The sequence below is a fragment of the Mycobacterium liflandii genome (assembly GCF_022354805.1).
In the GTDB taxonomy this organism is placed as follows: Bacteria; Actinomycetota; Actinomycetes; order Mycobacteriales; family Mycobacteriaceae; genus Mycobacterium; species Mycobacterium marinum.
In genome coordinates this window covers 4,438,157-4,495,827 of the sequence record NZ_CP023138.1, presented here as the reverse complement: position 1 = coordinate 4,495,827, position 57,671 = coordinate 4,438,157, and the positions used below count along the sequence as shown (strand labels likewise).

The window sequence follows — 57,671 nt, the reverse complement described above, 5'->3', positions numbered from 1 at the left end:
AGCGGCGCGACGGTGTCGTGCAGTCCCCACACCAGCGTGGTGTTGACGGTTATCGTGGAAAGTGATTCAAGCCAATGGGTTTCACCTGCAGCACGTTCATGCAGATACTGAACTGTGTCTGGTAGTGCCTGGATTCCATCGTTATGCGCAAAACACCTTGCCAAAGCGGTGATCTCGGGATCTTCCAGTGCCCTGCGTGGCATGAAGGTACTCGCACCGAGACCGGCCGCGAGTAGCTCGGGCGTCGTCGCGGCGGCGGTGGCTCGTGCCGTCGCGGGGTCGAGCAGCGCGGTTTGGAATGCGGTGAGGTTCGACAGCGGAAGGTAGATGTTGGCGTTGGTGATGATGAGGTCGATGGGCAGCGCCGGTGGATCCTCAGCGGCCAGCATTCCCAGTGCGATCATGCCGACGCTGCTGCCGCGGTCGTGGGTGAGCATCCGGAACTCGGTGAGCTTCCAGACCCGTCTGATCGCGTGAATGAGCAGACGGGCATCGTCATACAACGAGTAGACGTAAGGTTGCCGCGGCTTGTCGGACAGCCCGTAGCCCGGGAAGTCCAGCACATAGATGTCGAACTCCGAGCCCAGTTCGCGCGCCAATGCGAAGTAGTCGATGCTGGAGGTTGGGAAGCCGTGAACCAGGACCAGGGCTGGCGCGTCGGGTGTGCCACAACGGCGGGTGAACACCGTGACCTCGGCATCGGCATTGGCGGCAGTGGTTGAACGCCAGCGTAATGTCGAAGCACCGCTTTGCCATTCGGCGAAGATGTCCAAGACCATTCTCCTGTGCACTATTCCAACCACCGCGGGTGTGCCCGGCGGCGGCTTACCCGAAGTTCACGATTGCCAGCAAGACCGGAAGCTGCTTGGTGCGAGGCTCCGGGGCCGCGAGCCGGTCAGGTCCGAAGAAGGAGCCGCTGAGGTAGTTGTCGGCATCCCAGACGGTCGCCGGGCTGACCTGTCCCTGGTAGCTGAAGGTGTCCAGCACGTAGGGCAGTGCATCGGCTTCCAGCAGCGAAGGGCCGTCCATCAGCTGGAAGTGCAGATGTGGGGCGTTCGAATTGCCGGTATTGCCCAGCTTTGCGATCTCTTGGCCCTTTTTCACCTTGTCGCCCGGTTTGACCAGCAGCGAGCCTTTGATGAGGTGGGCATACATCGCATACGCGCCACCGCCGATGTCGAGGACAATGTGGTTACCATCGACGTTGTCCACCGTTATCTTCGCCGCCAATGCCGGATCCGATGCCGGCAGGATGCCCGGCACGTTGGCTTCCATGTCATCGAGCGTCGAGGTCACGGTGCCGTCGGCCACCGCATACACGCTGCTGCCGTAGGAGATATAGCTGTCGTTGTTGGTCTTGTCGCCGGCGAAAAAGTTGCCCTGGTCGTTTGTTCTCATCCAGTCGATGGCGAAGCGCTGGCTGTTGTTCAGCTTCATGTTCAGCGGGAGGATGGAGTCGCGATGGGCCCAACCCGGTTCACAGCAGCCGTTGAACGCCACCCAGTTGTTGCCGCGCAGCGGCGGACTGATCACCCGCGGCGTGCCGGCCGAGATGTCGAACGGCGCACCCAGGGTGTCCAAGGGGCCGGATTCGGCGCTTGAGCCCGGGGCAGTCACCCCGGCGCCATGCAGCCGCAGCATCACCGCCTTGGGGAACTGCGCCAACTTGTCGAACGTGAAGTCAAGCAGCAGCGCACGTGATCCTTGTGGCGGGATGGTGAAATCGGTTGACGGTCTTCCGGTCAGCTGTCGCAGCCGGTTGCAGTTTCCATAGCTGCACTTGGGGTCGACCAACTGGGTACCCGAGAACGAGGTGAGTACCTTGCTGGGGTCCTGGGCGTCGACTACATCGACGCTGGTGAGGGCCGCCGGAGCCCCGGTGGCGTTGGTGATCTGCACGTCGTACGCCAGGTGGTACTTGCCGTCGGTGCCGGGGAACGGAAACGTCGGCCGGCTGATTGGCGCGATGGTCAGCGGTGTGAACGCGTCGGGAACCGTTACTCCCTCGAGCGCGTTGTCTGTGCCGTTGGCGTTGGTCGAAGCGCCTTCGGCGCCAGTGGTACTCGATGAGCATGCGGCAACAGAGAGTGCTAACCAGAAGACAGCCAACGACTTCCAGAACGGACTGCGCGCCCGGTGTCGTGGTTGCTCGTATGCCATCAGGTATGCCTCCTTGGTTGACGTCGGACTCCGTGAGCTTAGTCATTGAGAACCGCTACTTCGGCGAAGCCATCCGCCACCGGCTTACCATGCTGCACATGATCAGTACCCGGGTAATCGGCGTTGGCGAATATCACATTAGCAATGAGCAAGACGGCGTGATCAATGCACGGTATCTGTCGACGGCGGCGATGAAGTCCGGCGGTGCGATCGGTGTCGGCCGCGCGCGAGGCGACACTTCCAATGGTTTTCCCGGCGATTACCGGGCCCAATATTTCGATGCCGCCGGTGATTTAACCGGTGATCTCGATCTGCGAATACAACGGAGTGGAGCCTCCTACCGGTTGACCTGGCGGCACCGGCGGCAAAATGTCAGCCTGCCGGCGGCGGTTGGCGAAGTCATTTTTGAAGGCATCGGCTTTCCGAGTGGGGACCGGTCGATGGCGGTTAGCTATTGGATGACCGAGCAGGTGTCAGCCGCGATCGAACGTCGGCCGTTGCTGTGAAGCGCCGGGACCAGCAGAAACCCCCGATAGGGTACCGGTTGTTGCTACTGGTTGGTGTGCTGGCGCTGGCCCTCACGGGCTGTGTGGGTGCGCCGCCGGAGCCACGCCTTTGGGGTGCGTTCACCGAACGAGGCCTGAGCAACATGCCGATGAAACCGGGTATGAATGTCCGCGTATTCAATGACGTGAACATGGATGCGCACGGTTACATCAAGTATGACAAATCGAATGGCCGGGTGACGTTACAGCCGGGTACCTACCGCATTGATGGTTGGTCGCTGACCCTGTTCGGGTTTCAGCTGACACCACAGCAGCAGGCTGCCACCTACTCAGCGCCCGGATACGCGTTCTTCTGGAATGCCGACGAGAAGAAGGCCGAGATTCTCGGGTCCCTGCAAGACCCCCTGTATGCCCAGGGCTCCGGCGTTGTTGATTAGCAGGCTTGTGAGCTGGGGAATTGTGGATTGAGGAGGTCTAGGCGGCGGTTGGCGGTCAAAGCGGTGATCCGGCAGGCTTCGGCGATGTTGTCGGCGCCGTTGAGGCGGTGCAGATTGATCGCGGTGTTGCGTAGCGTTGCTAGGACCTGTGCGCCGTTTCCGGTATGTGCCCTTTGACGGTCTTCGTCGAAGGTGACGTCGCGTATCCAGTGCAGGCTGTTCTCGATTCCCCAGTGTTGACGCATCCAGGTCATGATCGCGGTAGGGCGGGCGTGCTCGAACGGCAGGCTGCAGATGGCATAGACCACCTCCACGCTGCGCTGGTCGGTGGCGGTGATCAAGCGTTCACGAGTGATCCGGATGATTTGTTTTGCGTAGGGGAAGCCGATTCCTCGTGCAGCGGTGATGATTTGCAGGGTGCGGGTCTCGACACGGCCGTGGCCGCGGGAGTCGTCGGTAGCGGCTGTGGGCACCTCGGCCCAGGGCAGCGCGGTGATACGCGCAAGTATTTTGGCTTGGTTGGACTTGACGATCATCAGGTAGTGCGACTTCAAGGTGGCGCAGATCAACTTCGCGGTGACGACCTGGGTATGCATCGCATCCACGGTGACCAGCCACCGCAAGCTACCCGGCAGCAGCGTGAGCAGGGCACGTACGCAGGGAATTTCATTGCTTTTCTCGGCGACAGCGAGTTGACCGAGCACCAATCGGGCACGGTGGGCGAACACCGACACGAGATGCGTGGCTGTCGCTTTGGCGCGTAAAGCACCACGCAGCATCTTGCCGTCCAACGCGATCGGCACCAATCCACTGGGGTCGCTGCTGGCCACGTGTGCAGTGAAGTAACTGCCCATCCTGGCGTTGAGGTCGGCGGGGTCTAGCCGAGACAAAACAGCGCGGAAGGTCTTCTCACTGGGCCGCCGGAACCGGACCCCTAATTAGGCCAACACATCATCGGGAGCGGTGGCCGCCCATGTGGCAAAAACAGCGGCAAAAACAGCATAGCCGCGCATCCCCGCGGCAGTGGCCAGAACCGCGATCGCCAACAAAGCCATCAGCGAATACCTCCGACCGCGTGGGTCCCTCGGGTCTGGCACCGAGGCCAACACATCGAGAAACTCCGATCCGATGAGCTCATTGCGCTCACCAGGACTCCAGCGGTCGAACACCTCTGGAACCGACGACACAGGCAATACTGAAACGGTAGGCACGGGCAACTCCAGACCAACGACGAACAGTAACCAACTCGATCGTTCTCCAGATAGCCCGTGCCTACACTCCGGCCCCAATAGCGCGGCACCAAAGATCATCAACCCAGCTCACAAGCCTGCTAATCAACAACGCCGGAGCCCTGCCTGTATGCCCAAAAGAGCATCATCAACGGGATCCTCACGGTCCGCAAGACGACGAACTACTACTTCGGCCATCAAAATGGCATCAAGCTCGATGGGATCAAGCTGGAGATCTACGACCCCGACATCAAGACCCCGGACGGCCAGAGTTCGACCGATCACGCGTTCGCGCAACTGGTTGTCGAACGGTTTTAGTAACCCCGCAGGAGCGGCGGTGACCAGATCGAATCACGGCGAACCCGTCTCTCTTCGGCCCGACGATCTCGTGCTATACAGATGATCTAGATGGGCGAAAAACGTTGAGGGACAGTGAATCGCGCGGACAGTGAGGCGGATTTTGTGCAGAGCGCAGCACGAACGCGGCTGGATGCCCTTCGGCCAACCGTTTCAGCCTGCAGGCTGAAATTGTCCAAAGCGATTGCCGGGCTCGCGCATCGCGGCGTGTTGGTGGTGGCTCTGGTGGCGGCCGTGGTGGGGACCTTGGCTGGTGCGCGAGGAGCGGCTACCCGGCTACCCGGCCACCGGCCGACCGGGATCAACTTTGGAAGATTGTGCACGACCGGTGCGAGCGTGACTATCAACGTACGGGTGCTTATGCCCCCTGCACGCTGGTGGACGAAAGCTCCGGCATCGCCTTGTACAAGGCCGCCGGTGACCCATATCAGTTCCTGTTGCTACCACTGGCCCGGGTCAGTGGAATCGAGGATCAGGCCCTGCAGGAGCCGTCGACTGGTAAGTACCTCTATGAGGCCTGGGCCGATCGATTCGCGGTGACTGCTCGGCTGAACAACGCGCTTCCGGAGTCCCATCTGGTGCTCACGATCAATGCATAGAATGCACGCAGCCAAGATCAGCTGCACATTCACATATCGTGTTCGTCACCAGCGACATTGGCCACTTTGAAGGAGGTCAACGCAGCTGACTACGTTCGCTGGAAGCAGCTCCCGGTCGATTTGGGTGGCCATAGTTATCACGTCTTGGCGGTGAACACCGACACCCTCAAGTCCAAGAACCTATTCCGCGACATTCACGATAAGGTGGCCGCCGATAGCAAGAAGATGGAAAACGCCTCGGTCGCGCTCGCCAACGTGGCGCCGGATCGGTTCCTACTGCTGGTAGTCGAGGGAACGGACGAAGATCCGGTTGCCGCAGAGACCCTGCAGGACCACGACTGCTCGGTCGCCAAAGCCCTGCGCTAGCGCAATGGCGCAGTTGCCGTTTCGGACGCGGCCCTCGGCGCGGTGAACTGCCGGACGGGCCCGGTTACGGCCTGGTTATCCGCCGGAGAATGGGCGGGGCATCACGGTCAGTCGCACTCCGTATCGGGGTGTGACGCCGCCGCGGCCTGTTCCGGTCATTGCCATTCCGGGCATTCCGGGGATGCCGGATGCGGGAACCTCGTCGGTGGGCAGGGTGGTCAGCGGGGTGGCCTGCAGCGCTTTGATGGTGGTGACCTTCGGCTCGGTCCAGCTGGGCGGGACCGACATTTGGCCAATTCTGTTGCCACTGGTCAGCTCTGCTGCGATCGGGCCCAGTTCGGCGCCCAGCGCCGGCTCACCACCGAGTGCGGCGAGCGCGTTGGGGGCGTCGGCGGCGGCGTGGGGGATGAGGCCCAGCGTGTCGTCGGTGCCGATGATTCCGCTGCCCATCGACTGGATGTCCTGCATCGAACCGATCGTCGCGTAGAACGCCAGCAGGCCGTCGAGGATGGTGAAGTCGTCGGCCAAAAACGATGGGCAGGGGATCATGTTGATCAGCTCTCCCAGCGGTATCAGGATTGCTGAGAGTTCGGGAGCGATCGGCAGGAGCGCAACACCTATGGCGTCGATCAGATTTCCTAGCCAGTTGCCGCTATCAGCGGCCACATTGGCGGTGGAGTTGGCCACTGCGGCGCTTTGAGCGCCCAGGCCGGCGGGGTTGGTGGTCTGATGCGGGGAAGTGAAGGGGGTCAACGCTCTTGCGGCGGCCGAGGTGGAGGAGTAGCTGGTCATCGCGGTGGCGTCGGTGGCCCACATCTCGGCGTATTCGGCTTCGTTGGCCGCGATCGCCGCGGTGTTTTGGCCGAAGAAGTTCGTGGCAATCAGTGCCGCGAGTTCGGCGCGGTTGACGGCGATGGCCGGCGGCGGCACCGTCATCGCGAACGCCTGCTCGTAGGCCGCGGCCGCGGCCGAGGCCTGCATGGCCGAGTGTCCTGCCTGGACGGCAGTGGCCTCTAGCCAACCAACATAGGGCAGCACTGAGGCGACCATTGCGGCCGAAGACGGACCCAGCCATTGGAAGCTGGTCAGGTCTGCGATCATGGCCCGGTAAGACTCGGCGGCGGAATGCAATCCGACCGAGACGCTGTTCCAGCTTGCCGAGGCGGCCCTGAGCGAGGCCGAGCCCGGGCCGGTGTACATGCGGGTCGAGTTGATCTCTGGTGGCAACATCATAAAGCTCATGACCAATGCTCCGTGCCTCGTGAATGGACCTGGTGACGGCTGTGTCACCGGTGGTTGCAGATGAGTCGGCGCCGGACGTGATCAGTCCGGGTGCAGTGACCGGCGCCGGGATTGCGGGGTGTTCGACTTCGATTCAGGTGACCGATGGGTCTACTGGCTCGTGTTTGGCGGGTATGGCGTTGTGTGAAGCGTCGGGGGTATTGACCGCGCAGGAATCCCGTTCATCGCATTTTCCCTGAGGGTGAAATGAATGAGACCGATGAATCGGCGGTCCCGCTGGTGGGAACGCCGTCGGCGGCGCACCAGCTCACGGAATACGTGTGCGCGGTCGTCTAACAGTATGTTGCCATTGTCAACTTGTCATTGTCAACTGTGAACGGGGTTCGGAGTTCTCCGTTGACGTCGCTATTGTCAACGGAGCAGCTGGAAAACGGGGCGGGGTAAAACGGGTGGGGTAAAACGGGGGATGTTGTCGTACTCTGCTCAGCTGAGTCTCTGCGCATGGGCTCATCTGAGTCCTATCGTAAAGCTCCATCCCAGAATAGTTCAGAGCTGTGTCAAACCTGTGTACACGGCGGGCCCATTCTGTCGATCACTGGAGTCCATGTCCACATAATTGACAAATGGGCATGATTGACGCCCGCGTCTTTTGGCCTCCCGCGGAAATCTGAACCGCCGCAGCGGTTAACATCGTTGCACGGGGCTCGATGCGAGACGTTGGTCACAGTCCAACTGGGTGAAAGCCCTGGTGGCGCACCAGAAAGTGGGCGAACAAGGTGGCGGCCCGGTGGTTCGACAAACGACGAGTTCTTGCGGCCTGGGCCCTGGGCTGCGTCGTGCTGTCGTTGCTCACTGCCCCGGCGGTCAAGGCGGTACCTAACACGCAGTGCACATTGACAACATCCGTACAGGAAGTGCACAGCATGAGGGAATTGCCACCCGCTCTGCTGCAAATGCTTCCGCCTATCGCCGATGTCGGAGAGCCGTTCAACAGCACAGATTCGGTCGAGGACCCCGCTCTGCCCTTCCGTCGATTGATTCGGGCCGGCCACCGCGACGCCGACTGGTTTGTCTGGTACGAGCACGGAGGTCTCGGCTATTTCTGGCAGGCGGTGGTGGCACACGTTGAATCGGGTGCCCCGATCAGTACCTTGGCAAATGCCGGAACCGTCTCTGACCTGCTCTGCGCCTTGACCGACGCGGTGTTCGCCGGCAAAGTCCCGCCCTACCCGCCTGGCACGTGGGCTGCGTTTGGCTATTGAGGCCACACTTCCCAGTGTAACCATCGTACGCATCGGTCCGGCGAACACCGGTTGCACCGCTCCTGATCGCCAGCGCTCTTCGGCGATCGGCGCCAGCGCGTTGGTTGCGGTCAGCGGATCCCCGTCGAGGTACACGACGGTGATGTATTGCGGGCCGGGATACCAGCCGCGTGGCAACGGATTCCACGCGGTGCTCGAGCCGAAGGTCCAAGCTCCCGCAACGCCAGGGCTGGCCAGCAGCGCCGGGTAGTGTTCGGCGTGCAGCCATTGCAGCCACGTATCGGGGCGGGTGCCAGTAGGTTCCTCGACGATCAGCACTATCCCGCGGTGTGGCCGAAACGGCACGACCTCCGCAGAGATAAGCGCGCTCGGTGCGGAGTGCCGATGCAGCAAGCGCACACCGCTCACCCGCAATAGCGGTCGCTTGACGGGGAAGCGGCCAGTGTCGGCCAGCGTGCGCCCCAGTGCCACAAAGTCGTCGAAGGTCTGCCGCACGGGTTCACCGACGAGGTAGTGCACCGCGTTGCAAATCTTGCCCAGCGGTCCGCGAGCGGCCAGCCGTGAGCTGAGGTAGTCGCCATCGGCGATCCAGCGCAGGCCGTGCACGATGCCGGGGAGCTGGTATTGCTCGGGCATGTGATCGAGCAGGTGCCAGCGCAGATAGTTGCCGTCATCGTCGGGCGGCGCGGCTGCGGTCAGGCTGAATATCCCCGCGGCGGTCCGGATCACGGTGAATCCAGCTCGGCCAGTGCGTGCAGGTTATCCAGGTACTGCTGCCGCGAGGAGTGCGCGAACGTGGCGCAGATGGTGGTGGCGCCGTGCGCGGCGAGGTCGGCGAGGAGGTGCCGGGTTCTTTCCGGGTCGCCGATCGGGTTCAACGGCGCTGGTGAACTGAGCACGACTTCGAATCCTGATCCAATATCGAAGCGGCTCAGCCAGTCCCGAGCTTCGCCCAAGCTTATTCCGAAGGGAACCCACCCTTCGGCGAGGCTGGTGGCTCGCCGCAACGAACGCAGGGTGCGCCCTCCCACCCAGATGGGAAGGCGCTTCTGGACGGCACACGGGTCGACCACCATGTCGCGAAACGAATAGAACTCGCCGTGGTATCTGGGTTCGGGTACTGACAATGCGGCGCGCAGCGCGCGCAACGCGTCGTCGGCTCGCGCGCCCCGGTTTTCAAACGGCGCACCGATGAGGTCAAATTCTTCTTTGAGGCTACCGACGCCGACGCCGAGGATGAGCCTACCGTTGCTGACCGTGTCCAAGGTGCCGTAGCGCTTGGCGATCTCGAGCGGGTGGTGATAGCCGAGCACCAGGACGTTGGTAGCCAACCGGATTCGCTGGGTGCGGGCGGCGAGGTAACCCAACGTCGCCAGCGGATCCCAGTAGCGTGTCCCGCGGCGCCGTTTCTCCGCGGCTGGCAGCGCGATGTGCTCACTGCAGGTCAGATGGTAATAGCCCAACTTGTCTGCGGTTTCGGCGATCTGGGTCAGGTCTTCGATCGAGGCGGTCTTCTCCCAGGGGGCGCTGACCCCGGGTAGCAGTGTGACCACCGGTGTGGCAATGGACAGCTTCGCGGCTGCGGCGCTCATCGCGATTGATGCTAACAACCTCTTGGATGGGCGGGGTCGTCCCTGGCGGCTCGGTCTCGGCGAGCGGCGTCGCCGGGCGGAGGTCAGCCGCCCAGGTGCGAGCCGAACCAGCGTTGCAACGCGTCCCGCAGGCTGCCTCGGGCCCCGGTGTCGAATGCGTTTGCTGCCCAGGCGACATAGCCGTCGGGCCGGATCAGCATCGCGGCGGCCGGACGATCGGCGATCGAGGTGTGCACAATCTCGACGCGATCGGCCCAGCCCTGTGCCGCAGCCGCGGCGTCACCGTCTGCGAGGTCAATCAGTAGTGGACGAGCACCACACATCAGCTCATCGATACGTCGTCCATCATCGGTGGTCAGTACGGGAACCAGCCGCCCGGACAGCGGGTGCTCGTCGCCGACGGGGTAGATGAGGTCCGACCCGGCCAGCAGCGCCCCCATCTGTGTGGTGACTTCGGGAATGGTGAGCAGCTCGCCAAATAGCTCTCGCAGGGCGCCGACTTCGGGCCCGGGGGCCATCAGCGCGGTCTGGGCCAGCGAATGCATCATGACTCGAGCGCCCACCGGGTGACGTTCGGACTCGTAGGTGTCGAGCAAACCATCCGGGGCCCAGCCGTTGAGCTCGGCGGCAAGTTTCCATCCCAGGTTGAATGTGTCCTGTAGACCCAGGTTCAGGCCGGGGCCGCCCATCGGGCTGTGCACGTGAGCGGCGTCGCCTAGCAGCAATACCCGCCCGCGACGATATCGCTCCGCGTGTCGAGTGTTCTGTCCGTTGATGCGGCGCAGGGCGTGGGGGCCGGGGCCTTTGGGTCTTTTCAGGGGGATGTCGACGCCGAGCACCCGCTGCACGCTTTCGCGCAGTTCGGCCAACGACATCGGCCGCTCCTCGACGGGGGGACCGAACTCGATGGTCCCCAGCATGGACCGGCCCGGTTCAAACTCGGCAAAGATCACCCCACCACGGTCGAAACGGCTGTGCCCGAATGGAAGCCGACCGAATTCTGGAATCTCGACAGCACGGTCCGCGGTGCGGAACTCGTCGGGAAGCTGCACATGCGCCAGCCTGCCGACGGTGGCTGAGGTGCATCCGGGGAACTCGATGCCCAGCGTCTTTCGCACCAGGCTGCGGCCTCCGTCGGCGCCAATCAGGTACCGGGAGCTGATTTCGTAGCTGCGCTGTGGTGAGGACACCTCCGCCACAACGGATTGCGAGTCGCAGCGAAACCCGGTGAGTTCATCTCCCCAACGTAGGTCCACACCAAGAGCGCTAGCCCGCTGTTCTAGCAGTCGCACCAGTCTGGGCTGTGGCATCAGCATTGTGTAGAGGGAATTGTCGTTGAGGCCCAGGAAGCTCAGCGGCATGGCGGCGAACATCCAGCCCTGCGCCGGTTGTGGTGGACTGTCATCGCCGCTGAAACTCTGATAGAGGCCCCGCATGTCCAGCATCCGGACAACCTGCCCAACAAGACCATTGGCCTTTGGTTCGGCACTGGGTCCGGATAGCTTGTCGAGTACCACGGGCCGGATGCCGGCCAACGCGAGTTCGCAGGCCAGCATCAGCCCGTTTGGTCCGGCGCCGGAGATCACGACATCGGCCGCCACGTCAACCACGTTGTTCCCCCGGTTTGGCGGGTTCGGGCATTCCGGCGGCTACGGAGGCGAAACCCGCCCGGATCAACTCCGTGATGGCCACTGGTGGATCGGCCGTCGCGTAAGTATCCATTGCCGCGTCGCCGACCGCGCGCACCACTGCTACCACCAACCTTGGATACATGTCGTTCTCGGGGTCGGTGCCGGTGCGTTCGGCGATTGCGTCGCGCCAATCCTCCAACAGCTCGCGTGAGGCCCCTTCGCGAATTTGCGGGTTCATGAGCAATTTTCGGACTTCGGCAAGCTCACCACGGCTCGGGAGTCGGTCCTCGTCCGCCGTGGCTTCGTGGAGGTCGGCCTGCAGCGGTTCCAGTACGGCGTGCGCGATCGCGGTCCAGAGCGGTTCGCCGGCGGGGCGCTCTCGCAGCGCCGCGATGCTGCGTCGCATGCGTTCGGTTTGCCGGTAGGCCAGCGCCTCATATTTGCCTGTGAAGTAGTTATTGAAGGTGCGTAGCGACACCCCGGCCACATTGGCGATGTCTTCGCGGGTGACGTTATCGAGCCCGCGTTCGAATGCCAGTGCCAGTGCTGCGTCGCTGAGCGCCCGTCTGGTGTCGGCCTTCTTGCGCTGGCGCAGACCTGTCGGCGGGTGATCGTCGGGCACGGCAAGAGCATAGTGGATAATTGCCCATCGGGCAAAATTGCCTGCCAGGAAATTATCTACGGTCAATCATGTTCGACGGGGTCGAGTAGCTGGACCTCTTCCAAGTCCATGTCGGCTTGCACTTCGCGCAACACGATGTCATCGATGAGGTTCTGGTTGCGCAGCTCCGTGATGGCGTGGCGTTGATGTTCGAGCACCCCAAGACGCACCCGTCGGACCAGATCGGTGCGCTGGGCGAGGTCGCTGGGCGCGGAATCGTCGCCGTTTTCCCGGATGATCGTGGCGCGCTCCTCGTATTCCTTGGTCAGCCGTTTCAACAGGTCCGGACTCACCCCGAGCTCGCTTGCGACGTCCGGCAGGACCTCGAGGGCGGCTTCGGCGCTGCGGGTTCGGGCCAGTTGAACTTCGTCGGCGTGCGCAACGTCCCCGGGTACTCGGGCCCACCGGACCACCGCGGGCAGCGAGCTGCCCTGGACCAGCACGGTCACCAATATGACGACGGATACGACAAAAATGATGAGGTTTCGATCCGGGAACGGGGCGCCGCTGTGGGTGGTCATGGGAACCGCGAGCGCGGCGGCGAGTGACACCGCACCGCGGAATCCAGCCCAGCTGGTGATGCAGCGCTGCCGAAAGCCGACGTGGCGGGTGTCCTTTTTCAGGAAGCGGTCCAGCGCGACCCCCAACACGGTGGTCACCTCCACCCAGACGATTCGGGTCGCGATGATCACGCCGGTGACAGCGAGTGCGATGAACGTGGCGCGCCGAAGTCCGCCGTCGATATTGGAGATGTGGTCTATCGCACCGGGGATCTGAACGCCGACGAACACCCACAAAGACCCGTTGATGAGGAAGGTGGTGATGTCCCAGAAGGCGTAGGACTGCATCCGCGACCGCGCCCGGATCACTCGCGGACCCGTGTAGGTGAGAACCAAAGCCGAGATCAGCACGGCGACGACACCGCTGCAGTGCATGGATTGGGCGAGCAAGAACGCCGCGAACGGCGTCAGCAGGCTCAGGGCTCCCTCCTCGAGCGGTGCATCGATTTTGCGGCGCAGCATTGTCACCAGTCCACCGACCAGCAGCCCGGCAACAATGCCACCGAGGTAGGACACCACGAACCGGCCGGCCAGGGCGGCCGGTCCAAGCTGGGCGGAGCCCTCGGCGACCGCGACGGTCACGGCGAACAGGACTAGCGCGGTCCCGTCATTGATGAGGCTCTCGCCGCGTAACACGGTCAGGGCCCGGCGCGGCAGTCGTTTGGCCAGACCGGCCACGGCGGCGGCATCGGTGGGGGAGAGCACCGCACCGAGGACCGCGGCGGCGTGGGACTCCATGCCGAGCGCCCGCGCCGTCCACGACACGGCCACCGCGGTCGCGATCACCAGGCCGATGCTGAACATGATGACGATGCGCAGATTCCAGCGAAGTTCGCGGAAACTGGTGTTCAGGCTCTCCCAGTACAGGATCGCGGGCAAGAACAGCAGCAGGACGATCTCGCCGTCGATCTGGACATCTCCGAAACGAGGGACCAGGCCCAGCAGCGCGCCCAGCAGAATGAGCAGCACCGGGGGGCCTACGCGATAGCGGCGTCCCAGGACGGTGCCAATGACCACGGTGGCCACCAGCGCGACGATGACGACAAGCCCAAACACCAGACCATCCTCGCGTACGCACCAGGTGCTCGCTCAGGCGCCGGGCGGGTGATCGCTGTCGGCGCAGCGGTCAGGCGGATTGGCGGGTGGTCGCGCTATGAGCAGTCGCAGCAGTCTCCGCAGTCGCAGCAATCACCGCAATCACCGCAATCGCAGCAACAGTCGTCGTCGCAGCAGCCCTCGCAGCAATCACAGGTGCAGTCACAGCAGCGGTCTTCGGTGCAGGTGTTCCAGCACCCCCGCTTGGGGCTTTGGTCGGGGTTGGGTGCAGGCTCGCCTGGTAGTCCGGGGTGGGGGCCGGCGCTCATCGGCTGGGCGCCGAAGTTGATCGGTTCCTGCCGACCGTGCGGCGTCGCTTTGTACCCCGGGTATCCGAGCTGGCTGAACGTGCGCGATACGCTGTGGCGCACCTCCCGGGTCAACAGCCGCCGGGCCAGCCTTCCGTCGGTGAAGTCCACGTCGGCCAGCGCGAGTTCGATACCCAGCAGCGCGTCGTCACAAAGGGGGCGGACCGCTGCGATGGATGTTGCGGTCGCGGTCAGCGGATTCCACTTTCCCCGCGCCAGGTCGTCGTGGTAGTCGGCGACGGCGTCCAGCAGGTGTGCGATCCGTCCGAAGAGGCGGCCGATCTCGCGCAGCGGAGCTTGGTTGGCGGGGCGCTGCGCCAACACCGCGGTGTGCTCGAATGCCGCGGCGACCGCCGTCTCGGTGGGCTCGGTCACCAGTAACAGTGAGCTGCCCGCAACGGCGTTGGCCTCCAGATCGGCCTGTCGGTCCATCGCGGCGACCAGCACGTTGGTGTCGAAGCCCAGCGCGTTCCCGGCATCCGTGCCCTGGCGGACCCATCGCTGCGCGATGCGCCGCGCCGTGGGTCGTATCGGTGCCGCACCAACAACGCCGTCTCGGTCCTCGATGTGGTCGCGCACTCGCGCTGCGGCCAGCGCCAACGAGACCACGGCGGCCAGTCGCGCACATTCGCCGGTCGCGACGTCGGCCCGGCGCATCCCGCGCAACGGGCAAGGTCCGGCCGTTCGCCGGGTCGCAGGCGTCATGGACTGCGCTTCGACCAGTACGGATACCACCAACCCGTCGTAGTTGGTGGCGATCCGTGCGGCCTGACCGTAGTCGTCACGCAGCGCCAGGCACAGCCCGCACAACTGGGCGCGCCAGGCGGCCGTGAGTTCTCGGCCTAGCCGATGGCGGCAGGGCCGGATGATGCCAAACACGGATCGAAGCTACCGGAGCAGGCGCCGTGCGTCCGGGTAAACGTAGCGCCCGCCGCGCCGGAGTTGGCCGCCCTGGGAAACGGCTGCCGGCCAGCACGAACTCCATCGTGAGAACGCGGGGTGCGATTGGCGGCGCCGGCTGGTGTGCGGTGTTTTCGCCTTGCTGTGAAAGTTGTTTGTGGCCAGTGCAATACACCAAGCAATGTCTGAAACCCCGCTAGCCCAGGTGCCGGTGTCTGTGCCGGAGCCAAAGGGTGGGATCGTGGGCCGATCTTGACTGGCGGCGAAATCAATTCCGGGCGTTGATAATCCCGCGGTTGATCTTGGAGCACGCCGTTGCCCGCCTCGGCCGATACAAACACTGCGGCGGCGCACGCAGCGTGCTTTCGCCGCACCGGGAGCACCGGGGGACTAAGCTGCGAACCCGGATCGAAGGGTGGTGTAGATGAACTTCAAGCTCATGGTGACCGTTGCGATGCTCATTCTCTCGGTGGTGATGGGCAGCACCGGCTGCTCGCATCGCGGTCGGTCGCCGGCTACCAAGACCATCGATGTTTCGATGGATGAGGTGTTGAAGCAGAGCAGCATCGAGCGTGACATCACGCTCTCGGTCGGCGACACACTCCTGGTGACCCTGGGATCCAACTACACCACGCCCTACCGCTGGACCGAAGACGCGACGATCGGAGATCCCACCGTGCTGAATCAGATCAGTCATCGGTATGTCCGGCCGGATACCGACGTGATCGGAGCGCCTGGAACCGAAGTGTGGACATTCACGGCGCTCAAGCCCGGCACAACCACGATCACCACCGGCTATGCCAGTTTCGTAGGCAGCGACAACACTCCGACGTGTACCTTCACCGCGAAGGTGACCGTGAAGTAGTCGCCGCCGCGGCGCTGCGTTGGTGCGTGCGCGCCTACCCGCACCAATGTGTCCTCGCTAAGCTGGGCAGCAGCATCGAGTCGCGAACCGCAACCGGTGGCAGGACCCATGGTCGCGAGTTTCCCGCTGGAAAGGTCAAGCGTGATGAACACCGTTGTGGATTTCCACTTTGACCCGATGTGTCCGTTCGCCTACCAGACTTCGGTCTGGATTCGCGATGTCCGGGCGCAGTTGGGAATCACCATCAATTGGCGGTTCTTCAGCTTGGAAGAGATCAACCGGGCAGAAGGCAAGAAGCACCCCTGGGAGCGGGACTGGTCCTACGGCTGGTCGCTGATGCGGATCGGCGCACTGCTGCGCCGATCGGACATGTCGTTGCTGGACCAGTGGTATGAGGCGATCGGGCACGAATTGCACGTGCTCGGTGGGAAGCCACACGATCCCGCGGTGGCGCGACGCCTGCTTGGTGACATCGGCGTGGAGGCGGCGGTTGTCGATGCAGCGCTTGATGATCCGAGCACCCACGACGAGATCCGTGCCGAGCATCAGCGAGTGGTCGACGCCAATGGATACGGCGTGCCGACGCTCTTCATGGACGGGCAATGCTTGTTTGGGCCGGTGCTGGTAGACCCTCCGACCGGTGCTGACGCCCTGAAACTGTGGAATGTGGTCAGCGGGATGGCCGAGCTGCCGCACGTCTACGAACTGCAGCGGCCGAAGTCGGCGGCCGATGCCGAGCTCATCGGGCAGAGTCTGCGCCCGTACCGTGATGGGCGCGATTGGGTCAGCATCAACCGCGGCAAAGTCATCGATGTCGATCGCCTGGCCGGACGCTAGGCCACTCACACCATAGCGACGGGGGAGATCTTGCGCCCGATCGCCAAGGCGCCGGCCAGTTCTCGGCTGACGTCGTAGTCGAAGACGACGTGTCCGCTGATCACGTCAACGTCGCGTTTGGCTCGCTGCAGAGGGTTGTTCAGGAAATGTGCGCTGGCACCCGACGCTTCAAGTAACTCGCCGATCACCGCACGTGATTCGTGCACGATGTGGGCGGCCGCCAGGCGGGCATCGGCGCGGACCGGACGCGGTACCCGGTCTCCGGTCGCGAGGATGTCTTCGATTCGCCCGACGGTGTCGGCCAGCAGACCGTGCAATGCCCGCAGCCGGACCCGGGCTTCGCCCACTCGGACTTGCGCGGCGGGTTTGTCCTGTTGTTTGGCGCCTTCGTAGGCCAGGATCCGCTCGCCCAGCCGCGCGGTGAAGACGTCCGCGACGTGCTCGGCCGCGCCCAGCGCGGGCATGGCAGCGACCAGAGCGAGGGCGGGCACCAACGGCCAACGGTATGCCGGCGCTTCGTGCACCTTCGAGCCTGGCGTGGTGCCAGCGTAGATATCAGTGACCTTGATCAGCCGGTAGGTGGGTACGAAGACGTCCTCGATGACGACGTCGTTGGACCCGGTGGCCCGCATCCCGTCGGTGTGCCACACGTCGATGATCCGAATGTCGTTGGCGGGCAACAGTGCCAGGGCGGGATAGATCGCATCGTCGGAACCGCACAACGTGCCGACGATGATCCAATTGCCGTCCATCACGCCGGTTGCCCATGACCAGCGTCCGCTCAACCGGACGCCCCCGTCGGCGGGTAGGCCGCGGCCGGTGGGCGCCAACGGCGCCGGGGCAAGAAATGGTGTCGTGGTGAAGCCCTCACTTTGTGCCCGCTCGTCGAAGAGGGCCAGCATCCAGTTGTGCAAGGCGTAAAACGCCGCGGTCCAGGCAGTTGAGGCACACCCGTGCGCCATCCGGCGCACCGGGTCGAAAATTGCGCTGAACTCGGCCTGCTGCCCGCCGTAGCGGGCCGGTTTGAGCAAGTCGGGGAACCCGGACGCGGTCAGTTCGGTGACGGTGGCCGCGGGCAAGCGCCGAAGTTTTTCGGCCTCGTGTGCACGCTGTGCGAGGCTGTGCACAAATGTGTCGGTAATGCCGGCCGTCATGAGTCCACCATACCGTTCTGTATGGCAATCCAAGGTCGGGGACGGCAATGTCGCGCTGGCAGGAGCTTTCGGGTATCCGGCTAGGCGGTGGTTGTTGCGGTCTCGAGTTCGTCGAACGCCTCGCCGGTGTAGCGCGCCAGTCGTTGCAGATGCGGCAGGGTGTCGCGGCAACCGAGGAATCCGAGCACGACCTTGTCGGTATAGCCGACCAGCGTCACATTGAGGCCGTAGCCATCGCACAGGAACGACATGGGAACGATGACGTCCAGCTTGGCGCCGGAAAGGTACAACGGCTCCTTGGACAGCACCACGTTGGAGACGGTGAAGTTGAACAGGGGCGGGATGATGCCCAGCGCTCCGCTCTTTTGTCCCACCGCGATCGGCAGCAGGCCGAACACGGAGTAGTGCTGCAGGGCGTTGGGTGACAACGCCAGCAGTTCGGCTTTGCCCCGGCTGGTCGATGCCGAAATCGTGGTCAGCCGCTCGATCGGGTCTTCGATCGAGGTGCCTAGCTGGGTGACGAAACCTGACGCGGCATTGATCGTGTCGGCGTCACGTTCGAAGCCCACCGGCACTGACACCGTGAGGTTGCTCTTCGGCAAGGCGCTCTGATCCCGCAGGTAGTGTCGGCACGCACCGCCGATCGAAGCCAAAACCACGTCGTTGATGGTGGTACCGGTCGCGCTGGACACCGCCTTGAGCCGGGGCAGGCTGAGCACCTGGACCGCCAGCCGGCGATGCCGGTTGATCCGGGTGTTAAACGGTGTGCCCGGGGTAGTGAGCGCCGCTCGTACCGAGCTGTTGGCGCCGCGTGCCATGCTGATGATCTTTCCGATCAGCTCGCTGACCGCCGAAACGCCCTCGACCGCACGCTTGGCCGTGGTGGCGGCGAACACGGTGGCCAGATCGTAATCATCGCCGAGCGGTTCCGGCTTGCCCGAACCCGGGGGGCGGTGGGATCGGTGGTTAGCCAGCTCTTGATCAGGTTGACCCCGCCCATGCCGTCGACCGCGCAGTGGTGGGCCTTGAAATAGATGGCGAACTGCTTGCCTTCCAGACCCTCGATGACGTGCAGTTCCCACAGCGGCTTGGTCATGTCCAGTGGCGTCGAGTGCAGTCGCTCCACCAGGGCGCCAAGATCGCGTGCGGTTCCGGGTTGGGGGAGTGCGGACATCCGGACGTGGTAACTCGGGTCGGGCTGCACCTGCTTCCAATAGGCCATGGAGGGGCCGCCGGCGATCACGCTGTCGAACGGAAAGGGGAGAAATGCCAGCTGTGAGACCGCCTCATAGAGGTCACGGATGAAGCCCCGCGGTGCATTCTTGGGCATGTCGAAGATTGCAAACGCCCCGATGTGCATCGGGGTGCGGGGCGCCTCCATCCGTGCGAACATCTGGTCCAGCGGGCTGAGTAGTTTCACGTGGCCCACCCTAGCGATTTCGGCTGCCAGTGGTTCGTGGTTGGCGCGATCGGATTACTGGCTTCGGGAGCTGCCGAAATGGCCGTTAGCCAGGCATCCCGTCCGCCGCGCAGTGGCTGTTCCGTGGTGCCGAATGAGTGAATGAATCCGCTTTTGCACCAGCCGTTTTGCCACGCAGCGTGCGGTTGTTAGCTCGGGCGGCTGCCGACCTCCAAACCTGCCAGCCCGCAGGTGCCGTCGAACACCACCCGGCCGAATTTGCGCACGACGCAATGGAGTCGCCCGGCAAGGTGCTCAAAGTCGGTGTCGACGTTGTGGCGTTGGGCCGGCACTGGCACGGGCAGCGTATGCGGACCGCTGCCGGCGCCTTCGCCCTCCAGCTCGATCTGGTAATGCAGTGAGAAGGCGCGCACCCGCCAGTGTCCGTCGGTGATCTGGGAACGCACTACCGCGGGGGGCGTCACGCGAATCACCTCGTCGCCGAGTCGCACCACCACTCCGGTAACATCCTGGCGGATTGGACCGAACTGAAGAAGGCCCCAGAGAATGCGACCGAGGCGTCGGCGTTGTCGAAATCGTGCGCTTGACCCCACCACCAGTGTTCGGGAAAGCCGGTGCCCCAATTGCGTTCGCAGTAGAGCCGGGCCGAGTCGAATGACCAGGTTTCGCCATTGAACCCCACTGTGCCACTGGCATTCCCGCCGAGGCGGTAGGGATGCCAGTACTGGTTGAGGAACGGAATGGAAGAAAACAGTCCACCGCCCCCGAACGGCTTGGGCCATTCGACCGGATCACTGAAGTGTAGGTCTAGATGAACGTCGTCAATGTCGATGCGGAGTCGATCGGTGCCGGCCACCACCCGGGCCGTGTCGTCATCGCCGGCATGTACCGAGAACGGGGATGAGTCCGCGTTGGCGTCGTCCAAGGCGACGCTGCGCACAACATCACCGGGGTGCAGCGCCACCGCGACCGTGGCCCAGTCCCCGTCCGGGTGCTGGTTCACGCTGCACAGGGCGACAACCACGCGGCCAGAGGCGCGATCGGTGAGGCGCCAGAACCAGCCCTCCATTTCGCGCCCATGTGATGGCAACGGGTCACCGAAAGGCAGATCGGCGCCGGTGCTCCGATATGCGTCGACCAGTCGCTTGACGGCGCCTTCGGCCACCCAGCGCAGATATGTAGCCGTCATCGTTGTTGGCGTACGTAGGTCTCGGCCAGGAACTGCTCAACCGCAATGGCGGCATGCGCCGCGCGCGGGCCAAAGATGTCGAATGCGTGCTGGGTGAAGGGTAATTCGGCGTAGGCCACCGGCTGGGTGCTGACACCTTGCAGTGCGGTGACGAACGCGCGGGCCTGCTCGACCGGAACCAGTGAGTCGTTGCGGCCGTGCAGCACAAAAAACGGGGGTGCGTCGGCGCTCACATGATTGACCGGCGACGCTGTGATGAATGGCTGCAGGTTGGCCGATGGGCGCTGCTTGACCACCGATCGCACCAGCAGCCCGGGCATCATCGGATGCATCGCGTCGTCGAAACGGGTGAAGTCATAGACGCCGTAGAACGGCACGGCCGCCTGTACTCGGGTGCCGGCTTCCTCGAAGCCGGGCTGGAACTGCGGGTCGTTGGGGGTCAGTGCGGCCAGCGATGACAGATGGCCGCCGGCAGAACCGCCGGTGATGGCGATGAAGTCGGGGTCGCCCCCGTATTCGGCGATGTGCGCCTTGACCCAGGCCAGGGCGCGTTTGACGTCGATGATGTGGTCGGGCCAGGTATTGCGCGGGCTGTGCCGATAGTTGATCGCCACGCAGACCCAGCCCAGCTCGGCGAGATGGCTCATCAACGGATGGGCCTGCCCGCGCTTGTTTCCTGTCGTCCAGGCGCCGCCGGGGATTTGAAAAAGCACTGGCGCCTTGGCGCTGAGATCGAGGTCGGGAAGCCGCCAGATGTCGAGATGGTTGGCGCTGCCGTATTCGCCGTAGGAGATGTTGGAGTCGTGCGCGTAGTCGCGATAGATGCGCAACATGCGCAGTGGCCCCGGGGCCTTGGCGGTGCCGGGACCGGCCGGACGGTGCCACAGTCCGGCCGAGCCGGCACGGCGATCGGTCCCCAGGCCACTGTCGAGGGCGTCCTTGAGCGTGATGTCGGCCCGGTGGCCTGCCCGATTGAAGTTCAACAACCCCAATGCCGAGATCCCTGCCACCAGCCACGAGATTGCCCGCACCGGGCGAGTGAGGCGTTGGGCAGTCAACAACAGCCCGCCGACCTGACTGGCCATAGTCTGCAACGGAAACTCCGTGACGACCAGGCCGAACATCCACGACCAAATCGACAGGAATCCCTTGCGTGCCAAGGGTTTATACGCGGGTTTATACGCGTTCAGCGTGGACACCGCGGTGACTGCGGCTACTCCCAACGCTCCGAATTGGCGGATGATGTGGATGATCTGTGCGCGCCCCATGTTCCCACAATACTTAGTTCGGCTTCCCACTATCTTGTCAGGCGCTTCCCACTACCTGACGACGTATCGTGTAAGGAAGTTCCTGACGGAGTGGGAGTGTTGTGTTGAGTGCTCACCCAACGCCGGTTGCGCAGATCTGGTGTTCATTCTGCGCAAAGCCCGACACCGAGATCGACCCTATCAGACGATGGCCGGTCAGGTTGCGGCGTTCCATACCGAGTTCCAGCAGGCCTTGGCTCAAGCCGGAAATGCCTATGTGCAGGCGGAGGCGGCCGGGGCGGCAGCGCTTGCGGGTGCGCTGGGCGTCCCGGTGACATCGGCCGCGGCGCCCGCTGCCACGATCCCGCCATTCCCGGCAAATCTTACGACGCTGGTTATGGGGGGCACCGGAATTCCGATACCGGGTCCAGGGTTTATCAATCTCGCCAATGAACTCTACGTGCGTTCGGCCAATGCCCTGTTGGGGCTGAACACGCCCGAGGAACTGTATCCGCTGACCGGTACCAAGAGTCTTACTCTCGACGCCTCGGTAAGCGAGGGGTTGACCATTCTGGATAACGCGATCATGGAGCAGCTTGCGATTCCCGGTAATACCGTCACGGTGTTCGGGGTTTCGCAGAGTGCGGTGATCGTTTCTTTGGAAATGCAGAAACTGGCGGCTCTGGGACCGGCCGCGCCAACCGCGTCTCAGCTGAACTTCGTGCTGTTGGGCAACGAGATGAACCCGAACGGCGGATTGCTGGCCCGGTTCCCGGACCTGTCGATCCCGAGCCTGGGGCTGACCTTCTACGGCGGAACGCCGTCGGACACTATTTACCCGACCGCGAATTACACGCTGGAATACGATGGCTTTGCCGACTTCCCGCGTTATCCGCTAAATTTTATTTCCGATCTCAATGCGGTCATGGACATTGTGTATGTGCATCCAACTTATTTGGATCTCACCCAGGGCTCCGGCGTTGTTGGATTAGCAGGCTTGTGAGCTGGGTTGATGATCTTTGGTGCCGCGCTATTGGGGCCGGAGTGTAGGCACGGGCTATCTGGAGAACGATCGAGTTGGTTACTGTTCGTCGTTGGTCTGGAGTTGCCCGTGCCTACCGTTTCAGTATTGCCTGTGTCGTCGGTTCCAGAGGTGTTCGACCGCTGGAGTCCTGGTGAGCGTAGCGAGCTCATCGGATCGGAGTTTCTCGATGTGTTGGCCTCGGTGCCAGACCCGAGGGACCCACGCGGTCGGAGGTATTCGCTGATGGCTTTGTTGGCGATCGCGGTTCTGGCCACTGCCGCGGGGATGCGCGGCTATGCTGTTTTTGCTACATGGGCGGCCACCGCTCCCGATGATGTGTTGGCCTAATTAGGGGTCCGGTTCCGGCGGCCCAGTGAGAAGACCTTTCGCGCTGTTTTGTCTCGGCTAGACCCCGCCGACCTCAACGCCAGGATGGGCAGTTACTTCACTGCACACGTGGCCAGCAGCGACCCCAGTGGATTGGTGCCGATCGCGTTGGACGGCAAGATGCTGCGTGGTGCTTTACGCGCCAAAGCGACAGCCACGCATCTCGTGTCGGTGTTCGCCTACCGTGCCTGATTGGTGCTCGGTCAACTCGCTGTCGCCGAGAAAAGCAATGAAATTCCCTGCGTACGTGCCCTGCTCACGCTGCTGCCGGGTAGCTTGCGGTGGCTGGTCACTGTGGATGCGATGCATACCCAGGTCGTCACCGCGAAGTTGATCTGCGCCACCTTGAAGTCGCACTACCTGATGATCGTCAAGTCCAACCAAGCCAAAATACTTGCGCGTATCACCGCGCTGCCCTGGGCCGAGGTGCCCGCAGCCGCTACCGACGACTCCCGCGGCCACGGCCGTGTCGAGACCCGCACCCTGCAAATCATCACCGCTGTACGAGGAATCGGCTTCCCCTACGCAAAACAAATCATCCGGATCACTCGTGAACGTTTGATCACCGCCACCGACCAGCGCAGCGTGGAGGTGGTCTATGCCATCTGCAGCCTGCCGTTCGAGCACGCCCGCCCTACCGCGATCATGACCTGGATGCGTCAACACTGGGGAATCGAGAACAGCCTGCACTGGATACGCGACGTCACCTTCGACGAAGACCGTCAAAGGGCACATACCGGAAACGGCGCACAGGTCCTAGCAACGCTACGCAACACCGCGATCAATCTGCACCGCCTCAACGGCGCCGACAACATCGCCGAAGCCTGCCGGATCACCGCTTTGACCGCCAACCGTCGCCTAGACCTCCTCAATCCACAATTCCCCAGCTCACAAGCCTGCTAATCAACAACGCCGGAGCCCTGGGATCTCACCCAAGCTCAGGTCGATAATGCGATTCCATTGGCGACCTCCCCAGGCTACTCAGGCGTCACCAGTTACTACATTCTTCCGACGGAAAACTTGCCACTTCTGGAGCCGCTACGTGCGATCCCGGTCATCGGGAACCCCTTGGCGAACTTGATCCAGCCGGACCTGAAAGTGCTCGTCAACCTCGGCTATGGCGACCCCGCCTACGGTTATTCCACGAGCCCCGCCGACATTACGACGCCGTTCGGCTTGTTCCCCGATGTGCCGCCACACGTCATCGCCGACGCGCTGGTGACGGGAACGAAGCAGGGCATTAGCGACTTCTCGGCCGATATTCAGCAAATGTTCTCGCAGCCGGCCACGCTGCCATCACCGCCGATGCTGCAAGCGCCGGACCTCATGGCCGCGCTCGCGGCGGCCCCCACTCCGGTAGAGGTCGTCAACGCGCTGACCAAGATTGTCTCCGACGACTACGCAACTCTGCTTCCGTTGGCAGACATCGGCACGGCCTTCGTCATCACGATGCCCACTTATGACGCCACCCTCTTTGTCGATCAACTCCTGCAGGGCAACCTCATCAATGCGTTCGGATATCCCATCGCGGCCGACGTGGGACTGACCGCGATCTCGGGTGGAGTAGTCGCCCTGGTCGCCATCGGAACTCTCCAAAGCAACATCAGAGATCTGCAGAGTCTCTTTCCCTAGCTCGATCGGTCTGGCTGGGTGATCGGCGAGGGCGATCGATCTGGAAGTCAGTCGATGACGAGCGGATCCGCAGCCGCGTCCCGTGCGTTGCAATGGTGACCGGCCGGGCCGAGACGTACTTACGGGTCTGGGCTTTGGGAACTCCGCCAGGTGCGTGATGTGGTCGAGAGCTGTTGAGGCGCTTGTCATCACCTGGAATTCCGAGGGCCGCTGATTTCGCTGCAACACAGCGCTACGGTGCCCCTGGGGCGGTGTAGCATCAAAGCCGGCACCCGTGAGCTAGGCATGACATGAGCAAAACCCGGAGCAATACCACCGACATCGACAAGTGGGATCGCGCCCTCACCGCGCATGTCATCGCCCTGACCAGGCCGATTGTCAAGCGCTATTTCCGTTCCGAGGTGCGTGGCCTGGACAACATCCCGCCCGGTGCGTCCCTGCTGGTGTCGAACCATTCCGGTGGCCTGGTTTCGTTTGATCTGTCGGTTTTTGCCGTCGGCTACTACGACCAGTACGGCTACGAGCGCCCGTTGTTCGCGCTTGGCTTTGACACCTTGTTCGCCGGGCCCGCCGCGGAGTTCTTCAACCGCACCGGGGTGATCCGCGCGACGCGGGCCAACGCGGCCGCGGCGTTGGCGTCGGGTGCGGTAGTGCTGGTCTTTCCGGGCGGAGACCTTGACGTGTATCGACCGACCTTGCGCGAGAACGTCATTGACTTCGGCGGTCGGACCGGTTACGCGGCCACCGCTATCGAGGCAAAGGTGCCGATCGTTCCCGCGGTGTCCATCGGCGGGCAGGAAGGCCAGTTGTTCTTGACCCGGGGTAGGCGCGTCGCGCGTGCGCTGCGGCTCACCAGGCTGGAACGCAAGCTGTTTCGCACCAACATCCTGCCGGTCACTTTCGGTATTCCGTTCGGGTTCAGCGTCGTGGCGCCGGTCAACGTGCCGCTGCCCACCAAGATCGTCACCGAGGTGTTGCCGCCGATCGACATCGTCACCGAGTTCGGCGATCACCCCGATGCCTCAGACGTCGACGCGCGGGTGCGTCAAGTGATGCAGCGCGGGCTGGACGCGTCGGCGTCCCAGCGTCACTTCCCGATTCTGGGCTAATGGCTGCGTCAGCGTCGGCGACGTAGCTGCGCCGGGTCCACCAACCCCGACTGAACCAGCGCGGCGTCGACGAACCGTTGAACCGGCTGGGAGCCAAAGAAGCCGGTGTGGCCGCCCTGATACCAATGAATCTCGGGCTTGCCCCAGTGCTCCCAGAGCCGGGCGACCTGGTCGCGAGGGTGAACCAACCGGTCGGCGACACCGGCGTAGATGAACCGGCCCGATTGCGGGGTACGTGGAGTCAGCGCCAACGGTGAGATCATCCGGCCGATGGGCTTGGCCGTGTTCATCGTCTGACGGAGCCGGCGATGCCCACTGATTCCGGCATGACGGCCAATCAGATCAACCACATCGACGGCCGGCACTCCCAGGATCGCGCACGTGAGCCCGTCGTCGAGGCTGGCGACCAGCGCGCTGAGCAGACCTCCGAGGGAAATCCCATTGAGCCCGATCATCGGGCCGGCCTGCTGTGAGCGAATCCAGGACAGCAGACGCCGCAAGTCCCACACGGCTTGGGCGGCGCCATGGACTGCATCGAGCACGTTCTCACTTGGGAACGCGGCGCCCTTGGGTCGACCCCGCGCCCGGGGGCCATGCAGCGGCAGCACCGGCAACACGACGTTAAGACCCAGATCCGAGTACAGGTGCCAGGCGTGAAACAGCATCAGATCGAGCGCGGCACGCCCCATCTCTGCGCCGTGCACGCAGATCAGCCAGGGACGGGGCCGACGGTGTTGCAGCATCAGGCCGTACACCCGCCGGTTTCCCGGGTAGCTGAGCCATCGCTCGCGGCCCGGTTCGCCGGGGTGGGGCTGGTACTCGCTGTCGAACGAGATGCGCTGGTAGGTGCGTCCCATGCTATGCACGCGTTTGACGGTGACATCGGCGAGCGGCGGGGGAGCCGCGAAGAATGCTTCGGGCCGGTCAAGCCATCCGTGTTGGCGGTACATCTGCAGCGCCGCGAGCACCTCGCGATCGGTCTGTTCCAGCGTCGTTGTCGTGGGTGTGGGCCGCAGCATGCCGAAGCCGGCCAGCATGATCTCGTCTCGGAATGCCTGGGCGGCCAGTGCGAGTGTGGGTCTTGCCACCGGAAGTTCGCCAGGCTGGCGATCCAGGTACGTGCCCCAAGTTCGGGCGTAGAACCCACCGGTACGGGTGAGTGGGCCCAGCATCTGCTGCAGGGGACTGGCGTTGCCGCGGCTCGGGCGCGGCGAGGCGGCCGTTTGGTCGATGTCCTGCATCTGGCCTCTACTTCGTTGAACACGGCAGGGTACGGGACTGGATATGGCCAGCCTAGCTGCGTTGACTCGAGTCGGCGCACGGCACAAGCCATGATCGCGCTCGCGCGTCACTTGCACATCGCCCGGGCAGTGCCCGGTCGCAGACATCATCTCCCAGTAACATTCTAGATGGTACGGTGTGTACCGCGCTGTCCGCCTATCCGGTATTCGCACGGCAGGAGGAACTTTGGCTCCGAGGGATGGGCAGTGGATGAGTGGACAACGATTCCCTTGGAGGATTTGCGATGCGATCTGTCGCGGTGGCGCCCCAGGCTCTGATGTCGGCGGCAATGGAACTACAACGAATCGGGTCTGTGCTGGTCGAAGCGAACACGGCGGCGGCGCCCACCACCGGTGTGCTGGGGGCTGGTGCCGATGAGGTGTCGTCGGCGATCGCGGCGTTGCTGGCCGGCCATGCCCAGGCGTATCAACGGCTAGGTGCTCAGGTCGCGATGTTTCATCAGCAGTTTATCCAGTCTTTGAACGTAGGCGCGGAGCTCTACGCGGCCGCTGAAGCGGCCAACGTTGCGCCTTTGCAGCAACTGGAGCAAGACGTGCTCAACGTGATTAGCACGCCCACCCAATCACTACTGGGGCGGCCATTGATCGGCAATGGCAGCAACGCGACGGCCCCAGGGGGTAGCGGCGGTGACGGCGGGTTGTTGTGGGGCAACGGAGGAAGCGGTGCGGCCGGCGATGCCGCACACCCTGCCGGTGGTGCGGGCGGGGCCGCTGGACTTTTCGGCAATGGCGGTAATGGCGGCTCGGGTGTCGATGGAACCAGCGGCTCGGCTGGCGGGGCCGGCGGGTTGGGGGGCAACGGCGGGCTGCTGTACGGCAACGGAGGGGCAGGGGGTGATGGCGGTGCCGCGGGTGCCAATCCCGCCAGCTTTGTGAGTGGGGGTGCCGGCGGGAATGGCGGCGCGGCTGGGATATTCGGCGGGATGGGTGGGCACGGCGGCAATGGCGGAAGAGGTGGGGTTGATCCCGTCGGGGCTTTTGGGGGTGCCGGCGGGAATGGCGGTAATGGCGGTTCCGCCATGTTGTTCGGCGATGGCGGTTTTGGCGGGCACGGGGGCGGCGGTGCCACCAACAACCTCGGCAATGGCGAGTTCGGGGGATTCGGTGGATCTGGTGGCGATGGGGGCAATGGGGGCCTGCTCTGGGGTGGCGGCGGATCCGGGGGCGACGCAGGCAACGCCGGAGATGATGCCAGCTTGAAGGCATTCGGCGGTGCTGGCGGACTCGGTGGAAACGGCGGCGCGCCCGGGCTGTTCGGTGACGGCGGCGCCGGTGGGTCCGGCGGGACTGGTGGAAGTGGCGCCGATGGGGGCGATGCGGGCACCGGTGGCGCCGGAGGTTGTGGGGGGTGGCTGATCGGCAACGGTGCTGGTGGTGGCGCTGGGGGGAGCGGAGGGGATGGGACAACAGAGGCTGGCCGCGGTGGAGATGGCGGAAACGGTGGTAGCGCCGGGCTGATCGGGAATGGTGGTGCCGGCGCCGTCGCCGGTGGTGGTGGAACTGGTCCAATCAGCCGGGGCCCCGGTGACCCCGGCGCCGGTGGTAGCGGCGGGCTGCTATTTGGCCGGCCCGGACCGAGCGGGTAACCGGCGCTTTGCCGGGCGCCGACTTGGTCGGGGCCAACCTTGTCGGCGACCATGACGCGCCGGCGGGGCCGGGCCGTTGGCCTGCGAAATCACTCGAGGCCCACATCTGGCCGACTGGTGGGATGCTTGCCCTGTTGGGCACCTCACAGCAAGAGCAGTGCCAACAGTACGTAGGCTCGAATTCATGGCAGGGCGTAGCACGTCGGGAAATCGCAGGCTTGGGGTAGACGACTGGGTGCAGGCTGGGTTCGAAATATTGGCCGAGGAAGGACTCAGTTCGCTCAAGCTGGATCAGCTTTGCGCCCGCCTAGGCGTAACGAAGGGCAGTTTCTACTGGCATTTCGCCGACATGGAAGGCTACCGGCACGCGCTCGTTGAGGCGTGGGCGCAGTTCCGCGACGAAGATCGCGACGAAATCGAAGGTCTGAGTGAGGTCGAGCCGCGGGAACGGTTGGCGCTGATGATGGCCCTGCTGGCCAGGCCTCGACTGTGGAAGCTCGAACGCGCCATGCGCGAGTGGGCCCGGTCCGACAAGACCGTTGCGGCCGCGGTCCTTTCGGCCGACCGCCGGATGGTGCGAGCCGTGCAGCAGGCGTTCTGCGACTACGGATTTGATGCCGACGAGGCCGAAATGCGTGCCAACACAGCCTTTGCCGCCGGGCTGGGGCTGCTGCACATGTCCGGTTCGGCGCTTAAGGGCTTATTCGGTTCGGCGCTGAAGAGGCAGACGGCGGCGCCGGAACGCAATTGGTTTCTGGAATTCTTGTTGCGGGAGTAGCCGGGCCGTCCTGTCCCTCAGTGTGGCAGTGATTCTCGGCTCTCGGCGCGGGCGGAACGAAAAACTGCCCGGGCGGGTCATACGCGCCGCCCGGGCAGGGTCTGGTGGGTTTGATCCGGGTTGGTGTTACTGGGCCTCCGCCCGGATTTCCAGGCTCTTGACGGCGTCCGGATCGTTCTCGGTGAGACCGACTTTCGCGGCGCCGCCGGGCGAGCCGAGCTCGCTGAAGAAGTCGACGTTGATTTGTGTGTAGCCGCTGTATTCGGCGGGCAGATCGTCTTCGTAGTAGATCGACTCAACCGGGCACACCGGTTCGCAGGCACCACAGTCGACGCACTCATCGGGGTGGATGTAGAGTATCCGGGCGCCTTCGTAAATGCAGTCGACGGGGCATTCCTCGATGCACGCCTTGTCTTTGATGTCGACGCAGGGTTCGGCAATAACATATGTCATAGCGGTTTCCTTCCAGGAGATGTCAGCCGTGGCCAATGCGAAGCAGTTCGGGCAGACTCGCGACCTTGACGCGGGGACGCTGCTGGGACTGGCCGGCTTCGCGCTCAAAGTTGTCGATAGCCTCCCAGTGCGCAGCGGCAATCAGTTGCGGCTGGCAGGAGATCAACCATTGGGCGAGCGCGTCGCCGCGGTTCTGGTCGGCGGCCGGGGTGGCGGGTTGGTGCGCCAGGTCCTCGAGCAGGGTGTCGACGGTGTCCTGGGAGTCTTTCTTGTTCGTTCCGATTACGCCGGTCGGTCCACGCTTGATCCAGCCAACGACGTATTCGTTGCTGCTGCCCGCGACTCGACCGCCACTGTGGGGGATGGTGGCGCTATTGGTGTCAAACGGCAAGCCAGGGGTGGGGATACCGCGATAGCCGACGGCGCGCACCACCAGTTGGGCGGGCAGTTCCTCACGTGCGCCGGTGTCCTTGGCCATCATTCGTCCGCTGGCGTCGCTCACCAAGTCATTTCTGCCGACCACGATGCTTTCCACCTTGCCGTCTCCCTTGATCTCGATGGGAGACGTCAAGAAACGCAGCACGATCCGACGGTGCCCCCGTCGGGCCGGGTGACTGGCGTAATCGCGCAGCACCTTGAGGTTTTGTTTGGCGACTTTGCCTATTGCGGCCGCATCGTCATCGCTGATGCCGTCAAGCTGGGCTGGGTCGACTACGACGTCGACGCCGTCGAGCTCGCCGAGTTCACGCAACTCCAGTGTGGTAAACGCGCTCTGCAAGGGGCCGCGCCGACCGATGATCACCACTTCCTCAACCGTGCGGGCGCGCAACGATTCCAGCGCGTGATCGGCGATGTCGGTGGCGGCCAGTACATCTGGATCGGTCACCAGGATGCGCGCGACGTCGACGGCAACGTTGCCGTTGCCTATGACGACGGCGCGGGCGCCGGACAGATCCGGTGCCATCTGCTCAAAGTGCGGGTGCGCGTTGTACCAGCCGACGAAATCAACCGCGGCAACACTGCCCGGCAGCTGCTCGCCGGCAATGTCGAGTGCACGGTCAGACTGCGCACCGACGGCGTAGATCACCGCGTCGTAGCGCAGGGCCAGGTCGGCCGCTTCGACATGCTCGCCCACCTTGATGTTGCCGAAAAAGCGAAAACGGGGGTCCTGCGCGGTCTTCTCGAACTGCTGGCTTACCGATTTGATCTTGGGGTGATCGGGCGCGACACCGGAACGGACCAGGCCTCAGGGCGTCGGCAACATCTCCAGCATGTCGACCGCGACATCGATCTGATCCGACGCATTGGCGGCTTTGAGCAGGGCCGCCGTCGCAAAAAACCCGGACGGGCCGGAAACCACAATCGCTACGTGGTAGAGACGGGTCATGTCTCTCATGCTCGTCATCCCCCACGCGACCGGGTAGAGGTGTCGATGTTGTGGAGTCACAAGCATTGGCTGTGATTTGATCAAGCATGCCGCTCAGCCCCCGCATGCCCGAACTTGCCTCTTTTGAAATCTTTCTGGCAATCGCCCAGACCGGAAGCCTGGGGGCAGCCGCCCGCGAGCTTGGGCTGACCCAACAAGCGGTGTCCAAGCGGCTCGCGGCCATGGAGGCCCACACCGGCGTGACGTTGGCCGTCCGCACGACGCGCGGCTCACAACTTACCCCAGCCGGCCTGATCGTATCCGAATGGGCAGCCCGCCTGCTTGAAGTGGCACAGGAGATCGATGCGGGCCTTGGATCGCTGCGTAAGGAGGGACGCGAACGGATCCGGGTGGCGGCCAGCCAGACGATTGCCGAACAGCTGATGCCGCATTGGCTGCTGGCATTGCAGGACGCGGCCAAGCGGCGCGGCACCACCGCCCCGCAAGTGATCTTGACCGCCACCAACAGTGACCACGCGATCGCCGCGGTTCGTGACGGCACCGCCGATCTCGGATTCGTCGAGAATCCCGGTCCGCCGACCGGACTGGGCAGTCGTGTGGTGGGCCACGACGACTTGGTGGTGGTCGTCCCGCCCGGGCACAAGTGGACTCGGCGGCCCAGCCCGGTGACCGCCCGCGAGCTGGCCGAGACGCCACTGGTTACCCGCGAACCCCGCTCTGGCATCCGCGATTCGCTGACCGTGGCGCTGCGTCAGGTGCTGGGTGAGGACATGGTTCAAGCATCGCCGGTTCTTGAACTCTCGTCGGCGGCGGCGATGCGCGCCGCGGTCTTGGCCGGTGCGGGGTCCGCGGCGATGAGCCGGTTGGCCATCGCCGATGACCTGGCGGTCGGCCGGTTACGGGCCATCAGCATCCCTGGCCTGGACCTGCGCCGCCAGCTTCGAGCCATCTGGGTCGGTGGGCGTGTTCCGCCCGCCGGGGCAATACGAGAATTGCTGAGCCACATCACGTCCGGCGGTGAGTAGCCGGCGCCCGGCGGACAGGTTCAGGCCGCGGTGTCACCGGCGGCCAGCGCCTGGTCGTAACGTTCGAGCACGGTTTGCGCTACCAGCGGGTGGGCGCCCATCGGACGCGCCATCGCAATGTCGTTGTCGCATGCGTACTTCCACACCCGGTCGGTGATGAGCCCCGGTGCCAGAAACCATGGGGCGATGACGAGACGGCGGGCGCCGCTGGCGCGCAACTGTGCGGCGGCGTCGGCCACCGACGGCTTGGGGCCGGTGGCGAACGCCATTGTGGTGCCGGCCCAACGGGTGCCCGCACCGAGCTTGGCCGCCACCCGTGCCGTGCGCGCGTTCACCGGGGCGTGCGATGAACCGACCGCGACCACCAGCACGCCGATGTTGCGATCCCGCGGGGAAACCCCGCGCTCGGCAAGGCGGTCGCGTAACACCGACACCAGCCGATCGTCCTCGCCGAGCACGGCGGCCTCGCGGACACCGAGCGCGCCGGAGCGCGCAATCTGTTCCGGGATGTCGGTGCGGGCGTGGTAGGCGCTCGCCAGTAGCAGAGGAGTGACCACGGCCCGCTGGCTGTCGGGCAGTTCGGCGAGTACGTCGACGAAGTTTGGTGCACAGAGTTCCAGGAAGGCCAGCCGCACATCGAGATTCGGCCGCATGCGGCGTAGCGCAGCGGCGACGGCCCGGGCGTTGTCCGCCGACCGGGGGTCTCTACTGCCGTGCGCGGTGAGCACGAGCGTGCTCATGAGGCGTGCAGCCCGCATTCGGTCTTGGTCCGGCCCCGCCAACGCCCGCTGCGCGGGTCCTCACCGACTGCCGGTTTGGCGGTGCACGGTGCACAACCGATCGACGGGTAGCCCTCGTCGACCAGCGGGTTGACCAGCACGTTGTTGCTCTGGATGTAGTCCTGCACATCCTGGTCGGTCCACGCCACCAATGGGTTGATCTTGACCAGCTTGAAGGCCTCATCAAAGCTGATCACCGGGGCGTTGGCGCGAGTGGGGGACTCCACCCGGCGCAGGCCGGTGATCCACGCCGCATACCCACGCAGCGCATTGGTCAGCGGGACGACCTTGCGCAGTCGGCAACACTCGTTGGGGTCGCGCGCGAAGAGGTCCTTGCCCAGCAGCTTGTCCTGTTCTGCCACGGTGTGCTCGGGGCTGATGTTGAGCACTCTGATGTCGTAGACGGCCTCGATTGCGTCGCGGGTACCGATGGTTTCGGCGAAGTGATAGCCGGTGTCGAGGAAGATCACCGGCACCCCCGGGCGCACCTTCGATGCCAGGTCGATCAAGACGGCGTCTTGCATATTGGAGGCAACCACGTAATTACACGTCGCCCAGCCGCGGGGTCCGTTGATCCCGCCAAAGTGTTCGTCGGCCCAGCGCAGCAGATCGGTCGCGCTGGCACCCTCCATCTCCGCGGCACCGCGTGCGGCCAGCTCACGCAGCTGCGTCTCGTTGGGCTGATCGCTCATCGTGTTGTCCTCAGCTCGTCGGGAAGCGCTCAGCGCAAGTCGGCTTCGTCGGCGCGCAGCGCCCAATTCGCAAAGCGTTCGCCTTCCTCGCGTTGATCCAGGAACTTTCGGGTCACCCGGTCGATGTAGTCGCCGAGCTCGTCACTGGTCACCTTGTGCTGGCGCAGCTTGCGGCCGAACCCGCTTTGCTCGCCCAGGCCGCCACCGAGGTGGACCTGGAATCCTTCGACCGAGTTGCCCTCACCGTCATCGATCCACTGACCCTTGAACCCGATGTCGGCGACCTGGATGCGGGCGCACGAGTTGGGGCAGCCGTTGATGTGCAGGGTGATCGGCACGTTGATCTTGGATTCGACGTCGGCCATGCGCTCTTCCAGCTCGGGCACCAAAGACTGGGCACGGACCCGGGTTTCGGCGAACGACAGCTTGCAGAACTCGATGCCGGTGCAGGCCATTGTGTTCTTGCGCCACCCGGACGGCTTGGACGGCAGGCCCAGCTTGTCCAGACCGGTGACCAGTTCGTCCACCTTGTCGTCGGGCACATCGAGGATGATCAGCTTCTGGAAGGGGCTGAACCGGGCCCGGTCGGAGCCGACCTTCTCCATCAGGTCGGCCACCGCCTGCAGGGTGGTGCCCGTGACGCGTCCCGCGATAGCGGCGACGCCGACGGCGTTGAGCCCGTTTTTGATCTTCTGCACTCCGACGTGGTCGATCGGGTGCTTGATCGGCTCGGGAGCCGGGCCGTCGATCATCTTGCGCTTGAGGTACTCGGTTTCCATGACCTCACGGAATTTTTCTACGCCCCAGTCCTTGACCAAGAACTTGATCCGGGCCTTGGCACGCAGCCGTCGGTAGCCGTAGTCGCGGAACACCTGGGTGACCGCCTCCCAAACGTCGGGCACCTCGTCCAGCGGGACCCACACGCCGACGCGTTGCGCCATCATCGGGTTGGTCGAAAGGCCGCCACCGACCCACAAGTCCATCCCGGGACCGTGCTCGGGGTGATTGACTCCGACGAACGCGACGTCGTGGGTCTCGTGGGAGACGTCCTGCAGGCCCGAGATCGCGCTCTTGTACTTGCGGGGCAGGTTCGCGTAGTCGGGGTTGCCCAGGAAGCGCCGGATGATCTCGTCGCTCGCCGGCGAGGGATCGAGCACCTCATCGAGCGAGTCGCCGGCCAGTGGTGAACCGTGAATGCCGCGTGGGCAGTCACCGCAGGCCTCAATGCTGGACAGGCCGACGGATTCGAGCCGGCGCCAGATCTCGGGAACGTCCTCGATCCGCAGCCAGTGGAACTGCACGTTCTCCCGGTCGCCGATGTCGGCGGTGTCACGGCCGAATTCGCTGGAAATCTGGCCCAGCACGCGCACTGTCTGCGCCGACATTGGTTTGCCGTCGGAGCGCACCCGCATCATGAAGTACTTGGCTTCGAGCTTGTCGATGTTCTCGTCGCCGGTCCAGCTGCCGTCGTAACCCTGCTCGCGCTGGGTGTACAGACCCATCCATTTGAAGCGCAGCCGCAGATCGGTCTTCTCGATGCTGTCGAAGCCTTCTTTGGCGTACTTGTTGAGGATCCGGTCGCGCACGTTCAGCGGGCCGTCATCGTGCTTGATCTGCTCGGTGTCATTGAGCGGATCAAGCTGTCCCAATGCCCATTGGCCTTCGTTGCGAGTCTTGGCGGGACGGGCTGTCGTCATGCGGCCTACTCCTCTGTCGACAATGCTGACCGGGATTGGCTGCCTGGACCGCACGCTCCGCCGGTTGATGGCCAACCGGCGGACCCCTCGTGTGCGGACATGAGGCTGGCCTGCGACATCGACGGTGATGTTGGTCAGCGGGAGATACCCGAAAGGCGCTTCATCGGACCCCGCGGGTCATGACCCCGATGTTTCGCCGCCCCGGTAGGCGCCGGTAGAGGCCAACACGTTGTGAGATCACAACTACTGGTTGTGATTACGTTTGACGGGTTGTGCCCGTGGCCGGCACCCGTGGTCGCCGTGTCCGCCCGAAGATAGCAAGCGGGATAACTGATTTGGCAATCTCAGACAGCCGAGGTCGGATTCCGGGGCGGAGTCCATGCGCGGACTCGAGATGTCACATGCTCGGGAAATCTCGGTCAGAAAATCGCGCGCAGCGTGACCAGGCCGACCGCGCTCAGGATAGCCGCCGAGGGCAGCGTGATGACCCACGCCAACGCGATTGGCTTCATCAGTGCCCAGTTGGTGGCCCGGTTGACGATGCCGACGCCGAGGACGGCGCCGATCAGGATGTGAGTGCTGGAGACCGGAAGACCCAGCACGGTTGCGCCCATGACCACTCCCGCCGCCGACAATTCGGCGGCAAAGCCCGAGGCCGGATGCATCGTGGTCAGATTGTGTCCCACGGTTGCGATGACCCGCCGTCCGATGAACCACAGCCCGGCGCACAACGCGACCCCGAACGTGATCATGGCGGCGGCGGGTACCGCCGCCTTGCCTTCAATCGAACCCGAGCGCAGTACATCCAGCACTGCGGCGAATGGGCCGATGGCGTTTGCGATGTCATTGCTGCCGTGGCTGAATGCGAAACCGGAGGCGGTGAATACCTGCATCCAGCTGAACATCAGATAGGTCGAGCGCGAAAGTGATTCACCCCGAAGCGTTTTAGCCAGAATGAAGGTGGCCATTCACACCGCCGCACCCACCATCCCCATGATGAAGAAGTTGTTCATGGTGGTCAGGCCCAAGTGCATGTGCTTGAAGCCCTTGAATAACAGCATGGCGGAAATGATCATCGATCCGGCCGCGGCGACCAGCGGGACCCAGTTCTGCAGCGCCCGGAATGCGTCAACCGACGATCTCTTGGTATCGATCTCGTGGAGTTCGCGGTAGTAGTCGGACTCCAGCTCGTCGGGATCGAAATCCCTGCGGTTGGCCGCGACGGCGTCGCGTGCGATCGCACCGGTGTAGGCGATCTGCTGGATTTCGCTGAGACGCTCGAATGCCGCCTTGTGACGCTCGCGGTGCGCGATGCGTTCCTTCTTGATTTCCAGGAGCTTTCGTTCGGCTTCCTCGTTGTACAACAGGATGTGGCGTTTGATCGCGCCGTAGAGCGCGTAGGACACCAGTCCGCCCAGCAGCGGTGAAAGCACCCATGAGATTGCGATTTGGCCGATCTCGTCCCACTGGACCATCTGGAGAGCGGAGAGGCCCTTTCCGTCAACGATGCCCAGCGTGACCGCGGCGCCGACGATGCCGCCCACGATCGAGTGTGTGGTCGACACCTGGTATCCCATCCGGTTGGCAAACAGCAGCCACAGCGCTGCCGCCAGCAACGCGGCCAGCATGATGTTCATGAAGTCGTTGGGAGCGACCGACACTCCGGACAGGTCGACGATTCCGCTGCGAATTGTCTCGGTGACATCGCCCCCGGCAATCACCGCGCCGCTGACCTCAAAAATGGCTGCCACCAGAAGCGCCTGTTTCATGCTCAGCGTGCCCGCACCGACGCTGGTGCCAAAGGAGTTGGCGACGTCATTGCCGCCGACGTTGAAGGCCATGAACATGCCGACAACGGTGGCCAGGACCAAGATGAGCTTGTTGGCGCCGGGGCCGGCGTAGTCGAACGCCCAGAACGAGAACAGCACGAACGATCCGGCCAGCAGCAGGCCGAACGAGAGGTGCCACGCGCGATCTTGGCCGAACAAGCCCCCGTACTGCGGCGTCGGCGTTATGGGATCCTGTAGTCCGCTTGCCACCAGTGCCCGTCCCTGTGTGCTCTCTGTCGCGGCTCACGCCGGCTCGTACCTGGTGATCGAGCGTCAGCAGGTTACGACACGGCAGCGAGCGCCCGGTAAACGTCGAGTGAACAAAGGCCATACGGTCGGGGCGCACCCCGCGCCCGGCTTGATCGAACTCCCGATGGTGGGCGATGGAGGCGCCGCGAGTGACTGCTGGTTCGTCGTGCGGTGGGCATCAGAGTGGTTGCGGCCGTTTGCCCAACGGTTCGCCGACGAGCCCCGGGCCCGAGCATGACGGCTCGGCCGAGATCGGCCAGACGGGGGCGGATCCTCGAGGCGACGGACCATCAAATGACGTCAGACACGAGGCGCTAGCGCGACTGGGAACTCGCCCCGCGGCGGTCAGAGGTGGCATAGCTGTTGGCCGCCACGCGCAGCAATTCCGCATACGCCCGGAGCTGGGCGGAACAAGCATGTCCCAATGCGGCCAGCGCCTCTGTCATGGCAGCGGACTGCCGAAAAAATGACGCCGATGCCGCATCACTGCACACGTTTGTTGGCACCCACGGAAGCACTTCTTGATCGAGGTGTCCTGCCCGTTCGACAAACTCCGGTGCAACTGTGATCAGGACGCTAGGGGCAACGCTCATCGCTGAGTTAATCCGATTAATCGGATGCATGAATTGTTGCTCCTTACGACACGTGCTTTTACAGCGGTATTCACGGTCAATTCGACCGGGTGCATCGATAGTGTTAGCAATCGATACGGTATTTGTCAACGGCGGAAGCCGTTGAGGGCGTGCAAATAATTCACCGTTTGGAGAATATCTGTCTCGTGGTGAATTGCGATGAATTAAACGGACGATTTACTCTTGTTGGCGCGAGAGATTCGGATATTGACGCCAGTAATCGTTTCTGTAAATAATCGGCTTCTGTAAATCCAACGTCGGAGGTGATTAAACCATGGTCAGGACGATCGGCAGACCGGTCGGGGAATACGCTGAACTGATGCTCGACCCCGGTGGGTGGCCTGGATTCGCGCCCACGGAACTTCGCGGATATTCGGTCGAGACCGGCTTTCGCATTTTGGGGGTCGGCGGCACGTTGGCCGGGGTGCACGGTCTGAGCCAAGACCTTTTCGAGACCTGGGCCGGCCCCGCGGCCAGCGCCGCCACCGCCAGGCTCGCCGAGATTATTGCGCACTGCGAGACGCTGGTTGCGTTCCTACAGTCGATCCAGAGATGGTTTCTAACCGTGGCTGCCGATGTTAGGACAATGCAGCTGCTGATTGCTGCCAGCGTCGCTTCTGCCGAGGCTCAGATCCATGCCTTGGAGGCCGCGGGGCCGGAAAACGAAGCGGCCATCCAAGCAATAGTTGTCCAGCGACACGCCATCCACCTGCAGATGGTTGAATCGCTCGCGGCGCGAATTAATGCCTCAGCCGCGGGAGTATTGGCGGCCGCGCCGGTGTAGTCGTCGGGCCTCCGATGGTGCGTCGCTGATGTGCCCAAGGTGTGTGCCCTGTGGCATCCGGCTCAAGACTGGATGGTTGTGAACAACACGTCGGGGTTGAGGATCCCCGCCGGGTCGAAGCTCTGTTTGATCCGCGACATCAAGGCGATCTTGGCCGGGTCTTCGAGCTCGAGAAAGTATGGGGTTTTCGCGCGGCCAACGCCGTGTTCGCCGGAGATGGCACCACCTAGTTCCATGGCCAACGCAAAGATGTCGGTCATCAGTTGCTTCTTTTTTGCCGGGTCTTTGCAAATGATGGCCAGGTGCACGTTGCCGTCTCCGGCATGCCCACAACCGATCGCGGTACCGCCGGCAGCGGACGCCAGCCCTTTAGCGGTGCTGAGGAACTTCGGCATCGACGCGCGCGGGACGACGGTATCGATGAGGTCGTCGGCGCCGGCGGCCTTGGCCGCCCAAAACGCCTTCTCGCGCGCCTCGATCAGCTTGCGCGCCGAGGCGCCTTCGAGCACGTAGGCATCCATCGCTCCCAGTTCGGCCAGCAGCTCACCAGTGGCCTCGACATCCTCGAGCAGTCGATCGGCGGTTCGGTCTTCCAGGGCCACAAGCAGATACGCTTGGCAGTTGTCACGAACCTGATCTGGGATGCCCAGCTCGAGGTTCTGGGTGTAAACCAGCGCGGCCATGGTCATGTTGTCGATGTATTCCAGGATGTAGGGCGCCAGTCCGGTCGCCAGGATCTTGGGCACCGCCGCCATGATTTGATCGAAGTCGGCGAAGGGGGCCAGCACGCTGGCGTTGTGAGTCAGCTGCGGGTGCAGATTGACGATCACCTCGGTGGCCAGGGCCAGGGTGCCTTCGGAGCCGACGATGAGCTGGGTGAGGTCGTAGCCCGTGGAGACCTTGGCGATCTTGCCGCCGGTGCGGATGATCTCGCCGGTGGGCAGCACCGCCTGCAGCCCGAGCACGTTATTGCGCGCTATCCCGTACTTGACGGCTCTCATCCCGCCGGCGTTCGTTCCGACGTTCCCGCCGACGCTGGAGGACAGTTCTCCGGGGTGCACCATGTAGCCCAGTCCGCGATCGTGAGTCGCCTCGTCCAGCTGGCTCAATGTGACGCCGGGCTGGACCACGGCGACCTGGTTGTCGGTGTCGACCTCCAGGACTTGATTCATTCGTTCGAAGGAGATCAGCAATCCGCCCTCGCGGGGGCACGCGGCACCCGACAGGCCACACCCCGAACCGCGCGCTGTCACCGGGACGCGGTATTCGGAGGCCGCCGACAGCAGCCGGGAAACCTCCTCGGCGGTGGCCGGCTTGACGACGTACGCCGGCCGCTGGGGCACCTGAGTCAGCTCTTCGTCGTGGGAATAGTCTTCGGGAATCGCGTCGCCGGTGAGCACATTGTTGTTGCCGACGATTTCCACTAACCGCGCTGTTATGTCGATCATCGAAGGGCCTCACATTTCTGCCGTGAGCGGGACAGCGACTCACTTTATAAGCAGTGTCGGTCGAATTATAAGCAGTGTCGGTCGAATTGACATAGCCGCCGGGTCGGGGTGAAACGGCGTGAGTGCCGGTATCGGCGGTACAGTTCATCGAGAAGCGGCCAGTGCTGGCGGGCGGCGAGCGCGAAGGTTTTGTGATGTGCAGTAGCGGAACGGTTTTCAACCACGTCGGACTGTGCGTCACTGACCGGGGCCGGTCCCGGCGCTTCTACCAGGAGTTGTTGGGGTTTGGATTCTGGTGGGAAGCCGACGTGCCCGACGCTGGCGCCGACCAATTGTTGCAGCTGGAACGGCCGGTCGGGCTGCATGTGACCTATCTGATTTGTGATGGGCTGGTGCTGGAGCTGCTCGACTACTCGCAACGCTCCGTTGCCGCCGGGGGTAGGCGTGTCATGGATCAGGTTGGGCTTACTCATATCTCGTTTTCGGTATCTGATCTGGCCGCAGTGCTGGACAACGTGGAGGCTCTCGGCGGATCGGTGCTCGAGCGCACGGTGTCGAGGCATTCGGCGATGATCCGTGATCCCGACGGGCAGCTGCTCGAACTGCTGTCAGACGGCTGGCTGGCGGTGGCACCGCCACATCCCTGACGAAGCGCCGACTTGTCATGCGAATTGGATAGGCACATAACACGCTTCACCGGCGCGAACGGCTGCGCTCGAGGCACACACTAGACTTGCGAGTCGTGAATTCCCCGATAAAGCGAGTCGCGATCAGCACCGGTGGCGGGGACGCGCCGGGACTCAATGCGGTGATCCACGCGGCCACTCTTGCCGCGCGAAACCGCGGCTGGGACGTGGTCGGGATCCGAGACGGCCTCAATGGGCTGTTGCTGCCCGAGGACTATCCCGAGGGCGGCCTGATCGAGCTCACCCGCGACCGGGTTCGCGGGATCATCCACCAGGGCGGCACGATCATCGGCACGACCAATCGGGGCAACCCGACCGCCTACCCGGTGCGGCAGAGCGACGGTAGCTGGGCCGAAGTGGACCGCACCGAAGAGCTACTGGGCCGATTCGCGCAGCACCAGATCGATGCGCTGATCCTGGTGGGCGGCGACGGGTCGATGTCGATCGGCCAGCATCTGCACCAGTCGGGGTTACCGCTGGTCGGCGTACCCAAGACCATCGACAATGACCTGGACAAGACGACGTCCACATTCGGCTTCGACAGCGCGGTCGACTTCGCCTCCGAGTGCATCGACCGGCTCTTCACCACCGCGACCTCCCATGGCCGGATCATCGTGGTGGAGGTGATGGGCCGGTACGCGGGATGGATCGCCCTGAACGCCGGCATGGCCTCGGGGGTGCACGCGATCCTCATCCCCGAGATCCCGTTCAGTCTGGAGCCGGTGGCAGCTGTGATCACCGATCGCGAACAGCGCGGCGCGAAATTCTCGATAGTCTGCGTCGCCGAGGGGGCCAAGCCGATCGGCGGCGAGGTCACCATCCTGGGCAAGTCGGTGGGGCAGGCCGAACGCCTCGGTGGCATCGGCGCCAAGGTGGCCGCCGAGCTGGAACGCATGACCGGCCGCGAAGCACGCACGGTGGTATTGGGTCACCTGCTGCGGGGCGGCTCGCCTACCTCGTTCGACCGGCTACTGGGACTGCGCTTCGGCGCCGCCGCCGTGCGGGCTCTCGATGAGGGGCACTACGGCGTCATGGTGGCGCTGAACCCGCCGACGGTGGACTACGTACCGCTTGCCGACGCCACTCATCGGCAGAAGGTCGTTCCGCTCGATTGCGACTCGATCCTGACCGCGCGCGACATGGGGATCAACTTCGGCGACGAGATGCCCACCCACAGCACCATCGATTAGGCGCTCGCGCCTACTGCAGTGGCACCACCTGCTGCTCGAGGTCGAGGATCTGCCGGGTGGTCTTGACCACCACGTCGGGGTTGAGGCTGACCGAGTCGATGCCGGCGCGGACCAGGAACTCGGCCATGTCCGGATAGTCCGACGGCGCCTGGCCGCACAACCCGGAGTGAATGCCGTTGCGGCGGCAGCCCTCCACCGCCAGGCGAATCATCTCCTTGACGCCGTCGTCGCGTTCGTCGTAGTCGAAGGCCACGATTTCGCTGTCGCGGTCGACTCCCAGGGTCAGCTGAGTCAGGTCATTGGAGCCGATCGAGAAGCCGTCGAAGCGCTTGGCGAACTGGTCGATGAGGATGACGTTGTTGGGGATCTCGCACATCGCATACACCTTGAGTCCGTTCTCGCCCCGCCGGAGGCCGTGTTCGGCCATCGTCTCGAGCACCAGGTCCGCTTCGGCGACCCGGCGCACGAATGGCAGCATGATGACCACGTTGGTGAGCCCCATCTGATCGCGGACCCGCTGCATCGCACGGCATTCCAGCGCGAAGCCCTCGGCGTAGGCGGGGTGGGCGTAGCGCGAGGCGCCGCGAAAGCCGATCATCGGGTTGCTCTCGGTCGGCTCGAAGCCGCTGCCGCCGATCAGGCTGGCGTACTCGTTGCTCTTGAAGTCCGACATCCGCACCACCACGGGTTTGGGCCAGAACGCCGCCGCGATGGTGCCGATGCCTTCGGAGAGTCGCTGCACAAAGAACTCGGCACCATCGGAATAGCCGCGGGTGAGCCGTTCGATGGTGCGGCGTGCCTCGGGGTCGTCCACCTTGTCGGGGTGCAGCAGGGCCAGCGGGTGGACCTTGATGTATTCGCCGACAATAAATTCCATCCGGGCCAGTCCCACCCCATCGTTGGGCAGGAACGAGGTCTTGAACGCGAGGTCGGGGTTGCCGAGGTTGACCATGACCTCGGTGCGCGGCCTCGCCAGGTCGGCCACCTCGGTGCGATCCACGTGGAAGCCCACCTCCCCGCGGTACACCCGCCCGGTGTCGCCCTCCACACACGACACCGTGACAAGTTGGCCGTCCGGCACATTGGTGGTGGCATCCCCGGCGCCGACCACCGCAGGGATACCGAGTTCGCGCGCAATGATCGCGGCGTGGCAGGTGCGGCCACCGCGGTTGGTGACGATCGCGGCGGCGATCTTCATGACCGGCTCCCAGTCCGGCGTTGTGGTGTCGGCGACCAGCACCTGGCCGGGATTGAAGTCCGATAGCCGCTCGAGGTCATCGATGCGTTTGACCACGCCCGAGGCGACCTTTTCGCCGACCGAGCGGCCCTCGGTCAGTATCTCGCGCTGTTCGCCGGAGCCTTCCAGCACATAGGTTTCCACCGTGGTCATGCTGCGCTGCGAGGCGGCCGTCTCCGGGCGGGCCTGGACGATGTAGAGCTTGCCGTCCAAACCGTCCTTGGCCCACTCGATATCCATCGGTCGCCCGTAGTGCTGCTCGATTGCCAGCGCATAGCCCGCCAATTCGAGCACGTCCTCGTCGGTGATGCAGAAATGAGCACGGTCGGCCTTCGGCGTCGGAATGTTGCGCGTCGTCTGCTTGGTTCCGCCCTCGACAAAGACCATCTTCACCGCCTTGTCGCCGATCAGCCGGCGCAGCACGGCGCGGTGACCGGCCTGGTAGGTCGGCTTGTGGACGTAGAACTCGTCGGGGTCGACCGCGCCCTGTACCACGTTCTCGCCCAGGCCGTAGGCGCCCGTCACGAACACGACGTCATTGAAGCCGGACTCGGTGTCGAGGGTGAACATCACGCCCGAGGAGGCGAGGTCGGAACGGACCATCTTCATGATGCCGATCGACAGCGCCACCTTGAAATGGTCGAAGCCCTGATCGACGCGATAGTGGATGGCCCGGTCGGTGAACAGGCTGGCGAAACAGCGGCGGCACGCATCGAGCAGGCTTTCCTCACCCTTGATGTTGAGAAACGTTTCCTGCTGGCCGGCGAAGCTGGCGGTCGGCAGGTCCTCGGCGGTGGCCGAGCTGCGCACCGCCAGGCTGACGTCCTCGCCGTACTCTTCCTGCATTATCCGGTAGGCGGCCACGATCTCGCTGGCCAGGTCCTCGGGCAGCCCTGCGCCATAGACGATTTCACGGGCGCGTTTGCCTTTGCGGGCCAGCGCGGTGACATCGTCGGCGTCCAGATCGTCCAGCTCGGCGTGCAGCGCGTCCCACGCGCCGGCCCGGTCCAGCATGTGCTTGTAGGCATCGGCGGTGGTGGCAAATCCGTGCGGTACGCGCACACCCTGCTGCGACAGCTTCTGGAACATCTCGCCCAGCGAAGCGTTCTTGCCGCCCACCAGTGGCACGTCCTCGATGCCGAACTCTTCGAAGAAGCGAACGTAGGAAAAGCTGCTCATGACCCAATCCTCCATATAGTTACTGCGTCAATACGCGTCGTAGAAGCCGCTGTTAGCCTTGCGCAGCGCCCAAACGTAGTCCGCACGCTCGTGCGCCTTCGACCCTTTGGTGTCCGGAGCCGCCAGCAGCCCGCGCACCTGGTTGAGATCCTGAAATCCTTTGCGGCTCAGCCAGTCCTGCAACTCCCGGAGCAACACGGCCGCATACTCGGGTCCGTGGCGCAGCAGGGCTGACGCGTTTTGCACGACGTCCGCCCCGGCGAGCAGATACTTGGCGACGTCGCTGGCGTGCTCTACTCCGTTGGTCGCGGCCAGCGAGGCTCGCGTCCGGCCGTGCAGCAACGAGATCCAGGTCAGCCCCAGGCGCGTGTCTCCCGGGGTGGACAGCGTGATACCGCGAACCAGGCTGAGGGTCTCGGGGTCGATGTCAGGCTGCAGAAACCGGTTGAACAGCACCAGTCCGTCAGCGCCGGCAGCATCGAGGCGATGTGTCATGTCGGCGGTGGCGCTGAAGTACGGGCTGAGTTTGACCGCGACGGGAACCGTTGTCGCGGTTTTGACCTCATCGAGCACCTCGAGGTGGCGCTGCTCGACGGCATGGGCGTTGAGGCCGGTATCACCGGGAAGGTAGTAGATGTTGAGCTCAATCGCGGCCGCGCCGGCCTCTTGCATGGAATGGGCGTAGCGCGCCCAGTTGCCGGGTGTGGACGCGTTGAGGCTGCCGATGATCGGGATGTCCACCGATGCAGACGCACGTTCGATCAGGCGCAGGTATCGCTGGGCCCGGCTGGCCACGTCGACGGGAGGAGGAAAGTAGCTCAGCGACTCGGGCGAGCTTTCGCTGCCCTGGGCGGCCATCAGTTCGTTCTGCTCGGCTTCGCGACGCAGTTGTTCCTCGAACAGCGAATACAGGACCACCGCGCCGACGCCGGCGTCGGCGAGCGCACGGACGCCGTGCAACGTCTGGCTCAGCGGCGATGCCGAGGCCAGCAGCGGACTGCGCAGGCTGAGTCCGAGGTAGGTAGTCGACAGGTCCATTAGCTCTCCCTCCGGGAATCGGACGGAAACTCTTGTGGCGCGCGAGAGGCCATGTCTTCGTAGACTTCCCAGCGCTGGTCGATTGACTCTTCGGCCAGCGCGAGCAGGCGGTCAGCCTCGTCGGGGTCAGAGTTGGCCAGGCTGCGGAAGCGTAGCTCGCGGTCGCGATAGTCAGCAAGCGCCAGCCGGGGACGGTGGGAATCCAGCAGGAATGGCGGGCGGCCGGTGGAGCGCAGCACCGGGTTGTAGCGAATCAGTGGCCAGTGCCCGCTGGCGACCGCGCGGTACTGTTGGTCCAGGCCGTAGCGCAGCTCGAAGCCGTGCGCGATGCAGTGGCTGTAAGCGATCACCAGCGAAGGGCCGTCGTAGGCCTCGGCCTCCCGGAAGGCCAGCAAGGTCTGCTGCGGATCGGCGCCCATAGCGACCCGCGCCACGTAGACGTTGCCATACGAAATAGCCTGCAGCGCTAAGTCTTTACGTGGAACCGTCTTGCCCCCGGCGGCGAACTTGGCCACCGCGCCCAGCGGTGTGCTCTTCGACATCTGCCCGCCGGTGTTGGAATACACCTCGGTGTCGAGCACCAGCACGTTGACGTTGTGTCCGCTGGCCAGCACGTGGTCCAGCCCGCCGGCGCCGATGTCGTAGGCCCACCCGTCGCCGCCGACGATCCAGACGCTGCGGCGGATCAAGTGATCGATGACGCTGCGCAGCTCGTCGGCTTGCGCCGGCGCCAGACCGTCCAGTTCATCGAGGCGGGCGCGCAATTCGGCGACCCTTTCGCGCTGGGCGCGCAACTCCGACTCACGCTCTTGCGGGGCGGCCAGGATGGCATCGACCAGATCCGCGCCCAGCACGTCGCGCAGTTCGGTCAGCCGGTGCCGGGCCTGGCGCACGTGGGTGTCGGCGGCCAGCCGCATACCCAGGCCGAACTCCGCGTTGTCTTCGAACAGTGAGTTAGACCATGCTGGACCGCGTCCCTCGGCGTTGGTCGCCCACGGTGTGGTGGGTAGGTTGCCGCCATAGATCGACGAGCAGCCGGTGGCATTGGCGACCATTAGCCGGTCACCGAACAACTGGGAAAGCAGTTTGAGGTAGGGGGTCTCCCCACAGCCGGCACACGCGCCGGAAAACTCGAACAGCGGCTGCAGGAACTGGGTGCCGCGCACCGTCCCGAAGTCCACCCTGGATCGGTTGGCCACCGGCAGGGTTTCGAAGAACGCGATGTTCTCGCGGGAGGCGGCGACGAGTGGTTCGCGCGGGGCAAGATTGATCGCCTTGGTCACCGGTTTGCCGGGAACGACAGCGGGGCAGGCCTCCACGCACAGATTGCAGCCGGTGCAATCTTCGGCATAGACCTGCAGGGTGTAGCGGGTGTCGGGGAGACCGACCGCGTCCAGCGGTGCCGAGGCGAAGGTGGCCGGTGCGGCATCGAGCCGGTCGCGCGGGTAGAGCGTGGTGCGAATGACACTGTGCGGGCAGACAAACGAGCAGTTGCCGCACTGGATGCAGGTGTCGGGGTCCCACACCGCAACCAGATCCGAGATATTGCGCTTTTCGTAGGCGGCGGTGCCGCTGGGGTAGCTGCCGTCGGCCGGTAGTGCGCTGACCGGCAGCTCATCTCCGCGCCCGGCGATCATCTCCGCGGTAACCGTGCGCACGAACTCCGGGGCGTGTTGGGGAACCGGCGGTTCCAACTGTCTGGTGGAGCTGACGGTGTCGGGCACTTGGACCGGGTGCAGGCCGGCGAGCGCGTGATCGACGGCGTTGACTTCACGGGCCACCACGTCGGCGCCGTGGGCGGCATAGGTCTTGGCAACGCTGGCCTTGATCTTGGCGATCGCCTGATCCACCGGCAGCACACCGGCGATCGCGAAAAAACAGGTCTGCAGGACGATGTTGATCCGGCCGGCCAGACCGACCTCGCGCGCGATCTTGCCCGCGTCGACCACGTAGAGCCGGATGCGCTTGTCGATGATCTGTTGCTGCACCGGGGCGGGCAGGTTGTCCCACACCCGCTCGGGTGGGCGCGCGCTGTTGAGTAACAGTGCGGCACCGTGGGCGGCCCGGCCCAGCACGTCCACCTTGTTCAGGAACCGCTGGTGGTGGCAGCCGACGAAGCTCGCCTGTTGCACCAGGTACGGCGCCCGAATCGGTTGCGGGCCAAACCGCAGATGCGAGACGGTTTGTGAGCCGGATTTCTTGGAGTCGTAGACGAAATACCCTTGGGCGTAAATATCTTCCTCGCCACCGAGAATTTTGATGGTGTTCTTGTTGGCGCCCACCGTGCCGTCGGAACCCATGCCGAAAAACACGGCTTTGGTGGTCGCCGGCGTCTCGATGTCGAAGTCCGGATCGTAGCTGATGCTGGTGCCGCTGACGTCGTCGTCGATGCCCACGGTGAAGCGAGTGCGCGGACGCTGGCCGGCCAACTCGGCGAAGACACCGGCGACCATTCCGGGGGTGAATTCCTTGGACGACAGGCCGTAGCGTCCCCCGCAGACCACCGGCAGCGATGATCTCTGCCCGCTGCTATAGGCCTCGGCCAGGGCGGCGGTGACATCCAAATACAGTGTCTCGCCCCGGGATCCGGGTTCCTTGGTGCGGTCCAGGACCGCGATCGCGCGGACCGTCGGGGGCAGGGCCGCCAGCAGGGCCTCGGCCGGAAATGGACGGTAGAGGCGGATTTGGGCCACCCCGACGCGCTCACCGCGCTCGGTGAGGGCGGTCACGGTTTCGGCCGCGGTCTGACCGCCGGATCCCATCAGCACCATCACCCGCTCGGCCTCGGGGTGACCGGTGTAGTCCACGATGTGCATCGGGCGCCCGGTGCGCTCGCCGAGCTCGCGCAGCAGCCCCTCGACCACCTCGGGTACCCGGGCATAGAACGGGTTCACCGTTTCGCGGGCCTGGAAGTAAGTGTCGGGATTCTGGGCGGTGCCGCGGATGGACGGCCGATCCGGCGACAGCGCCCGGTCGCGGTGGGCCAGGACCAACTCCTGGGGGACCAGCGCGCGCAAGTCGTCGTCGGTGAGCACCTCGATGGTGTTGAGCTCATGGGAGGTGCGGAAACCGTCGAAGAAATGCACGAACGGTACTCGGGTGCGCAGGGTGGCGGCCTGGGCGATCAGGGCCAGGTCGTGGGCCTCCTGCACCGAGGCCGATGCCAGCAGCGCAAATCCGGTCTGGCGCACCGCCATGACATCCTGATGATCGCCGAATATCGAAAGTGCCTGTGCCGCAATCGATCGAGCCGCGACATGCATCACCGCCGAGGTCAGTTCGCCGGCGATCTTGTACATGTTGGGGATCATCAGCAGCAGGCCTTGGGAGGCGGTGAACGTCGTCGTCAACGCCCCGCCTTGCAGGGAGCCGTGCAGCGCACCGGCCGCCCCGCCTTCGCTTTGCATCTCCACCACCGTCGGGACCGTGCCGTAGATGTTGGGCCGGTTCTGGTTTGACCAGGCGTCGGCGAGCTCGGCCATCGGGGAGGAGGGAGTGATCGGGTAGATACAGCAGACTTCGTTGAGCCGGTAGGCCACCGATGCCGTCGCTTCGTTGCCATCCACCGTGGTGCGCGTCATCGTGGCTCCGCAATCATCTCGATGGCGTGCACCGGGCATTGGTCATAACAGGTCGCACAACCCGTGCAGCGGTCGTAGTCGAAGCGGTAACGGTGGCCGCGCCCGAGCTTGATCACCGCGTCCTCCGGGCAGGCGCCCAAGCAACCGTCGCACTCGAAGCAGTTGCCGCACGACAGGCAGCGCCCGGCCTCGAACGTCGCTGCCTCCGCGGACAGGCCGCCCATCACTTCGTCGAATCCGCTGATCCGGTCCTCGGGGGAGAGTTCGGGTTGCTGGCGCCGGCGGGCGTCGCCGAAATACCACAGGTGCAGCCGGTCGAAATCGGCGACGGGATGCTTGGGTGGGCGTTGGGTGGGGTCTCCCCGTAGCCACGCGTCGATGTAGTGGGCGGCCTTCTTGCCGTGCCCGACCCCGACGGTGACGGTGCGTTCGCAGGGCACCATGTCGCCGCCGGCGAACACCCCGAGACAGCCGGTCATCAGCGTCGGGGAGACCCGCACGCCGCCGTCACGGTCGAATTCCACCCCGGGCAATGTGCGCATGAACGCCGATTCGGTTTCCTGTCCCAGTGCCATGATGACCGTGTCGGCGGCCAGCGTCTCAAACCGCCCGGTCGGCCGGGGGCGCCCGGTGTCGTCGAGTTCCATTTGCTCGACCCGGATTTCGTGATCGTCGAACGCGGTGATGGTGCGCAGCCAGTTGATCTGCACCCCTTCGCGCTGCGCGTCTTGGCGCTCCTCTTCGTGCGCGGGCATCTGAGCTTCGGTGCGCCGGTAGATGATCACGGTGTCCTGCGCGCCGAGCCGGCGCGCGACGCGGGCGGCGTCCATGGCGGTGTTGCCGCCGCCGTAGACCGCGACGTGGCTTCCGAGTTCGGGCTTTTCGCCCGCGGCCACCTGATGCAGGAATGACACGGCGTCGATCAGCGATCTTGCGTCACGAGAGGGGATGTTGACCCGCTTGGCCAGGTGGGCACCGACGGCGACGAACACCGCGTCGAAGTTTCCGGTCTCGCGTTCTTCGGCGAGGTCTTCGACACGGTGTCCGTTTGTGAGCTGCACGCCCAGGGCGGCGATGCGTTCGATTTCGGCGTCCAGCACATCGCGGGGGAGCCGGTAGCTCGGGATGCCGTAGCGCATCATTCCGCCCGGCTCGGCGCCGGCGTCGCGAACCTCGACGTGATGCCCAAGCCGGGCCAGGTGATAGGCCGCCGAGAGTCCACTGGGGCCGGCGCCGACAACGAGCACTCGTTTGCCGGTGGGCTGCGGTGCGGGCTGGAAGCGCCACTGTTTCTCGCGTGCGGTGTCGCCGAGAAAGCGCTCGACCGCGTGGATGGACACCGATGCATCGAGATCTGCTCTGTTGCAGACGGATTCGCATGGGTAATAGCACACCCGGCCGTGGATGGCGGCGAACGGATTGTCAGCGGTCAGCTGACGCCAGGCCCGCTCGTGCTCGCCGACGCGGGCGTGGGCGAGCCAGGCCTGGATGTTTTCGCCGGCCGGGCAACCGGCGTTGCAGGGCGGCAACAGGTCGACGTACACCGGGCGACGTTCGCGGTCCGGCCCCGCGCGGTGCCGTCCGTGTAGCAGGTCGGGCAGGGGCGTGACATCTTCGGGTGCTGGTTCGGGTGCTGGCGCCGCTACCTCGGGCACGTCACCGGGGGACTGCTCGGGCACCATGGTGGCAACGATATGACCCGGGCATGGTGGTGTGCAGTTTTCGTTTGGCCTTCAAGGTAGGGACTTCTGACCCTGATCGTGGACTGAGGTGGGGGTGAATGGTAGAGGGATGGAGCATCTAACCCCCCTCGATGCGACTTTCCTGGAGGTTGAGGACAGCGATCCGCATGTGAGCCTGGCGATCGGCGGTGTGTCGATTGTGGAAGGGCCGGCTCGGGCTTTCGGGGAGTTCGTCGACTCCTTCGCGGAGCGGGCGTCGGCGATTCCGCGCTTCAAACAGATCCTGCGGACCCATCCGCTCGATCTCGGTTCACCCGAATGGGTCGCGGACCCGCACTTCGACGTTTCCCGACATGTACACCACCTTGCGCTGCCGCAACCGGGCGGCGACGCCGAACTTTTCGAGATGATCGCGACGGTGATGGAGCGACGGCTCGATCGGGACCGTCCGCTCTGGGAGTGCTATCTCATCGAGGGGCTCAGCGATGACCGGTGGGCGGTGCTGACCAAACTGCATCACTGCATCGCCGATGGCATCGCGACAACGCAGATGTTGGCCAAGTTCGGTGACGAAAGCGGCGGTGGCGGGTCCTTTGCCACCGAGATTCGTGCGGCCAAAGAGCCGGCTCCGCACGGGCCGGGGCTTCCGGTGAAGGTCAGTCTGAACCCGCTGAACTGGGTGACCGGGATTGTGCGGGGCGCTCTGGGTGCGGTCTCCGTTGTCGAGCATGTCGCGTTAGGGGCCGCCGAACTGACCGGCAGTCTGCTCAGTCCCGCGCCGGAAACGTCACTGAGCGGGCCTGTCACCACGCTGCGGCGCTTCAGCGTGGCGCGGGTGCGCTTGTCCGATCTGCACACGGTTGCGCGAGCATTCGACGTGACGCTCAATGACGTGGCGTTGGCGGCGATCACCAGCAGCTACCGGTCGATTCTGCTGGAGCGGGGGAAAAGCCCGGCCACACCTCGCTGCGCACGCTGGTACCGGTGTCGGTGCGCGGGATGAGCCACTTCAACATGACTGACAATCAGGTCTCGGCGATGCTGCCCTTGTTGCCCGTCGATGAGGAAGACCCGGTCAAACAGCTTGAGCTGGTACACCGTCGGTTGGTCGAAGCCAAAGCCAGCGGCCAGCGTGAAGGCGGCACCGCGTTGGTTGCCGCGGCGAAAAGCGCGCCATTTGCGTTCTCGGCGTGGGCGGTACGGTTGCTGAGCCGGTTGCCGCAACGCGCGGTGGTGGCGTTGGCGACCAATGTGCCCGGGCCGCGGGACGAGCAGAAGCTGATGGGTCGGCGCGTGCTGGAGATGTTGCCGATTCCACCGATCGCGCTGAACCTGCGTACCGGGGTCGCGATGGTCAGCTACGGCGACAACTTCGTCTTCGGGATCACCGCCGACTACGACACCGCACCGGATATCGAGGTGCTGGCCGCCGGGATCGAGGATGGGGTGGCGCGATTGGTGAAGGAGAGCCGCGGCAAGCGGGGGAGCGCGGCGGGCTGAACCCCGACATCGCCTGTTCGGCTATGGTGTTGGCTCCTATGATCGCACTGGCCGCTACGAGAAGCTCCGGCGCCCAATGCCTTACGTGGTCTTTTCGGTCTTTCGGCATTTTGTGACCATCCGGCCCTCGGTGCCGGCAATGCTGCAGGTGAGATCGAGGTTGAACAGGCTTCATCGCCGACTACACGATCACCAACTCGAGCTCGATGCGGCTAAACGACTGGCGACTCGAATTCGACTTGCCAGTGCGAGAATTCCTCTCGGACTCGTGGAACGACTACCGTGGGACGGGCAAGTTGGGGCAGAGGGCAATGTAGTCGACATCGGGCGATATCCATTCGCGCCAATCATGGCGGCTGATGTTGGATGTGAGTTTCGAACACAGAACCGTGACGGTGGCATCCAGCGGCGTGGGCCAGACCCGCACCGTAGCGTCGGCGCTGCTGGACACCAAGGTGTGCCCGTCGGGGCTGAACGCCACACCAAGGACGCTGTCGGTGTGCCCCCGCAGGGGTTGGCCCAGCCCGGCAGGGGTCAGATTGGTGAGGTCCCAGAGCTGCACGGTGTGGTCAGAACTGCCCGACGCTAGCGTATGACCGTCGGGGCTGAACGCCACCCGATTCACGTATCCGCTATGTCCGTGCAGGGCGTGCCCCAGCGGGCTCGGGTGCGCCGGGTCGGTGAGGTTCCACAGCACGACGGTGTCGTCGCCGCTGCCGGAAGCGAGAAAGCGGCCGTCAGGGCTGAAGGCCACGCCAAGCACGGCGCTGCTATAGCCATACAGGGGTTTGCCGAGCTGTCGCGCGTGGGCTGGGTTGGTCAGATCCCATAGCGCGATGGTGGTGTCGTCGCTGCCGGAGGCCAGGGTGTGTCCGTCGGGGCTGAAGGCGAGGCTTTGCACGGTGCGAGTGTGGCCGCGCAGGGGTTGGCCGAGCTGTCGCGGGTGTCCTGGATTGGTCAGATCCCATAGCGCGATGGTGGTGTCGTCGCTGCCGGAGGCCAGGGTGTGTCCGTCGGGGCTGAAGGCGAGGCTTTGCACGGTGCGAGTGTGGCCGCGCAGGGGTTTGCCGAGCTGTCGCGGGTGTCCTGGATTGGTCAGATCCTATAGCGCGATGGTGGCGTCGTCGCTGCCGGAGGCCAGCGTCTGCACGTCAGGGCTGAACACCGCACTGCGCACGGGGCCGGTATGTCCCCGAACGGGCAGCACAGTATTGAGGTTCCACAACCGGATGGTGCCGTCGTGGCTTCCGGTGGTCAGGGTGTGTCCGTCGGGCCCGAACGCGATGCTCCATACGGTTCCGTGGTGGCCGGTCAGAGGTTGACCCAACGGACCGGGCTGCGCTGGATCTGTGACGTCCCATAGTCGCACCGTGTCGTCGACGCTGCCGGAGGCCAGGGTGTTTCCGTCGGGACCGAACGCCACGCTGGCTACACCGGCGCTGTGGCCCTGCAGGGGTTGGGCCCAGGGGGCCCGGGTGTGCGGGGTCGGTGAGGTTCCACAGTCGGATGGTGCCGTCGTCGCTGCCGGAGGCCAGGGTGTGTCCGTCGGGGTTGAACGCGACGCCGGCGACACTGGCGCTGTGGCCTTCCAGGGGTGGGCCTAGGGGGCCTGGGTGTGCGGGGTCGGTGAGGTTCCATAGCTGGATGGTGCCGTCGTGGCTGCCGGAGGCCAGGGTGTGTCCGTCGGGGTTGAACGCGATGCTGACCACACCGGCGCTGTGGCCCTGCAGGGGCGGGCCTAGGGGGCCTGGGTGTGCGGGGTCGGTGAGGTTCCACAGCTGGATGTTGCCGTTCTCGCCGCCGGAAGCCAGGGTGTGCCCGTCGGGACTTATCGCAACGGTGTTAACGGGTGCTTGCGTGGGGATGATGATGCGAGTGGTGTTCAGCGCCGCGGTGGCCGTGTAGAACGCGCCGCGGCTGGCGGCTGGGTTGGAACGCAACTGTCGTGCCGCCAGGGTGGCGGCGAGCGCGCGAATATCGCTCTCCGCGATGGTCCCGGAGAACACCAACGAGGCCTGCGCATCGAGTTGGGCGGCCAGTGCGTCGCGGGCTTGACGGGTGGCGCGGTTGAACATGATCACCGCGGTGGCGGCGCCTACCACGGCGATAACGGCGATGACGGACGTTGCGGCGATTACCGCGCGCAGGACGCGAGACCGCTGTCGTAGGGCGGCGGCGCTCTCTTGAGCCTGCTCGCGCGCTTGGGTTTCGGCGGCCGCGAGTTTCTTGGCGGCCTCGAGTTCGGCCCGCTGGCGTTGCTTCTCGAGCTCGGCTCGTTCGTTTTCGCAGTGCCGGGAGGCCAGCAGGTAGTCGTGGGTTTGGTTGAGGCGTTCGCGGAATCCGGTTTTGGCGGCTAGGTTTTCGGCTGCGGCCAGCTGGGATCCGCGCAGCAGCCAGGCTTCGTCGCGCCGCTTTTTCTCCCACTCGGCGGCGCTGCGTTCCAGCGCGTCGGCCGCCTTGAGGTCTTCGACCTCGTCCGCCAGCCAGCCCGAGAGATCGCCCCATTGGCGCAGCAGACTCTCCAAGGCGACCTCGACGATGACCTCTCCGTCGCGTAGGTCTTTGATCAGCAACCGGCGGGCCAGGAACCGCTCTAGCAGCGGGCGGCTGTCATCGGGCAGGTCGGCCCAGCGTGCCAAGCGGCGCATCGGCTGGTCGTTGTCGGGATTGATGGTGGCCAGCCACGGGATGAACGCCGCGCGCAGCAATTTGAGTTGCTGGGCCCGCTCGTCGGGATCCGAGGACAGAATCTCGTGGATCTGGGCTTGCACGACGCCATCGATTCCGCCCCGCTTGGCGTAAGGCTCGAGAGTGAGCCGGCCCGTCGACCCGTAGTCGCGGTACAGCCATGCCAGCGTCAGTGACAGCAGCGGCAGCGTGTCTGCGCCGCCGGTGGCGTCGGCGAGCAGGTGGCGCACCAGTTCCTCGTCGAGGTACAGCGGGCGTCCGCCGTCCGTCGAACGCTGCGCAGGTCCGGTGATCACCCTGTTGAACTGGGTTGCGTCCATCGGCCGAAGGTCGAACTGCTTGGTCTGCAGCCCGGCAAGCTGTGGAGCGGTCTGCATCAGCTCGTAGCGGTCGGTGCGGATCGTCGCTGCCACAATCAATGGCAGCCTGTCCTGGCCGTTCGTGCCGAGAGCCAGATCCCGGATGAGCGCCAACAACCCGGCGGCCTCCACGCCGGCGTCGCTGGTGAACAGCTCTTCGGCCCGATCCAGCGGCAACACCAGGGTCACCGGGGTGTCATCGGTAGCCCCGGTTGCCGGTTGCCGGTTGGCGGCCTTACGGCACTCCAGCAGCCACGTCCGCAGCCGGGCCACGTCGCCGCTCGCGCACGCTTCCTTGATGTCGCCCAGCGGCGGCTGTGCCAGGCCGAGGCGTTGCCGCGTGGTGCAGATCGCCTGTGCCAGCCCGCAGGCGCCGGTGAGCGCCTTGAGCTCGGGGCGGACAATGTCGAGGACGAGATACTTGCTTGCCTGTCTTTGCAGCCGGGGCACGATTCCCGCACGCAGAAAACACGACTTGCCGGCTCCGGACGCGCCCAGCACCACGAACAGGGTCTCGTCGCTCGCACGCATTCCGCGCAGGGCGTCCATCGCCCGCGCCACCTCGGCGTCCCGACCGAAAAAGACGCCCGCGTCGACCGGCTGGAAGGGTTCCCATCCGAGGTATGGCGGTCGGTCCGGTTGCGACGGTGGTGGCCAGGGGAACGACGCGGCCCCCATGCCGGCGCGCGGGATGTCCTCGAGTCCAAGGGGCGCGGTGTCTCTAGGCGATGGCGAGTCGACGAGCTTGGGGGTCTGCGTAGCAACCTGGATGTGGTGTCCGGCCGTGGTGGTCTGCCCGCCCGGCGGCGTCGCCAGTGCGGCAGCTGCCGCCATCGCGAGTTCACCAGCGCTGGGGTAGCGATCGTCAGGTTGTTTCGCCATGCCACGGGCAATGACATCGTCGAATCCCGCGGGCACGGCGGACCGGCGCTCACTCGGCTTCGGCGGGGGCGTGGCGAGATGCGCCGTCATTTGCAGCGCTACCCGGTCACCAGGGAATGGCATTTCGCCGGTAAGGCATTCATAGAGCAAACATGTCAGCGAATAGACGTCGGCGCGGGCATCGATGACGTCGCTCATCATTCGTTCGGGGGCCATGTATGCCCACGTTCCGGCGGTGCGGCTCTCGGCGGTCAATTTGGCGCCGGTACCGTCCTGGGCCAGGCCGAAATCGATCAGGTACACGAATCCTTGATCGGTCATCAAGGCGTTGGATGGTTTAACATCCCGGTGCACCAGCCCATGGGCGTGGGCGGCATCCAGAGCGGCTGCGATCTGTTCGACCATTCGAACGGCTCGCGCCGGAGTCATGGGACCGTCGCGCTGGAGCGCGACCTCGAGGTCAACCCCGTTGATGATCGGCATTACCAGGTACAACTGGCCGTCAATTTCGCCGGTGTCGTGGACGGGGATGATGTGCGGGTCGGTCAACCGAGCCGCGATGAGAGCTTCCCGGCTGAACCTCGCGCGAAAACCCGGCTCGTTGGCCCGATCGGCAGGCAAGATTTTGATCGCCACGTCGCGTCCCATAACGGTGTCGTGCGCCTTATATACCGTGCCTGCAGCACCCTGTCCGATGAGCTCGAACAACCGATATCGACCGAATTCCCTGGCGTCCAATTGATTACGCTCTCAACCTAACTGTTCTGCACATCACCCGACTCTTCTAACGTGCCGCGTACCGCCCAATTTGTAGCCCATAAGGCATGCTTCCGACACTCTTTTGGAGATTCCCCATCGCATTAGCGGGGTGATGTCGATGTCGTAGGTGGGGCGACGTGCATCGTAGAGCAACACGGTATAGGCGCCGCCGAGAAACACGAAGTCGACCCGGTGCGGATGTGGCCAACAGCACCCGCTCACCGAGAAGCGCGCTGTGACCTCCCCGCGGCTGTCTCCGCCGCGTCGCGCAACTCCTCGTAGGCTCGCAACGTCAGGTCTGCCAGTCGTGTCGGATCCTCGATGGCCGCGGCGTTGGCGATGAACCCGAAGTCCATATTGTCGTGGTAGGAGGCCAGCGTGGCGTTGAGCCCGATGGCGGCGGCGAGCGCGGAGACCGGGTAGATGCCGAGGAGTCGGGCTCCGTTGAGGTATCGGATGTCTGAGGCGCCTGCGACGTTGG

General features: G+C 64.5%; 37 protein-coding genes and 12 pseudogenes (2 of these 49 running past the window's edge). 18 read left to right on the top strand and 31 right to left on the bottom strand.

Annotated features, from left to right (window positions below; all coding sequences use genetic code 11):
• Positions 1 to 773 carry the 5' portion of an alpha/beta fold hydrolase gene (locus CKW46_RS20000; protein WP_015356325.1) on the bottom strand. 223 nt of this gene lie to the left of the window's left edge, so the window shows 773 of its 996 coding nt (coding positions 1-773); its start codon is at positions 771 to 773; its stop codon lies beyond the left edge, outside the window.
• A 52-nt stretch (positions 774 to 825) separates the two neighbouring features.
• Complete coding sequence (locus CKW46_RS19995; protein ID WP_015356324.1) at positions 826 to 2,160, bottom strand: M23 family metallopeptidase; 1,335 nt, start codon at positions 2,158 to 2,160, stop codon at positions 826 to 828.
• Positions 2,161 to 2,192: 32 nt separating this feature from the next.
• On the opposite strand from CKW46_RS19995, the gene CKW46_RS19990 reads away from it, so the two are divergent.
• Positions 2,193 to 2,666, top strand: a complete 474-nt coding sequence (locus CKW46_RS19990; RefSeq protein WP_020786944.1) for a hypothetical protein — start codon at positions 2,193 to 2,195, stop codon at positions 2,664 to 2,666.
• 38 nt (positions 2,667 to 2,704) lie between these two features.
• On the top strand, positions 2,705 to 3,103 hold the full coding sequence (locus tag CKW46_RS19985) for a hypothetical protein (protein ID WP_482052306.1): 399 nt from the start codon (positions 2,705 to 2,707) through the stop codon (positions 3,101 to 3,103).
• Here the strand turns inward: CKW46_RS19985 and CKW46_RS19980 are convergent.
• A pseudogene (locus CKW46_RS19980) lies at positions 3,100 to 4,314 on the bottom strand (ISAs1-like element IS2404/ISMul1 family transposase). The gene CKW46_RS19985 and the pseudogene CKW46_RS19980 overlap by 4 nt on opposite strands.
• Before the next feature lie 609 nt (positions 4,315 to 4,923).
• On the opposite strand from CKW46_RS19980, the pseudogene CKW46_RS19975 reads away from it, so the two are divergent.
• Positions 4,924 to 5,654 (top strand): annotated as a pseudogene (locus tag CKW46_RS19975) (CDP-diacylglycerol diphosphatase).
• A gap of 75 nt (positions 5,655 to 5,729) precedes the next feature.
• Here the strand turns inward: CKW46_RS19975 and CKW46_RS19970 are convergent.
• Entirely contained in the window at positions 5,730 to 6,896 is a 1,167-nt protein-coding gene (locus CKW46_RS19970; RefSeq protein ID WP_240274708.1) for a PPE family protein, read from the bottom strand.
• A gap of 776 nt (positions 6,897 to 7,672) precedes the next feature.
• Between CKW46_RS19970 and CKW46_RS19965 the strand changes: the two genes are divergently transcribed.
• Positions 7,673 to 8,158, top strand: a complete 486-nt coding sequence (locus CKW46_RS19965; protein WP_238559392.1) for a hypothetical protein — start codon at positions 7,673 to 7,675, stop codon at positions 8,156 to 8,158.
• Here the strand turns inward: CKW46_RS19965 and CKW46_RS19960 are convergent.
• The 6 genes and pseudogenes from CKW46_RS19960 to CKW46_RS19935 all read right to left on the bottom strand — a co-directional run bounded on the left by CKW46_RS19960 (position 8,152) and on the right by CKW46_RS19935 (position 14,884).
• Positions 8,152 to 8,887, bottom strand: a pseudogene (locus CKW46_RS19960) (hypothetical protein). The gene CKW46_RS19965 and the pseudogene CKW46_RS19960 overlap by 7 nt on opposite strands.
• A complete protein-coding gene (locus tag CKW46_RS19955) occupies positions 8,884 to 9,750 on the bottom strand; it encodes a TIGR03619 family F420-dependent LLM class oxidoreductase (protein WP_015356319.1) in 867 nt (288 codons plus the stop codon). Before CKW46_RS19955 ends, CKW46_RS19960 begins: the two are co-directional and overlap by 4 nt.
• Before the next feature lie 83 nt (positions 9,751 to 9,833).
• Complete coding sequence (locus CKW46_RS19950; RefSeq protein ID WP_482052305.1) at positions 9,834 to 11,360, bottom strand: FAD-dependent monooxygenase; 1,527 nt, start codon at positions 11,358 to 11,360, stop codon at positions 9,834 to 9,836.
• Positions 11,353 to 12,003: a TetR/AcrR family transcriptional regulator gene (locus CKW46_RS19945; protein WP_041299381.1), complete on the bottom strand. Its 651-nt coding sequence runs from the start codon at positions 12,001 to 12,003 to the stop codon at positions 11,353 to 11,355. The genes CKW46_RS19950 and CKW46_RS19945 overlap by 8 nt, the downstream gene beginning before the upstream one ends.
• A 62-nt stretch (positions 12,004 to 12,065) precedes the next feature.
• Positions 12,066 to 13,658, bottom strand: a complete 1,593-nt coding sequence (locus tag CKW46_RS19940; protein WP_482052304.1) for a Na+/H+ antiporter — start codon at positions 13,656 to 13,658, stop codon at positions 12,066 to 12,068.
• 95 nt (positions 13,659 to 13,753) lie between these two features.
• Complete coding sequence (locus tag CKW46_RS19935) at positions 13,754 to 14,884, bottom strand: DUF5685 family protein (RefSeq protein ID WP_482052303.1); 1,131 nt, start codon at positions 14,882 to 14,884, stop codon at positions 13,754 to 13,756.
• 445 nt (positions 14,885 to 15,329) lie between these two features.
• Here CKW46_RS19935 and CKW46_RS19930 point away from each other — a divergent pair, with 445 nt between their 5' ends.
• Both CKW46_RS19930 and CKW46_RS19925 read left to right on the top strand, forming a co-directional pair.
• On the top strand, positions 15,330 to 15,770 hold the full coding sequence (locus CKW46_RS19930) for a protease inhibitor I42 family protein (protein ID WP_012395075.1): 441 nt from the start codon (positions 15,330 to 15,332) through the stop codon (positions 15,768 to 15,770).
• A gap of 144 nt (positions 15,771 to 15,914) precedes the next feature.
• Positions 15,915 to 16,607: a mycothiol-dependent nitroreductase Rv2466c family protein gene (locus tag CKW46_RS19925; protein WP_499018132.1), complete on the top strand. Its 693-nt coding sequence runs from the start codon at positions 15,915 to 15,917 to the stop codon at positions 16,605 to 16,607.
• 5 nt (positions 16,608 to 16,612) lie between these two features.
• Here the strand turns inward: CKW46_RS19925 and CKW46_RS19920 are convergent, their stop codons facing one another.
• The 5 genes and pseudogenes from CKW46_RS19920 to CKW46_RS19900 form a co-directional block, all read right to left on the bottom strand.
• Positions 16,613 to 17,761 (bottom strand): acyl-CoA dehydrogenase family protein, encoded by a 1,149-nt coding sequence (locus CKW46_RS19920; RefSeq protein WP_012395073.1) that lies wholly within the window; start codon positions 17,759 to 17,761, stop codon positions 16,613 to 16,615.
• 80 nt (positions 17,762 to 17,841) lie between these two features.
• Entirely contained in the window at positions 17,842 to 18,330 is a 489-nt protein-coding gene (locus CKW46_RS19915; RefSeq protein ID WP_482053448.1) for a WS/DGAT domain-containing protein, read from the bottom strand.
• A 144-nt stretch (positions 18,331 to 18,474) separates the two neighbouring features.
• A pseudogene (locus tag CKW46_RS19910) lies at positions 18,475 to 19,121 on the bottom strand (wax ester/triacylglycerol synthase family O-acyltransferase); the annotation flags it as partial.
• A gap of 248 nt (positions 19,122 to 19,369) precedes the next feature.
• Positions 19,370 to 20,370 (bottom strand): annotated as a pseudogene (locus CKW46_RS19905) (tocopherol cyclase family protein).
• On the bottom strand, positions 20,367 to 21,638 hold the full coding sequence (locus CKW46_RS19900) for an alpha/beta hydrolase (protein ID WP_117436683.1): 1,272 nt from the start codon (positions 21,636 to 21,638) through the stop codon (positions 20,367 to 20,369). The pseudogene CKW46_RS19905 and the gene CKW46_RS19900 overlap by 4 nt, the downstream one beginning before the upstream one ends.
• A 187-nt stretch (positions 21,639 to 21,825) precedes the next feature.
• Here CKW46_RS19900 and CKW46_RS19895 point away from each other — a divergent pair, with 187 nt between their 5' ends.
• The 4 genes and pseudogenes from CKW46_RS19895 (at position 21,826) to CKW46_RS19880 (ending at position 25,769) form a co-directional block, all read left to right on the top strand.
• Positions 21,826 to 22,620 carry a PE-PPE domain-containing protein gene (locus CKW46_RS19895; protein ID WP_252872484.1) on the top strand — a complete coding sequence of 265 codons (795 nt, stop codon included), beginning with the start codon at positions 21,826 to 21,828 and terminating at the stop codon, positions 22,618 to 22,620.
• Between the two features lie 108 nt (positions 22,621 to 22,728).
• Positions 22,729 to 23,931, top strand: a pseudogene (locus CKW46_RS19890) (ISAs1-like element IS2404/ISMul1 family transposase).
• Between the two features lie 9 nt (positions 23,932 to 23,940).
• A pseudogene (locus CKW46_RS19885) lies at positions 23,941 to 24,660 on the top strand (PE-PPE domain-containing protein); the annotation flags it as partial.
• Positions 24,661 to 24,950: 290 nt separating this feature from the next.
• Positions 24,951 to 25,769 carry a 1-acyl-sn-glycerol-3-phosphate acyltransferase gene (locus CKW46_RS19880; protein ID WP_117435979.1) on the top strand — a complete coding sequence of 273 codons (819 nt, stop codon included), beginning with the start codon at positions 24,951 to 24,953 and terminating at the stop codon, positions 25,767 to 25,769.
• Between the two features lie 8 nt (positions 25,770 to 25,777).
• On the opposite strand, the gene CKW46_RS19875 is transcribed toward CKW46_RS19880, so the two are convergent.
• Entirely contained in the window at positions 25,778 to 27,010 is a 1,233-nt protein-coding gene (locus CKW46_RS19875; protein WP_482052302.1) for an alpha/beta hydrolase family protein, read from the bottom strand.
• 284 nt (positions 27,011 to 27,294) lie between these two features.
• On the opposite strand from CKW46_RS19875, the gene CKW46_RS19870 reads away from it, so the two are divergent.
• Both CKW46_RS19870 and CKW46_RS19865 read left to right on the top strand, forming a co-directional pair.
• Positions 27,295 to 28,656 carry a PE family protein gene (locus CKW46_RS19870; RefSeq protein WP_482052301.1) on the top strand — a complete coding sequence of 454 codons (1,362 nt, stop codon included), beginning with the start codon at positions 27,295 to 27,297 and terminating at the stop codon, positions 28,654 to 28,656.
• Between the two features lie 184 nt (positions 28,657 to 28,840).
• The gene (locus CKW46_RS19865) at positions 28,841 to 29,434 is read left to right on the top strand and encodes a TetR/AcrR family transcriptional regulator (protein ID WP_015356312.1); all 594 of its coding nucleotides are present in this window, start codon (positions 28,841 to 28,843) and stop codon (positions 29,432 to 29,434) included.
• Between the two features lie 126 nt (positions 29,435 to 29,560).
• Here the strand turns inward: CKW46_RS19865 and fdxA are convergent, their stop codons facing one another.
• Together fdxA and CKW46_RS19855 are read right to left on the bottom strand one after the other, a co-directional pair.
• Positions 29,561 to 29,887, bottom strand: a complete 327-nt coding sequence (gene fdxA / locus CKW46_RS19860) for a ferredoxin (RefSeq protein ID WP_117435981.1) — start codon at positions 29,885 to 29,887, stop codon at positions 29,561 to 29,563.
• Positions 29,888 to 29,909: 22 nt separating this feature from the next.
• Positions 29,910 to 31,283, bottom strand: a pseudogene (locus CKW46_RS19855) (FAD-dependent oxidoreductase).
• Between the two features lie 77 nt (positions 31,284 to 31,360).
• Here CKW46_RS19855 and CKW46_RS19850 point away from each other — a divergent pair.
• Positions 31,361 to 32,299 carry a LysR family transcriptional regulator gene (locus CKW46_RS19850; RefSeq protein ID WP_015356310.1) on the top strand — a complete coding sequence of 313 codons (939 nt, stop codon included), beginning with the start codon at positions 31,361 to 31,363 and terminating at the stop codon, positions 32,297 to 32,299.
• 20 nt (positions 32,300 to 32,319) lie between these two features.
• On the opposite strand, the gene CKW46_RS19845 is transcribed toward CKW46_RS19850, so the two are convergent.
• The 4 genes and pseudogenes from CKW46_RS19845 to CKW46_RS19830 form a co-directional block, all read right to left on the bottom strand.
• The gene (locus CKW46_RS19845; RefSeq protein ID WP_482052300.1) at positions 32,320 to 33,039 is read right to left on the bottom strand and encodes a sirohydrochlorin chelatase; all 720 of its coding nucleotides are present in this window, start codon (positions 33,037 to 33,039) and stop codon (positions 32,320 to 32,322) included.
• Complete coding sequence (locus CKW46_RS19840; RefSeq protein WP_011740627.1) at positions 33,036 to 33,770, bottom strand: phosphoadenylyl-sulfate reductase; 735 nt, start codon at positions 33,768 to 33,770, stop codon at positions 33,036 to 33,038. Before CKW46_RS19840 ends, CKW46_RS19845 begins: the two co-directional genes overlap by 4 nt.
• Positions 33,771 to 33,799: 29 nt before the next feature.
• Positions 33,800 to 35,467, bottom strand: a complete 1,668-nt coding sequence (locus CKW46_RS19835; protein WP_015356307.1) for a nitrite/sulfite reductase — start codon at positions 35,465 to 35,467, stop codon at positions 33,800 to 33,802.
• A gap of 419 nt (positions 35,468 to 35,886) precedes the next feature.
• A pseudogene (locus tag CKW46_RS19830) lies at positions 35,887 to 37,523 on the bottom strand (inorganic phosphate transporter); the annotation flags it as partial.
• A gap of 928 nt (positions 37,524 to 38,451) precedes the next feature.
• Here CKW46_RS19830 and CKW46_RS19825 point away from each other — a divergent pair.
• Positions 38,452 to 38,961: a hypothetical protein gene (locus CKW46_RS19825; protein ID WP_012395056.1), complete on the top strand. Its 510-nt coding sequence runs from the start codon at positions 38,452 to 38,454 to the stop codon at positions 38,959 to 38,961.
• A 62-nt stretch (positions 38,962 to 39,023) separates the two neighbouring features.
• Here CKW46_RS19825 and CKW46_RS19820 read toward each other — a convergent pair whose 3' ends face one another.
• Complete coding sequence (locus CKW46_RS19820; protein ID WP_240274712.1) at positions 39,024 to 40,409, bottom strand: FAD-binding oxidoreductase; 1,386 nt, start codon at positions 40,407 to 40,409, stop codon at positions 39,024 to 39,026.
• A gap of 194 nt (positions 40,410 to 40,603) precedes the next feature.
• Here CKW46_RS19820 and CKW46_RS19815 point away from each other — a divergent pair, with 194 nt between their 5' ends.
• On the top strand, positions 40,604 to 41,056 hold the full coding sequence (locus CKW46_RS19815; protein WP_482052298.1) for a VOC family protein: 453 nt from the start codon (positions 40,604 to 40,606) through the stop codon (positions 41,054 to 41,056).
• A gap of 95 nt (positions 41,057 to 41,151) precedes the next feature.
• Complete coding sequence (locus CKW46_RS19810) at positions 41,152 to 42,285, top strand: 6-phosphofructokinase (protein ID WP_012395053.1); 1,134 nt, start codon at positions 41,152 to 41,154, stop codon at positions 42,283 to 42,285.
• 10 nt (positions 42,286 to 42,295) lie between these two features.
• Here the strand turns inward: CKW46_RS19810 and ppsA are convergent, their stop codons facing one another.
• From ppsA to CKW46_RS19790, 4 genes are read right to left on the bottom strand one after another with little or no spacing between them, the layout of a single operon-like run.
• Positions 42,296 to 44,701: a phosphoenolpyruvate synthase gene (gene ppsA, locus CKW46_RS19805; RefSeq protein WP_482052297.1), complete on the bottom strand. Its 2,406-nt coding sequence runs from the start codon at positions 44,699 to 44,701 to the stop codon at positions 42,296 to 42,298.
• A 27-nt stretch (positions 44,702 to 44,728) separates the two neighbouring features.
• Positions 44,729 to 45,739 carry a dihydroorotate dehydrogenase-like protein gene (locus CKW46_RS19800; protein ID WP_117435988.1) on the bottom strand — a complete coding sequence of 337 codons (1,011 nt, stop codon included), beginning with the start codon at positions 45,737 to 45,739 and terminating at the stop codon, positions 44,729 to 44,731.
• A complete protein-coding gene (nifJ, locus tag CKW46_RS19795; RefSeq protein ID WP_482052296.1) occupies positions 45,739 to 49,320 on the bottom strand; it encodes a pyruvate:ferredoxin (flavodoxin) oxidoreductase in 3,582 nt (1,193 codons plus the stop codon). The genes CKW46_RS19800 and nifJ overlap by 1 nt, the downstream gene beginning before the upstream one ends.
• Entirely contained in the window at positions 49,317 to 51,002 is a 1,686-nt protein-coding gene (locus CKW46_RS19790; protein ID WP_482052295.1) for an NAD(P)-binding protein, read from the bottom strand. The genes nifJ and CKW46_RS19790 overlap by 4 nt, the downstream gene beginning before the upstream one ends.
• Positions 51,003 to 51,111: 109 nt before the next feature.
• Here CKW46_RS19790 and CKW46_RS19785 point away from each other — a divergent pair.
• Both CKW46_RS19785 and CKW46_RS19780 read left to right on the top strand, forming a co-directional pair.
• Positions 51,112 to 52,502: pseudogene (locus CKW46_RS19785) on the top strand (WS/DGAT/MGAT family O-acyltransferase).
• A gap of 164 nt (positions 52,503 to 52,666) precedes the next feature.
• Positions 52,667 to 52,777 (top strand): annotated as a pseudogene (locus CKW46_RS19780) (cellulose binding domain-containing protein); the annotation flags it as partial.
• A 2-nt stretch (positions 52,778 to 52,779) separates the two neighbouring features.
• On the opposite strand, the gene CKW46_RS19775 reads toward CKW46_RS19780, so the two are convergent.
• The 4 genes and pseudogenes from CKW46_RS19775 to CKW46_RS19760 all read right to left on the bottom strand — a co-directional run.
• Positions 52,780 to 53,541, bottom strand: coding sequence for a WD40 repeat domain-containing protein (locus tag CKW46_RS19775; protein WP_482052293.1), 762 nt, complete (start codon positions 53,539 to 53,541; stop codon positions 52,780 to 52,782).
• A gap of 63 nt (positions 53,542 to 53,604) precedes the next feature.
• Complete coding sequence (locus CKW46_RS19770) at positions 53,605 to 53,925, bottom strand: WD40 repeat domain-containing protein (RefSeq protein WP_482052292.1); 321 nt, start codon at positions 53,923 to 53,925, stop codon at positions 53,605 to 53,607.
• 115 nt (positions 53,926 to 54,040) lie between these two features.
• Positions 54,041 to 57,139: pseudogene (locus tag CKW46_RS19765) on the bottom strand (WD40 repeat domain-containing serine/threonine protein kinase); the annotation flags it as partial.
• 269 nt (positions 57,140 to 57,408) lie between these two features.
• Positions 57,409 to 57,671 carry the end of a wax ester/triacylglycerol synthase family O-acyltransferase gene (locus tag CKW46_RS19760; RefSeq protein ID WP_015356299.1) on the bottom strand. It continues 1,138 nt past the right edge of the window, so 263 of the gene's 1,401 nt are visible here — the last part of the coding sequence; its start codon lies beyond the right edge, outside the window; it ends in the stop codon at positions 57,409 to 57,411.

Coding starts and splice junctions, on each gene's coding strand:
- CKW46_RS19995 (WP_015356324.1), bottom strand. CDS start 2,160: ATGGCATACGAGCAACCACGACACCGGGCGCGCAGTCCGTTCTGGAAG.
- CKW46_RS19970 (WP_240274708.1), bottom strand. CDS start 6,896: ATGAGCTTTATGATGTTGCCACCAGAGATCAACTCGACCCGCATGTAC.
- CKW46_RS19955 (WP_015356319.1), bottom strand. CDS start 9,750: ATGAGCGCCGCAGCCGCGAAGCTGTCCATTGCCACACCGGTGGTCACA.
- CKW46_RS19930 (WP_012395075.1), top strand. CDS start 15,330: ATGAACTTCAAGCTCATGGTGACCGTTGCGATGCTCATTCTCTCGGTG.
- CKW46_RS19925 (WP_499018132.1), top strand. CDS start 15,915: ATGAACACCGTTGTGGATTTCCACTTTGACCCGATGTGTCCGTTCGCC.
- CKW46_RS19920 (WP_012395073.1), bottom strand. CDS start 17,761: ATGACGGCCGGCATTACCGACACATTTGTGCACAGCCTCGCACAGCGT.
- CKW46_RS19900 (WP_117436683.1), bottom strand. CDS start 21,638: ATGGGGCGCGCACAGATCATCCACATCATCCGCCAATTCGGAGCGTTG.
- CKW46_RS19895 (WP_252872484.1), top strand. CDS start 21,826: ATGGCCGGTCAGGTTGCGGCGTTCCATACCGAGTTCCAGCAGGCCTTG.
- CKW46_RS19880 (WP_117435979.1), top strand. CDS start 24,951: ATGAGCAAAACCCGGAGCAATACCACCGACATCGACAAGTGGGATCGC.
- CKW46_RS19875 (WP_482052302.1), bottom strand. CDS start 27,010: ATGCAGGACATCGACCAAACGGCCGCCTCGCCGCGCCCGAGCCGCGGC.
- CKW46_RS19870 (WP_482052301.1), top strand. CDS start 27,295: ATGCGATCTGTCGCGGTGGCGCCCCAGGCTCTGATGTCGGCGGCAATG.
- CKW46_RS19865 (WP_015356312.1), top strand. CDS start 28,841: ATGGCAGGGCGTAGCACGTCGGGAAATCGCAGGCTTGGGGTAGACGAC.
- fdxA (WP_117435981.1), bottom strand. CDS start 29,887: ATGACATATGTTATTGCCGAACCCTGCGTCGACATCAAAGACAAGGCG.
- CKW46_RS19850 (WP_015356310.1), top strand. CDS start 31,361: ATGCCGCTCAGCCCCCGCATGCCCGAACTTGCCTCTTTTGAAATCTTT.
- CKW46_RS19845 (WP_482052300.1), bottom strand. CDS start 33,039: ATGAGCACGCTCGTGCTCACCGCGCACGGCAGTAGAGACCCCCGGTCG.
- CKW46_RS19840 (WP_011740627.1), bottom strand. CDS start 33,770: ATGAGCGATCAGCCCAACGAGACGCAGCTGCGTGAGCTGGCCGCACGC.
- CKW46_RS19835 (WP_015356307.1), bottom strand. CDS start 35,467: ATGACGACAGCCCGTCCCGCCAAGACTCGCAACGAAGGCCAATGGGCA.
- CKW46_RS19825 (WP_012395056.1), top strand. CDS start 38,452: ATGGTCAGGACGATCGGCAGACCGGTCGGGGAATACGCTGAACTGATG.
- CKW46_RS19820 (WP_240274712.1), bottom strand. CDS start 40,409: ATGATCGACATAACAGCGCGGTTAGTGGAAATCGTCGGCAACAACAAT.
- CKW46_RS19815 (WP_482052298.1), top strand. CDS start 40,604: ATGTGCAGTAGCGGAACGGTTTTCAACCACGTCGGACTGTGCGTCACT.
- ppsA (WP_482052297.1), bottom strand. CDS start 44,701: ATGAGCAGCTTTTCCTACGTTCGCTTCTTCGAAGAGTTCGGCATCGAG.
- CKW46_RS19800 (WP_117435988.1), bottom strand. CDS start 45,739: ATGGACCTGTCGACTACCTACCTCGGACTCAGCCTGCGCAGTCCGCTG.
- nifJ (WP_482052296.1), bottom strand. CDS start 49,320: ATGACGCGCACCACGGTGGATGGCAACGAAGCGACGGCATCGGTGGCC.
- CKW46_RS19790 (WP_482052295.1), bottom strand. CDS start 51,002: ATGGTGCCCGAGCAGTCCCCCGGTGACGTGCCCGAGGTAGCGGCGCCA.